This window comes from Acetobacterium fimetarium (genome assembly GCF_014284475.1).
In the GTDB taxonomy this organism is placed as follows: domain Bacteria; phylum Bacillota; class Clostridia; order Eubacteriales; family Eubacteriaceae; genus Acetobacterium; species Acetobacterium fimetarium.
Genome location: NZ_WJBC01000019.1, coordinates 1 through 56557, shown reverse-complemented (window position 1 = coordinate 56557; position 56557 = coordinate 1). Strand labels below are relative to the sequence as shown.

47 protein-coding genes, 5 tRNA genes, 1 riboswitch and 1 other annotated feature are annotated in these 56557 nt (G+C 44.2%); of the genes, 44 read left to right on the top strand and 8 right to left on the bottom strand.

Annotated features, from left to right (window positions below; translation table 11 throughout):
- Positions 1-5 precede the first annotated feature (5 nt).
- On the top strand, positions 6-179 hold the full coding sequence (locus GH808_RS11840) for a ribbon-helix-helix domain-containing protein (RefSeq protein WP_186843004.1): 174 nt from the start codon (positions 6-8) through the stop codon (positions 177-179).
- Between the two features lie 214 nt (positions 180-393).
- Positions 394-1539 (top strand): transglutaminase domain-containing protein, encoded by a 1146-nt coding sequence (locus GH808_RS11835; protein ID WP_186843001.1) that lies wholly within the window; start codon positions 394-396, stop codon positions 1537-1539.
- Between the two features lie 178 nt (positions 1540-1717).
- Here GH808_RS11835 and GH808_RS11830 read toward each other — a convergent pair whose 3' ends face one another.
- The 3 genes from GH808_RS11830 to thrC are packed head-to-tail and all read right to left on the bottom strand — an operon-like array spanning position 1718 to position 4545.
- On the bottom strand, positions 1718-2152 hold the full coding sequence (locus GH808_RS11830) for an ACT domain-containing protein (protein ID WP_186843000.1): 435 nt from the start codon (positions 2150-2152) through the stop codon (positions 1718-1720).
- Positions 2153-2156: 4 nt separating this feature from the next.
- Positions 2157-3047, bottom strand: a complete 891-nt coding sequence (gene thrB / locus GH808_RS11825; RefSeq protein ID WP_186842999.1) for a homoserine kinase — start codon at positions 3045-3047, stop codon at positions 2157-2159.
- Positions 3040-4545 (bottom strand): threonine synthase, encoded by a 1506-nt coding sequence (gene thrC / locus GH808_RS11820; protein WP_186842998.1) that lies wholly within the window; start codon positions 4543-4545, stop codon positions 3040-3042. Before thrC ends, thrB begins: the two co-directional genes overlap by 8 nt.
- A 140-nt stretch (positions 4546-4685) precedes the next feature.
- Between thrC and GH808_RS11815 the strand changes: the two genes are divergently transcribed.
- From GH808_RS11815 to thiT, 5 genes are all read left to right on the top strand, one after another.
- Entirely contained in the window at positions 4686-5942 is a 1257-nt protein-coding gene (locus GH808_RS11815; protein ID WP_186842997.1) for a homoserine dehydrogenase, read from the top strand.
- 19 nt (positions 5943-5961) lie between these two features.
- Positions 5962-7170: an aspartate kinase gene (locus tag GH808_RS11810; RefSeq protein WP_186842996.1), complete on the top strand. Its 1209-nt coding sequence runs from the start codon at positions 5962-5964 to the stop codon at positions 7168-7170.
- Between the two features lie 13 nt (positions 7171-7183).
- A complete protein-coding gene (locus GH808_RS11805) occupies positions 7184-8470 on the top strand; it encodes a 3-isopropylmalate dehydratase large subunit (RefSeq protein WP_186842995.1) in 1287 nt (428 codons plus the stop codon).
- A 13-nt stretch (positions 8471-8483) separates the two neighbouring features.
- Positions 8484-9005, top strand: coding sequence for a 3-isopropylmalate dehydratase small subunit (locus tag GH808_RS11800; protein ID WP_186842994.1), 522 nt, complete (start codon positions 8484-8486; stop codon positions 9003-9005).
- A gap of 151 nt (positions 9006-9156) precedes the next feature.
- A riboswitch (TPP riboswitch) is annotated at positions 9157-9245 on the top strand.
- Positions 9246-9273: 28 nt separating this feature from the next.
- Positions 9274-9948, top strand: a complete 675-nt coding sequence (gene thiT, locus GH808_RS11795; RefSeq protein ID WP_186842993.1) for an energy-coupled thiamine transporter ThiT — start codon at positions 9274-9276, stop codon at positions 9946-9948.
- Between the two features lie 91 nt (positions 9949-10039).
- Here the strand turns inward: thiT and GH808_RS11790 are convergent, their stop codons facing one another.
- The gene (locus tag GH808_RS11790) at positions 10040-11656 is read right to left on the bottom strand and encodes an NAD(P)/FAD-dependent oxidoreductase (protein WP_186842992.1); all 1617 of its coding nucleotides are present in this window, start codon (positions 11654-11656) and stop codon (positions 10040-10042) included.
- Between the two features lie 116 nt (positions 11657-11772).
- The gene (locus GH808_RS11785) at positions 11773-12321 is read right to left on the bottom strand and encodes a PadR family transcriptional regulator (RefSeq protein ID WP_186842991.1); all 549 of its coding nucleotides are present in this window, start codon (positions 12319-12321) and stop codon (positions 11773-11775) included.
- 349 nt (positions 12322-12670) lie between these two features.
- On the opposite strand from GH808_RS11785, the gene GH808_RS11780 reads away from it, so the two are divergent.
- The 5 genes from GH808_RS11780 to carE are packed head-to-tail and all read left to right on the top strand — an operon-like array spanning position 12671 to position 19016.
- A complete protein-coding gene (locus GH808_RS11780; RefSeq protein WP_186842990.1) occupies positions 12671-14245 on the top strand; it encodes an acyl CoA:acetate/3-ketoacid CoA transferase in 1575 nt (524 codons plus the stop codon).
- 29 nt (positions 14246-14274) lie between these two features.
- Positions 14275-15855: an AMP-binding protein gene (locus GH808_RS11775; protein ID WP_207722322.1), complete on the top strand. Its 1581-nt coding sequence runs from the start codon at positions 14275-14277 to the stop codon at positions 15853-15855.
- Positions 15856-15866: 11 nt separating this feature from the next.
- Positions 15867-17006: a caffeyl-CoA reductase-Etf complex subunit CarC gene (carC, locus tag GH808_RS11770; protein WP_186842988.1), complete on the top strand. Its 1140-nt coding sequence runs from the start codon at positions 15867-15869 to the stop codon at positions 17004-17006.
- 24 nt (positions 17007-17030) lie between these two features.
- Entirely contained in the window at positions 17031-17819 is a 789-nt protein-coding gene (gene carD / locus GH808_RS11765; protein WP_186842987.1) for a caffeyl-CoA reductase-Etf complex subunit CarD, read from the top strand.
- Between the two features lie 15 nt (positions 17820-17834).
- Positions 17835-19016 (top strand): caffeyl-CoA reductase-Etf complex subunit CarE, encoded by a 1182-nt coding sequence (gene carE / locus GH808_RS11760; RefSeq protein WP_186842986.1) that lies wholly within the window; start codon positions 17835-17837, stop codon positions 19014-19016.
- A 172-nt stretch (positions 19017-19188) separates the two neighbouring features.
- On the opposite strand, the gene GH808_RS11755 is transcribed toward carE, so the two are convergent.
- Positions 19189-20535 carry a GDSL-type esterase/lipase family protein gene (locus tag GH808_RS11755; RefSeq protein WP_186842985.1) on the bottom strand — a complete coding sequence of 449 codons (1347 nt, stop codon included), beginning with the start codon at positions 20533-20535 and terminating at the stop codon, positions 19189-19191.
- A 530-nt stretch (positions 20536-21065) separates the two neighbouring features.
- On the opposite strand from GH808_RS11755, the gene GH808_RS11750 reads away from it, so the two are divergent.
- Together GH808_RS11750 and GH808_RS11745 are read left to right on the top strand one after the other, a co-directional pair.
- On the top strand, positions 21066-22724 hold the full coding sequence (locus GH808_RS11750) for a GspE/PulE family protein (RefSeq protein WP_186842984.1): 1659 nt from the start codon (positions 21066-21068) through the stop codon (positions 22722-22724).
- A gap of 9 nt (positions 22725-22733) precedes the next feature.
- Positions 22734-23960 (top strand): type II secretion system F family protein, encoded by a 1227-nt coding sequence (locus GH808_RS11745; RefSeq protein WP_186842983.1) that lies wholly within the window; start codon positions 22734-22736, stop codon positions 23958-23960.
- Positions 23961-24173: 213 nt separating this feature from the next.
- Here the strand turns inward: GH808_RS11745 and GH808_RS11740 are convergent, their stop codons facing one another.
- Positions 24174-24461: a hypothetical protein gene (locus tag GH808_RS11740; RefSeq protein WP_186842982.1), complete on the bottom strand. Its 288-nt coding sequence runs from the start codon at positions 24459-24461 to the stop codon at positions 24174-24176.
- 462 nt (positions 24462-24923) lie between these two features.
- Here GH808_RS11740 and GH808_RS11735 point away from each other — a divergent pair, with 462 nt between their 5' ends.
- From GH808_RS11735 to GH808_RS11625, 23 genes are all read left to right on the top strand, one after another.
- A complete protein-coding gene (locus tag GH808_RS11735; RefSeq protein WP_186842981.1) occupies positions 24924-26111 on the top strand; it encodes an FprA family A-type flavoprotein in 1188 nt (395 codons plus the stop codon).
- Between the two features lie 6 nt (positions 26112-26117).
- The gene (mnmA, locus tag GH808_RS11730; RefSeq protein WP_311135787.1) at positions 26118-27227 is read left to right on the top strand and encodes a tRNA 2-thiouridine(34) synthase MnmA; all 1110 of its coding nucleotides are present in this window, start codon (positions 26118-26120) and stop codon (positions 27225-27227) included.
- Positions 27228-27417: 190 nt separating this feature from the next.
- A complete protein-coding gene (locus GH808_RS11725) occupies positions 27418-29463 on the top strand; it encodes a hypothetical protein (protein WP_186842979.1) in 2046 nt (681 codons plus the stop codon).
- 28 nt (positions 29464-29491) lie between these two features.
- Entirely contained in the window at positions 29492-30175 is a 684-nt protein-coding gene (locus GH808_RS11720; protein ID WP_186842978.1) for a response regulator transcription factor, read from the top strand.
- Entirely contained in the window at positions 30162-31475 is a 1314-nt protein-coding gene (locus GH808_RS11715; protein ID WP_186842977.1) for a sensor histidine kinase, read from the top strand. The genes GH808_RS11720 and GH808_RS11715 overlap by 14 nt, the downstream gene beginning before the upstream one ends.
- Positions 31472-32611 carry an iron-containing alcohol dehydrogenase gene (locus GH808_RS11710; protein WP_186842976.1) on the top strand — a complete coding sequence of 380 codons (1140 nt, stop codon included), beginning with the start codon at positions 31472-31474 and terminating at the stop codon, positions 32609-32611. Before GH808_RS11715 ends, GH808_RS11710 begins: the two co-directional genes overlap by 4 nt.
- Before the next feature lie 46 nt (positions 32612-32657).
- Positions 32658-34865, top strand: a complete 2208-nt coding sequence (locus GH808_RS11705; RefSeq protein ID WP_186842975.1) for an ATP-dependent helicase — start codon at positions 32658-32660, stop codon at positions 34863-34865.
- 34 nt (positions 34866-34899) lie between these two features.
- Positions 34900-36891, top strand: a complete 1992-nt coding sequence (ligA, locus tag GH808_RS11700; RefSeq protein ID WP_186842974.1) for an NAD-dependent DNA ligase LigA — start codon at positions 34900-34902, stop codon at positions 36889-36891.
- Between the two features lie 124 nt (positions 36892-37015).
- Positions 37016-37303, top strand: a complete 288-nt coding sequence (gatC, locus tag GH808_RS11695; RefSeq protein WP_186842973.1) for an Asp-tRNA(Asn)/Glu-tRNA(Gln) amidotransferase subunit GatC — start codon at positions 37016-37018, stop codon at positions 37301-37303.
- A gap of 9 nt (positions 37304-37312) precedes the next feature.
- Positions 37313-38785, top strand: a complete 1473-nt coding sequence (gene gatA / locus GH808_RS11690; protein ID WP_186842972.1) for an Asp-tRNA(Asn)/Glu-tRNA(Gln) amidotransferase subunit GatA — start codon at positions 37313-37315, stop codon at positions 38783-38785.
- 3 nt (positions 38786-38788) lie between these two features.
- On the top strand, positions 38789-40225 hold the full coding sequence (gene gatB / locus GH808_RS11685) for an Asp-tRNA(Asn)/Glu-tRNA(Gln) amidotransferase subunit GatB (protein ID WP_186842971.1): 1437 nt from the start codon (positions 38789-38791) through the stop codon (positions 40223-40225).
- A 357-nt stretch (positions 40226-40582) separates the two neighbouring features.
- Complete coding sequence (rph, locus tag GH808_RS11680; protein ID WP_186843003.1) at positions 40583-41299, top strand: ribonuclease PH; 717 nt, start codon at positions 40583-40585, stop codon at positions 41297-41299.
- 13 nt (positions 41300-41312) lie between these two features.
- The gene (rdgB, locus tag GH808_RS11675; RefSeq protein WP_186842970.1) at positions 41313-41909 is read left to right on the top strand and encodes an RdgB/HAM1 family non-canonical purine NTP pyrophosphatase; all 597 of its coding nucleotides are present in this window, start codon (positions 41313-41315) and stop codon (positions 41907-41909) included.
- Between the two features lie 22 nt (positions 41910-41931).
- Positions 41932-42432, top strand: coding sequence for a metallophosphoesterase family protein (locus GH808_RS11670; RefSeq protein WP_186842969.1), 501 nt, complete (start codon positions 41932-41934; stop codon positions 42430-42432).
- 80 nt (positions 42433-42512) lie between these two features.
- Positions 42513-42586, top strand: a tRNA-Gly gene (locus GH808_RS11665).
- Between the two features lie 17 nt (positions 42587-42603).
- Positions 42604-42680, top strand: a tRNA-Arg gene (locus GH808_RS11660).
- Between the two features lie 23 nt (positions 42681-42703).
- Positions 42704-42780: transfer RNA gene (locus tag GH808_RS11655), tRNA-His, on the top strand.
- A gap of 24 nt (positions 42781-42804) precedes the next feature.
- A tRNA-Gln gene (locus GH808_RS11650) sits at positions 42805-42880 on the top strand.
- A gap of 283 nt (positions 42881-43163) precedes the next feature.
- Positions 43164-43239: transfer RNA gene (locus tag GH808_RS11645), tRNA-Lys, on the top strand.
- A gap of 156 nt (positions 43240-43395) precedes the next feature.
- Positions 43396-43764 carry a YccF domain-containing protein gene (locus GH808_RS11640; protein WP_186842968.1) on the top strand — a complete coding sequence of 123 codons (369 nt, stop codon included), beginning with the start codon at positions 43396-43398 and terminating at the stop codon, positions 43762-43764.
- 261 nt (positions 43765-44025) lie between these two features.
- Positions 44026-45063, top strand: coding sequence for a methionine ABC transporter ATP-binding protein (locus tag GH808_RS11635; protein ID WP_311135786.1), 1038 nt, complete (start codon positions 44026-44028; stop codon positions 45061-45063).
- Positions 45056-45712, top strand: coding sequence for a methionine ABC transporter permease (locus tag GH808_RS11630; RefSeq protein ID WP_186842967.1), 657 nt, complete (start codon positions 45056-45058; stop codon positions 45710-45712). The genes GH808_RS11635 and GH808_RS11630 overlap by 8 nt, the downstream gene beginning before the upstream one ends.
- A gap of 112 nt (positions 45713-45824) precedes the next feature.
- Positions 45825-46637, top strand: a complete 813-nt coding sequence (locus GH808_RS11625) for a MetQ/NlpA family ABC transporter substrate-binding protein (protein ID WP_186842966.1) — start codon at positions 45825-45827, stop codon at positions 46635-46637.
- Between the two features lie 92 nt (positions 46638-46729).
- Here the strand turns inward: GH808_RS11625 and GH808_RS15565 are convergent, their stop codons facing one another.
- Entirely contained in the window at positions 46730-48085 is a 1356-nt protein-coding gene (locus tag GH808_RS15565) for an amidase domain-containing protein (protein ID WP_186842965.1), read from the bottom strand.
- 439 nt (positions 48086-48524) lie between these two features.
- On the opposite strand from GH808_RS15565, the gene cobT reads away from it, so the two are divergent.
- The 7 genes from cobT to GH808_RS11585 form a co-directional block, all read left to right on the top strand.
- Complete coding sequence (gene cobT, locus GH808_RS11615) at positions 48525-49577, top strand: nicotinate-nucleotide--dimethylbenzimidazole phosphoribosyltransferase (RefSeq protein WP_186842964.1); 1053 nt, start codon at positions 48525-48527, stop codon at positions 49575-49577.
- 134 nt (positions 49578-49711) lie between these two features.
- Positions 49712-49976: a binding site (T-box leader), on the top strand.
- 142 nt (positions 49977-50118) lie between these two features.
- On the top strand, positions 50119-51417 hold the full coding sequence (locus tag GH808_RS11610) for a phenylacetate--CoA ligase family protein (protein WP_186842963.1): 1299 nt from the start codon (positions 50119-50121) through the stop codon (positions 51415-51417).
- 9 nt (positions 51418-51426) lie between these two features.
- A complete protein-coding gene (locus GH808_RS11605) occupies positions 51427-51864 on the top strand; it encodes an ACT domain-containing protein (RefSeq protein ID WP_186842962.1) in 438 nt (145 codons plus the stop codon).
- Between the two features lie 136 nt (positions 51865-52000).
- Entirely contained in the window at positions 52001-52645 is a 645-nt protein-coding gene (locus tag GH808_RS11600; RefSeq protein WP_186842961.1) for a TetR/AcrR family transcriptional regulator, read from the top strand.
- A gap of 164 nt (positions 52646-52809) precedes the next feature.
- Entirely contained in the window at positions 52810-53502 is a 693-nt protein-coding gene (locus GH808_RS11595; protein WP_186842960.1) for a response regulator transcription factor, read from the top strand.
- The gene (locus tag GH808_RS11590) at positions 53471-55576 is read left to right on the top strand and encodes a sensor histidine kinase (RefSeq protein ID WP_207722319.1); all 2106 of its coding nucleotides are present in this window, start codon (positions 53471-53473) and stop codon (positions 55574-55576) included. The genes GH808_RS11595 and GH808_RS11590 overlap by 32 nt, the downstream gene beginning before the upstream one ends.
- A 425-nt stretch (positions 55577-56001) precedes the next feature.
- On the top strand, positions 56002-56557 hold a 556-nt coding region (locus tag GH808_RS11585; RefSeq protein WP_186842958.1), incomplete at its 3' end, for a transposase.

The following is a 56557-nucleotide window of genomic DNA, read 5'->3' as shown; positions in this document are numbered from 1 at the left end:
TAAAGATGAGTGATAAATACGGACTAAAAACTAGAACTCGAATCTCCAATGCGGTTGATTCTGAATTATGGTTGAAGTTACAAACCTTATCGAAAGAAACGATGATCCCCATATCGAAGTTACTGGACAAAGGAATTGAACTTGTTTTAAATAAGTATGAAAAGCCTGTTGAAAAATAGGCTTTTTTCTATAATTGGGGATCTTTGGCTACATTTTTAGGTACTGTTCCCTATCTCCTCTTTTTTAAACGTTTTCTTATTTGCTTTTAAGTATAATAAGAAAAATTAGGATTGTCTATAGGAAACTGTGATAAAATTATTTACGATTTGTTTAGAAAAATTTTATGATGTCAATCATTAAAAAAGTTATTCTAAAATAGCGAGGAGATTTACCATGGGCAATCACAGAAGAGGAAATACAGCCGCAATCATTATTATCTTCGGGCTGATCTTTTTGCTGATTTCAGGCGGAGTCATTTGGTTTATTGGCGACTTCACGTCCGGCATCGAGATCGGTTCTTTTTTGGATAATGTTGAAGGCAACCAAGAGGAAGAAATATCAGAAAATCAAAGTCAGACATACGATGCGTATTCATTTTTAAATAAAAACGAACAGCGGGCCTACACAAAAGTGGTTAACATGCTGATGAATTACGATACAAAAGTCGCGGTTGATGGGGTAACGACAGACGAAGTGGAACGGGTGCTTAGCGCCATCGACTATGATCGTCCGGAAATATTCTGGATGGGAGAATTTTCGTATTATTACGATCACAAAGACCTGAGTGTCAGTGACGTGGTGGTTGCGTATCCCTATAACGAAGACGAGAAGAACAGGCGACAGGCTGAAATTGATGCTGCTGTTTCGCAATACTGCACCGGGATTACCGGAACTATGGATGAGTATGAGAAGGTAAAGTATACCTATGAATACGTCATCGAGAATACGGTCTATCAGGAGGACGCCGCGGATGATCAAAACATCTACAGCGTTTTTGGAAAAAAGGGTTCCGTCTGCGCCGGTTATTCCAAGGCGATTCAGTATCTTTTGAAAAGTTCAGGAATCGAGTGTTCCTATGTTGCCGGAGAAGCCATTGGGCAAGGCGCCCATGCCTGGAATATCGTCCGGGTCGATGGGGAATACTATTATTTGGACGCCACCTGGGGGGAGTTCAGTGTTGACGACAATACCGAACCGGAAAAAAGCATTTTTTATGATTTCTTCTGCGTAACGACGGCAGAACTGGAAAAATCACATCAAATTGACGAGATGCTGGTACAATATCCGGAATTAACAGCGACCGCGGCCAATTATTTTGTCCGGGAAAATAAACTCTACGATCTCAATACCAGTCAGGAACAGAACCGCTTTGTCAGTGACATCAAAAAAGCCATGAATAACGGCGATAAATATTTTCATTATGCCATCACGGATTCCGGAACGATCGGGATTGCCGAAAACCTGATGAATCAGACCCTGGGGACCTATTACTGGTTCAGCAGTGATGACAGTCTGTCAAATACGGTTCAGCTTTATTAAATAGGCTTCTGCAAAAAGATGAAAACAATTCATTTAGTCATCGTTTCACTTAAACCTATATCATTGTCCGAGGCTGCTCATTATCCTGTGATGCGCGTTGCGGCGAACACGCGTAAGAGTGTCCGATCTCATGCGTGTCACGGATAATAGCAGCATCGGACAATCCCATCGGTGTCTCTTATTCCATGGCGATCAGATGAACACTGTAGACGCCATCAAGGGCTTCCAGCATGACGATGAGCTCATCAATGCTGACCGACAGGTCTTTGCCGTCGAGGGTCACGATGACGATGGCGGCCTGGTTGATGGGAATATCCTGGTGGATGGTAATAATGCTGGTCTGATTTTCTTTGAGGAGCGTTAAAATATTCGACAGAATCCCCTGATGATCGGCCAGTTTAAACGAAAGCGTGAATTTTCGCCCGTAATTTTCGGAAGGCGTAAAAATATAGTCTTTGTATTTGTAATAGGTACTGCGGCTGATGCCCACTTTTTTGACCGCATCACTGACCGATTTGCACTGGGCGGATTCCATTAAAATACGGGCTTCCACCACCTTGGAGTAATAGTCAGGCAATATTTTTTTGTTAACGATAAGATAATCTTTAATCACTGGATTAACCTCTCAAAATTTGAACGCCGGCATTATCAGGAAATAATGGAATGAGTTGCCATCCCGGTACTTTTTCCTTCAGATAGACAGACATTTCATTCAGAAAACCGGGGTTGTTCACCGAGTTGATTGCAAGGATGGTTGGCCCGGCACCGCTGATACAGGTGTTGAGACAGCCCATATCCCGTGCTTTTCGGGTAATCACATCGTAATGAGCGATGAGTTTTTTGCGATAGGGCTGGTGAAGCCGGTCTTTCATCGAAACCCGGAGAATTTCTTCGGACCCATTGACCAGTGCCAGGTAGGTCATTGTGGCCCGCGGGAGATTGTGAGTGGCATCGCTGAAATTTATTTTTTTAGGCAAAACCTGTCGTGCATCCGATGTGGATAAGGGAAAATCCGGAACGATCGCATAAAATTCAAAAGTGGGATGAATCTCGCTTTTGATATAGAAGTTTTTCCCCTGGTCGGTCAGGGAAACGACCAGCCCGCCAAAGATGGCGGGAGCGACGTTGTCCGGATGTCCTTCCATTTCCACCGCAATATCAAAAAGTTCTTCCGTCGTCAGCGGCGAGCCGATCAGCGCATTGGCTCCGAAAAGTCCACCGACGATACAGGTGGCAGAGCTGCCGAGTCCCCGGCTGATGGGAATGCCGACGTCGCTGTGAATATAGAGTCCTTTCGAGTGATGACCGGCCTTTTTAAAGACTTTCTGCATTGAACGATAGACGAGATTGGTGGTACCCTGATATTTTTTATCAACCCCACGGATGGTGAGTTTGCCGTCGCTTTTTTCTTCAAAGCTGAAGGTGTTGTAAATCGTCAGCGCCAGACCAAAAGCATCAAAACCGGGACCGACATTGGCACTTGTCCCGGGAACCCGAATCTTAATCATGCTTTTCCACCTGTTGGTCTAAAAAGCTCAGGACAGCCCGGAACATGTCTGCTTTTTCGCACTGGTTATGGTGTTTATTCTCTTTTTTGTCAAGATCTTTCAGCGGTAAGGGAATGGATGTATCGGTTTTCTGAGCCAGAAGATCAAGAAGCGCATAATCATCCATTTCAGATGGCCCAAAAATGCTTTCATAGACCGAGCGGCCGAATTTATAAGGGCTGGCAGTGGACACAATCACGGTTTTGGTGGGGTCCCCGGTTTCTTTAAGATAATCCTCATAAACCTTGTTGGCAACTGCGGTGTGCGGATCCATCAGATAGTGGGTTTCATCAAAAATATTTTTGATGGACTGGGCCGTCTGGGTTTCATCGGCTGTTCCGGCATAGAAAAGATCCGCTTTTTCCATCAGTGCTTTTGATGCCTGATAATTGCCCTGGTCTTTGAGTTCCTCCATGAGTTGGCTGACGGTTTTTGGATCAGAACCGGAAACATCATAGAGCAGACGTTCCAGGTTGCTGGAAATCAGAATGTCCATGGATGGAGAGGACGTTTTATAAAACTCGCGATTCCGGTCATAGGTACCGGTCTTGAAAAAGTCGGTCAGGACTTTGTTGGCATTGGAGGCACAGATCAGTTTATTGACTGGCAGACCCAGCAGGGAGGCATAGTAGCCGGCGAGAATATTGCCGAAATTTCCGGTGGGAACCACGAAGTTGATTTTTTCGCCGGCAGTAATTTCACCGCGTTTGAGCAGCTCGTAGTAGCTGTAAAAATAATAGACCACCTGCGGCAGCAGTCGGCCAATGTTGATCGAATTAGCTGACGAGAAAAGCACATTGGATTTTTCCAGTTCTTTGGCCAGCTGGCTATCATTGAGAATTTCTTTAACGCCGTTTTGCGTATCGTCAAAATTGCCGTTGACACCGACAACACAGGTGTTGTCTCCCGCTTGCGTCAGCATTTGCTTTTCCTGGATGGTGCTGACTCCGTCCTGGGGATAAAAGACGATAATGCTGATGTCGGGCACATTGGCAAATCCTTCCAGGGCGGCTTTTCCGGTATCGCCCGAGGTAGCCGTGAGGATCAGAATTTTATTGTCGCTTTTCATATTTTTGATGGACTCAACCATAAAATATGGTAAAATGGTCAGAGCCATATCCTTAAATGCGCAGGTTGGACCATGGAAGAGTTCGAGGAAAAACCGGTCTTTTATTTTTTTTAGGGCGACTGGTTCCTTTTCTTCAAATTTTCCCGAATAATAGGCGCCTTGAATGGCATCCTTAATTTGTTTTTCGCTAAAATCGTTCAGGAAAGCGGCGAAGATGACTTCAGCCATTTCTCCATAATTCTTGCCTGAAAATTTTGTTGGATCCAGTTGGATATCGCGAATAAAATTGGGGACAAAGAGTCCGCCATCAGGAGCCAATCCTTGCAGGATTCCCTGGGATGCAGAAACGTTGATGTCTTTGGATCGCGTGCTGTTATAAGCTTTTTTCATGAATTTCCTCCAAATATTTATGGTGTTCCGGGAAAAAATCTTCCCAACTGGGTATTGAATAACCCATAAGTATATGATAAAATGTTTTTCAGAAAAAAACAAGTGTTTTTAAAATAAATACATAAATGAGGTGAATTTGATTGAATATTGCACTTTTAGGCTTCGGAACCATTGGTTCCGGGGTTTATGAACTGATCAATTTAAATAAAGGAAAGTTTGCCGGTAACTTTACAGATCTGGAGTCTCGGAAGGCGAGTCCGGTGATTACCAAGGTGCTGGAGCGAGATACGACCAAAGATCTCGGCGATACCGTTGGTAAAATTGTTACCGATCCCAGGGAGATACTGGATGATGACAGCATCGGCCTGGTCATCGCCCTGATGGGTGGGATGGACTTTGAATATAACATGATCAAAGACTGCCTGAAGGCCGGAAAGCATGTTGTAACAGCAAACAAAGCGGTGATATCAGAATATTTTCAGGAACTAACGACTCTGGCTGATGAAAATGGAGTCGTTCTTCGTTATGAGGCTTCAGTCGGCGGTGGGATTCCCATCATCGGCAGCCTGAAAGAAGAAATGAAAATCAACCGCGTAACCGAAATCAAGGGAATTCTCAACGGAACAACGAATTTTATTCTGTCTAAAATGACCGAAGAAGGCGCGGATTTCGGAGAAACCCTGGCGAAAGCCCAAGCCATCGGTTTTGCGGAAGCCGATCCAACGGCGGATGTTGAAGGCTATGATGTGTCCCGAAAGCTTTCCATTCTTTCATCGATGGCCTACGAAGGGATCATTAAAGACGAAAATATTTACAAGCGGGGCCTGACCGACGTTCGGGCGGTGGATATCGAGATGACCGGAAGCATGGGTTATGTGATCAAGTACCTGGGACATTCCATTCTTGATGGAAAAAATGATGTTTATACAACCGTTGAACCCGTGCTGTTTAAAGAAGCTTCGATCATGAGCAACGTCAACAGTGAGTTTAATGTCATCTCCATTACCGGAGATATTATCGGAGAATTGCAGTTTTACGGGAAGGGCGCCGGAAAAGATGCGACTGCCAATGCAGTCGTCGGGGATGCGCTTTACATTCTCAATATGGTCAGTGAACAGAATTTGCCGAAACCACTGCGACTTAACCGAAAACTGAACAAGATCGGAACCGATATCTTTAAGGGAAAATACTATTTGAGAGCGAATCTGGAAAACAAAGAAATGCTCGATAATGTGTTGACCGCAGTGGAAACCATCGCTGAACGTAAAACGGTTATTGTCAATGATGACCGGGCCTATGTGGTGACGAGTTCCATTGCCGCCAATAAATTTAATGCCATGGCAGAGAAATTGAAGGAAACGGTTCCGGAGATTTTTTATGCCCGTATCTATGAATAGAAAAGAGTGACTGAGGTTAATGCAAGATTTAGTAGTACAAAAATATGGCGGCTCAAGCGTCGCCAATGTCGAGAGAATAAAAAGAGTTGCTGGTCGTATCATTGAGGCCAAGGAAAATGGAAAAAGAGTGGTTGTGGTTGTTTCGGCCATGGGGGATACCACGGATGATCTGATTACGCTGGCAAAGAAAATCAATCCGACCCCGCCCAGCCGCGAGATGGACATGCTGCTTTCAACCGGCGAACAGGTATCAATCTCCCTGCTGGCGATGGCAATCCAGGCCATGGGTCATGACGTCGTCAGCCTGACCGGCGCGCAGTGCGGCATTCTCACATCGAGCGTGCACAAACGGGCGCGGATCAACGATATAAAAACCAATCGAATTGAAAAGGAACTGAATGCGGGAAAAATTGTGATTGTGGCCGGCTTTCAGGGAATCAATGAGAACCGGGACATCACCACGCTGGGACGTGGCGGATCGGATACTTCGGCGGTGGCTCTGGCGGCAGCATTGAAGGCCGAGCTTTGCGAGATTTATACCGATGTTGACGGCGTTTATACCGCCGATCCCCGCGTCGTTGAGGATGCTTCAAAGATTGATGAAATTTCCTACCAGGAAGTTTTGGAACTGGCAAGCACCGGAGCGAAAGTTTTGCACCCGCGGTCAGTGGAGATGGCGGAACGGTTCAAAGTGCCGCTGGTGGTACGGTCAAGCTATAATCATAATGAAGGAACAATTATCAAGGAGGAAGTTATAATGGAAAAAGTATTAGTTCGAGGGATTGCCCTGGATGAAAATATTGCTAAAATCTCAATTTTTGAAGTGCCGGATCAGCCGGGAATCGCATTTAAATTGTTCAGCGCCCTGGCGAAATCAAATATCCATGTGGATATGATCGTGCAGAACGTCAACCGGACAGCAGTCAATGATATTTCATTCACCATCGATGTTGATGAGCTTCAGGAAGCGGTGGCGGTGGCCCAGAAATTTGCGTTTGAAGTCAAGGCTCAAAAAGTTGAGTACGATCAGGGCGTCGCCAAGCTTTCGGTTATCGGAACCGGAATTGTGGCCAATGCCGAAATCGCATCGAAATTTTTTGAAGCACTGTTCGAACTGGGTATCAATATTCAAACCATCAGTACCTCTGAAATCAAGATATCCTGTCTGATTGACAAGGAACGCGGCAAAGAAGCGATGGTCCATATTCATAAAAAATTTGACATGTAGATAGGAGAACAAAATGGGTAAAACAATTGCAGAAAAAATATTTGATGCACATCGTGTGGAAGAGCCATTTCCAGACACGCATGTTCTGAAACTGGACAGGGTTTTCTGTCATGAAATCACCACCCCAATTGCCATCACAGATCTGATGGCGCGGGGGATGGATCGGGTCTTTGATCCGACCAAGATCAAGGCCGTCATCGACCATGTGACACCGGCCAAGGATTCAAAAACCGCGGAACAGGGAAAAATCCTCCGAGACTGGGCCAAACGACATGAAATCAAAGATTTTTTTGATATCGGAAAAAACGGCGTCTGTCATGCCATCTTTCCGGAAAAAGGATTTGTCCGACCGGGATACACCGTCATCATGGGTGACTCTCATACCTGTACCCACGGCGCATTCGGCGCTTTCGCCGCTGGCATCGGGACAACTGATCTTGAAGTGGGTATTCTCAAGGGGGTCTGCGCCTTCCATTTTCCTAAAACCATTAAGATCGTTCTGAATGGCGAATTGAAACCGGGCGTCTATGCCAAGGATTTGATTCTGTTCATCATTAAAGAGCTGACGGTAAACGGTGCGACCAATATGGTCATTGAGTTTACCGGTCCAGTGGTCGATGCTATGTCGATGGAATCCCGAATGACACTCTGCAACATGGCCATTGAAGCAGGCGGCACCTGCGGCATCTGCTACCCGGATATGGTGACGGTGGACTACCTTTGGAAATTCATCAAGGACGAATTTGCCACCAAAGAGGATGCCCTCAAAGAATATTCAAAATGGGTTTCCGATGATGATGCAGAGTACGAACGAATCTGCGAATACGACGTTTCCAGTCTGGAGCCGATGGTGACGGTTGGTTACAAACCAGACCAGGTTAAGACCGTTAAGGAAATGGCGGGCACCCGGGTTGACCAGATTTATATCGGCAGCTGCACCAATGGCCGGATTGAAGATTTGCGAATTGCTGCCAGCGTCCTGAAGGGCAAGAAAATCAGCGACGATGTCCGTGCTATTGTGAGCCCGGCAACACCGGCTATTTATTCCCTGGCTCTAAAAGAAGGACTGATTGAAATCTTCCAGGATGCCGGTTTCTGCGTGACCAATCCGACCTGCGGTGCCTGTCTGGGCATGAGCAACGGGGTTCTGGCCGAAGGGGAAGTCTGCGCGTCGACAACGAATCGTAATTTCAACGGCAGAATGGGCAAAGGCGGTATGGTTCATCTGATGAGTCCGGCAACGGCAGCCGCGACGGCTATTACCGGAACGATCACAAATTCTGATATATATCAAGCTTAGGTGGGGGATAGACATGAAAAACTTTAAAGGAAATGTATTATTTTTAGATCGAAGCGATATCAATACCGATGAAATCATTCCGGCAAAATATCTGACGGAAATTACCAAAGAGGCTTTAAAACCAAATTTGCTGGAGGATCTGGTACTTCCGGGCTTCAGTAAGGAAGACACCCGGGATAAAGCGGTAATTGTTACCCGGGAGAACTTTGGCTGCGGTTCGTCGCGAGAACATGCGCCGTGGGCGCTGGAAGTCAACGGCATCAACGTGGTCATCGCCGAAAACTTCGCGCGGATTTTCAGACAGAATATGTACAACTGCGGCATGTTTGCCATTGAGCTGCCCAAAGAAAAGATCGATTATCTTTTTGCAAACTATGCCGGAAAAGACGTATCGATGGAAATCGATGTCGATCAGAACACGATTACGATCAATGCTGACGGCAAATCCGAAACCATCGACTTTAAAGTCGGCGAGTTTGATAAAACCCTCGTTAAAGAAGGCGGCTGGGTTGGATACGCGGATAAGAACTACTAAATAAAGAAATTAATGATAAAAAGGTTTGCAGAATTAAAATTGTTCTGCAGGCCTTTTTAATTTGCGATGCGTTTTGAGTAGGTTTATTAGGGCAAACTTTGTTTTCTGCATCGTTTAATCATATGATATAATAACATCAGAAAAATCGATCAAAAGTAGCTAGGGGAGCGTAACAGCTGAGATTTACCCTTATTACCTGATCCGGTTAGTACCGGCGGAGGGAAGCGTTTTAATCTCGCATCCCCTCCCATAAAAAGGAGGAATTTTTATGTCTGAAGAAGTTTTGCAGGCTGTGTTTGAATCGAATACAGCAAAAGGGATCATCGCGCTGATGATTCTTGGTATTTTTGTCGTCATCTATTTAATGACAGACAAAAAAAGAGCGAAAGCCAGTCCCAAGGCCATGACGGCTTCTGCAATTGCGGTAGCTTTGGGGTTCATTCTGAACCAGCTGGTTTTGTTCAAGATGCCTTATGGCGGGGCAGTGACACCATTTTCAATGCTGATCATCATCCTGATTGGGTATTTTTTTGGAGTTCGCCAGGGAGTCTTGGCTGGAGTTGCATTTGGCTTGCTGGATCTGTTGATAAACCCCTATGTTCTGTCTCCCGTTCAACTGTTGCTGGATTACCCCATCGCTTACGGCGCGTTGGGACTGGGGGGCTTTTTTGCAAACAGGAGTTCTGTCATACCGGCCTATCTGGTCGGTGTTTCCGGACGATTCATCTGCAGTTTTCTGTCCGGCGTTATTTTCTTCGGACTGTATGCACCAGAGGGTTTCAATGCCGTCACATGGTCGCTGGTTTACAATGCCACCTATATGGGTGCGGAAGCCGTGCTTACCGTCGTGGTGCTATGTATACCGGTGGTAAAAAAGGCGATAAAGCGGATTGCAAAGATACTGGAAGTTCAACCGGTAAAATCGAACGTGATTCATGGCTGAAGATTGAGTCTATAAATTTATTAAAAAAAACCGCAGCATTGATTTGCTGCGGTTTTTTAATGGAATAAATGACATCGGGGGACGATGCAAATTATCGGTTGCGAGGCGCGAACTTTTGCATCACTTTTTCCGCTGTTTTGACGCCGTCGACGGCAGATGACATGATACCGCCGGCATAACCGGCGCCTTCGCCCATCGGATAGAGACCGTTAATATTGGCACTGTTATTTTCGTCCCGGCTGATCCGGACGGGGGAAGAACTTCGGGTTTCCACACCGGTCATGATGCTGTCCGGCATGGCGAAGCCTTTTATTTTGGCATCAAAATGAACAATGGCTTCTTTCATCGTTGCGATGACGTAATCCGGCAGACATTCTTTGAGCTGGGCAAAAACAAGGCCCGGTTCATAGGTAGGGGTGACACGGCCCCATTTGGTACTCGGCTGATCGGCAAGAAAATCGCTGACGAGCTGGGCTGGCGCACAGTAGTTTTCACCACCGAGATGATAGGCAAGTTGTTCCCATTTTCGCTGAAATTCCACTCCGGCCAGAGGATGTTCGCTGCCGAAGTCGGACGGCTGAACGCCGACCAGCAAGGCGGCATTGGCATTGGCCCCGTCCCGTTTATGTTTGCTCATGCCGTTGGTCACCACCCCTTGCGCCTCCGAAGCGGCGGCAACCACATAGCCGCCGGGGCACATGCAGAAGGTATAGGCAGACCGTCCATTTGGGGAATGGTAGGCAAGCTTGTAATCGGCGGCGCCCAAACCGGGATGACCGGCGGAAGTGCCATATTGAGCTGCGTCAATGATTTGCTGAGGATGCTCGATTCGAACGCCGATGGAAAATGGCTTCGGCGTCATGCCGATTCCTCGGGAATACAAGGTTTCAAACGTATCCCGGGCACTGTGTCCGATGCCCAGTAGGGCAGTCCGGCAGGGGATTTCATCCTGACCATTGATCACCAGTGCGTGGAGTTCGCCATTTTGGATAATAAAATCGGTGACCTGCGACTGGAATCGCACCTCGCCGCCGCAGGAGATAATCTCTTTTCTGATGTTTTTCACTGTTTCACGCAGCAAGTCCGTGCCGATATGGGGTTTGCTCTTGTACAGGATTTCCTCCGGTGCGCCCGCCTCAATAAATGCTTCCAGTACGGATCGGCAGCGGTTGTCATTGATCAGGGTGGTCAGTTTTCCGTCGGAAAAGGTGCCGGCCCCGCCTTCGCCAAACTGTACATTGCTTTTGGTGTCAAGGGTGCCGGTTTTCCAGAATGTTTCAATTTTGGCAGCGCGGGTATCCACATCATCTCCACGTTCGAGGATAATGGGCTGATAACCATTCCTGGCAAGGACCAGACCGGCAAAAAGACCGGCCGGCCCCATGCCGATGATCACGGGTCGTTCTGCCAGCTGGTCAGTGCCAAACGTTACGCGGTGATAGGACATATCCGGAGTAGGTGTGATACCTTTTTTACTGAACTTTTTCAGAATTTGTGTCTCATTCTGCACTTCTGCATCAATCGTATAGACATAAACAAGCGCATCTTTTTTTCTGGCATCAATGGATTTTTTATATATTTTATAACTGCGCAGTTCTTTGCTGCTGGTTTTAATTTTAGAAAGAACGGCATTTTTTAAAGCCCGGTTTTCAGAATCATGATCCACGGCTTTTTCGATTCCTATTTTAAGATTTGCAATTCGAATCATAGCGTCTCCTAATATTTTATTTTAACAATCTGCCATCGAAAAAATGGCGTTTTATCAATAAAAAAACTGCTTTGCAGGTTCATTTGCAAGTCAGTTCTTTAAGCTAAACAGTTTGATTAATCCTGATGACTAACGGCATCAAGGCATACTTTTAACCAGGCTATATAAGAATCTTCCCGCATGATCGCACCTAATAAGACGGCATAATCACCAAATTCTTTTGATCCGTATTTGGGGACGGCTTCATAATAATTTGACATGGAGCTTTCCAGATAGCCCTTTTTTAAATTATGTTTATCCAACTGGCTGTGTAAATGTTTTTCAAAATCAGCTACTGACATAAAATCGCTAAAAAAAGTCCGTAGCCTGAATACGTCTTTGGGCGTTATTCCTAAAGGCTCGTCCTGTAACAGCCAGGCAACAAATTCAGCATGTCCCTTTGGTGTGATGGTGTATAATTTTTTTTCCATTTTTTCGCCTTGGATAATGAGTTCAAAGGAAATGAGCTCTTCATCTAATAAGCGTTTTAATTCCGGGTAGACCTGACTGTGTTTGGCATGCCAAAAATTTGCCATGATCCGTTTTTCGAATTCTTTGGAAATATCATATCCGGTTATGGGCTCGCGATCAATTAATCCGAGCAATGCGTATTTCAATGTTCTCACAGATATTCCCCTTTCTAAATCCTTTTATTAACAGATTGCACAATTAAACATTTTAGCATAAATAAATCAGGATAGATAGAGTTTTATGGCTCCTTTAGGGTAAATTACCTTTATGATGGAGGTGTGTTGCTCAATTAATATCAGTTTTTTGGATAACAACTAAAAAAATATTATAACTGATAACGATATCATTTGCAAGGAAAAGATGTAAATCTTAAAATGTTTAATATAACATGTAACTATTGACATGATTTACGAACTGTGATAAATTAATAACATGAAATTACAAACGATTTACTAAAAACTTTGAAATGAAATATGGGTAATATTTTACAAGGAGGACAATTTTATGGCTAAATTTATTTCGGCAGCAGAAGCAGCTAAGTTAATTCCCGACGGAGCAACAGTAGGTGTGGCTGGAATGGGACTTTCAGGCTGGCCTGAAGAAGTAGCAGTAGCGATTGCTGATAACTTTAAAGAAACCGGCCATCCCTGTAACCTCACAATGAAACAGGGAAGTGCAATGGGTGACTGGCGAGAAAGAGGGATGACCAGACTTGGACTTGAAGGACTGGTTACAAAATGGTCGGCTGCACATATTGGTTCGGCTTTTGCAATGAACGATCTGGTACGGGCGAATAAAATGGCGTGCCATTGTTTGCCACAAGGTGTAATCGTTAATCTTTGGCGGGAAATTGCCGCTAAACGGCCAGGCTTGATCACAAAAGTGGGATTGGGTACCTTCGTGGATCCGCGTTTAGAAGGCGGAAAAATGAATAAGGTCACCACTGAGGATCTGGTTGAACTCATCGATTTCAATGGTGAAGAATACCTGTTCTATAAATCCTTCAAGCTGGACGTTGCCATGTTACGTGGAACAACCGCAGATGAAAACGGCAACATCACCTTTGAAAATGAAGGCCCTATCAATGAAGGTCTGGCAGTCGCTCAGGCGGCTAAGAACAGCGGTGGTATTGTTATCGTTCAAGTCGAATATCAGGCAGTGAAAAACACCTTAAAACCTAAAGATGTAAAAATACCGGGAGCAATTGTTGACTATGTCGTCGTTGCAACGGATAAGAATGCCTGCTGGCAGACAGAAGGTGTTTACTATGAACCCGCTTTTGCCGGAAATCTGAGAAAACCACTCAGTGCTATTCCAATCCTGCCACTGACTGAAAGAAAAGTTATGGCCAGACGCGCAGCGATGGAACTGGCGAAAGGGGATTTGGTTAACCTTGGGGTTGGTATTCCTTCCGATGTGGCCAGTATTGTCTCAGAAGCCGGTTATATCGAAGATATTACCATGACAACAGAAATCGGTGGTTTTGGTGGAATCCCGGCTAGTCTTCCGAATTTTGGCAGTTCATACAATGCCGAAGCCAATATTGACCATGGATCCATGTTTGATTTATATGACGGCGGTGGAATCAATATTGCAATTCTTGGTCTGGCTCAAGCCGATGAAGCAGGAAACATCAATGTCAGCAAATTTACAATCCCAGGCATGGGTGACCGCTTGACGGGCCCTGGTGGTTTTATCAACATTACCCAAAGCACAAAAAAAGTCGTCTTTGCAGGATCTTTCAATGCAAAATGTGAAGTGGAAGTAAGTGATGGAAAACTGATTATCAAAAAAGAAGGTAAAGGAAAAAAATTCTTAAAAGAAGTTGAACAAATCACTTTCAGCGGAAAATACGCCGCAGAAAACGAACAGGAAATTCTTTATGTTACCGAGCGATGTGTATTTAAACTCATTAATGGAAAAATGACGGTTATCGAAGTGGCTCCTGGCATCGATCTTGAAAAAGACATTCTGAATCAGATGGATTTCAGACCGGAGATTTCACCGGATCTCAAAGAAATGGATCCGGGTATGTTTACTGAAAAATGGGATGGGCTTGACACAATAATGGGCAAGTAGTTGGTGCCTGGGTTTAGGAAGTGATGGAAGTGGAACTAATAAGGCATACAATCAATTCTTTTTTAAATGAAAGAGTTAAAAAAACACCAGATAAGATTGCCATTGTATTTGAGGATGATTCTTACACATGGGTAGAGTTGGATCAGATTTCGGACGGCATTGCCCTGGCATTGCTAAAATCCGGTGTAAAAAAAGGCACGCATGTTGGCATTTGGAGTTTGAATAGTCCGCTGTTTTTATTACACTACCTGGCGCTGGCAAAAATCGGCGCGGTGACGGTATTAATCAATACCAGATGTCATCAATCGGAACTGGAAGATCTCTTAGTCTATGCCGATGTAAACACCTTATACTATGGGGAAGATACGAATCAACTGAAATTTTCGGAAATGATCGCACAGCTTGACAGAAAAAGGCTTTCTTTAATGAAGAAAACAGTTGCCCTTGGTAAGAATAAAAATGATATTCCCGAGCAATACAAAAAGAAGATCGTTGATAACGATGATCTGGCACTGCTTTGCAACGCCAAGAAAAATGTCAGGCCAGAAGATGTGCTTGGTATTTTATTCACTTCCGGAACGACATCCGCTGCCAAAGGTGTGATGCTCAGTCACTTTGCGACCATTAATATTGCCATTGAAACGGCAACACAGATGCATTGGACCGAAGCAGACAAAAGCTGTCTGGGAATTCCACTCTTTCACTGCTTTGGGCTTTCATCAGGGTTCATGGCCGGTATTTATGCCGGTATCCAGATCTATTTACTGGAGAGCCATAAAACCATCCGGGTTTTAAAATGTGTGGAACAAAACCAGTGCACCATTTTTAATGGGGTGCCAACCATGTTTATGGCCATGATTAAGCATCCCAAGTTTGAAACTTACAATCTCAGTTCATTAAACAGCGGTATTATTGCCGGGTCTTACGTGAACACAAATGATTATCTGTCGATCTGTGAAAAACTGAAAATGGAAAAGCTCCAGCAGTCTTACGGTCAGACGGAAGCATCGCCGAGTATTACCTTTTCTGATTATGATGACACCATTCTTGATAAAAGCAGATCGGTGGGAAAAGTGATCCCCCATGTCGAGTTGAAAATACTGGCATCCAATCAGAATGAAATCTGCATTAAAGGGTACAACACTATGCTGGGCTATTATAAACTGGAAGCAGAAACAAAAAAAGCGATCGACCCTGAGGGCTGGCTTCATACCGGCGACCTGGGATATCTGGATGCGGATGGAAATCTCTGTATTACCGGACGATTAAAAGAAATGATTGTCAGAGGTGGTGAGAATATTTCGCCCTATGAAATTGAAAATCATATCAAGAATTTTCCATACGTTGCGGATGTCAAAGTCATTGGGATCGAAGCGGAAGTGCTGCAGGAAGAAATTGCCGCTTGTATTGTCACCGATGGCAGAAAAAAGTTAAATGAGACAGAGATGCGGGAATTTTTAAGTCAGCACCTGGCAGCTTACAAGATCCCCAAATACTTTATCTTTTTGAAGAAGTTTCCCCTGAATGCCAGTGGGAAAATAATTCTGTCGGAGCTGAAAAATCAGATCAAGACGATTATAAATGAAAATAATAAAAATGAGTTGAGCTAAGGAGGAAAAAAATGTATTTCAGTGAACAAAATAAAATGATTCGAAAATTGGCAAGAGATTTTGCTCAAAAAGAATTAACAACCGAAATATTGGATGAAGTGGAAGAATCAGGTAAATTTCCGCAGGAGATTCTTGATAAAATGGCGAAATTTGGTTTCTTTGGGATTAAGATTCCAAAGTCATTAGGTGGATCCGGTGGCGATCACATGTCCTATGTCATTTGTATGGAAGAGTTTGCCCGGGTCAGTGGGGTAGCCAGCGTATATTTGTCAGCACCTAACTCACTGGCCGGCGGGCCATTGCTCCTTTCCGGAACCGATGAACAAATCGAAAAATATCTGAAACCCATTGTAACAGGTAAGAAAAAACTGGCCTTTGCCCTGACCGAACCGGGCGCTGGTTCTGATGCCGGTGGCATGACAACTACTGCCGTGGATATGGGGGATTATTACCTGTTAAATGGAAGAAAAACCTTTATCACGATGGCACCCTTATGTGATGATGCGGTCATCTATGCAAAAACAGACATGTCGAAAGGCACCCGAGGCATTTCAGCATTCATTGTTGACTTAAAATCTCCGGGTGTTTCACTCGGGAAAAACGAGCGCAAAATGGGTCTGATTGGTTGTGCAACATCTGATATTATCATGGAAGATGTGAAGGTACCCAAAGAAAATCGGTTGGGAGAAGTTAATAAAGGCTTCAGTAATGCCATGAAAACTTTGGATGTCGGAAGACTTGGTGTGGCCTCTCAATCAATTGGTGTGGCTCAGGGTGCTCTGGATGAAGCCATCAAATATGCCAAAGAACGAAAACAGTTCGGCAAACGAATTGCCGATTTCCAGGCCATCGGATTCATGATCGCCGATATGGCCACCAAACTGGAAGCCGCCAAACTATTGGTCTATAATGCCGCCAGTTTAATGGACAATAAGCAGAATGCATCAAAAGAAGCATCCATGGCTAAGTTCTACGCCGCAGAAATCTGTAACGAAATCTGTGCCAAAGCCGTCCAGATTCATGGTGGATACGGTTATATTAAGGAATATAAAGTCGAACGTATGTATCGGGATTGTCGGGTATTTACCATCTACGAAGGAACCTCACAGGTTCAGCAGATGGTTATTTCCGGAATGCTGTTGAAGAAATAGAAACTAAGAAAGGAATTAATATAGATGAGAATTCTAGTTTGTGCAAAACAAGTACCGGATACGAATGAGGTCCGAATCGATCCCGTCAAAGGAACCATGATACGGGAAGGTGTCCCCAGCATTTTAAACCCCGATGATGCCAACGCCCTGGAAGCCGCTCTGGCCATCAAGGACGAAACCCCGGGCACCGAAGTCATCGTCATGACCATGGGACCACCCCAGGCCTCTGAAATGCTCAGAGAATGCCTAGCCATGGGGGCTGATGAAGCCTATTTGTTAAGTGATCGCGCTTTCGGAGGCGCCGATACCTGGGCAACATCAGCGACCCTGGCAGCCGGGATTAAAAAAATCAAGAAAATTGACATGGTCTTAGCCGGTCGACAAGCCATCGATGGTGACACCGCCCAGGTAGGGTCACAGATTGCCCAGCGGCTGAAAATGCCAGTGGTCACCTATGTGGAAGATATCAAAATCGAAGACCAAAAAGCCATTGTTCACCGCCAGATGGAAGACGGCTATGAAGTGATCGAAGTCGAGATGCCCTGTCTGTTGACCTGTGTGAAAGAATTGAATGACCCCCGATATATGAGTATTGGTGGAATCATGCAAGCCTATGAACAACCGATTACCACCTGGAATCATGAAGACATCGGGCTGTCACCGGAAGCCTGCGGCCTGAATGCCTCACCCACCCAGGTATTCCGTTCGTTCACTCCGCCAGCCAAAGGCGGCGGCGAGATGATCACTGGTACGACCGTCAGCGAAATAGCCGGCAGCCTGGTTTCCAAGCTTAAAGAAAAGCATATAATCTAGAAAGGACAAATAAAAATGGCAATTAAAGTAATAGAAGAAAAATGTGTCGGATGTGCAAAATGTCAGAAAAGCTGTCCTTTTGATGCAATCACGATCGAAGATAAAATTGCGGTTATTGGCGACGCATGTACCAACTGCGGAACCTGTGTTGAAGTTTGCCCCACCGATGCCATCATCCAGGAAGGCACCGAAAAAGTGGTTAAAGACCTGAGCATGTACAAAGGCGTCTGGGTTTTTGCTGAACAGCGCGAAGGAAAAATCATGCCGGTTGTTTTCGAACTGCTGGGCGAAGGTAAAAAACTGGCCGCCGAAATCGGCACTGAACTGTGTGCGATTCTGTGCGGCAGCAACGTCGCCGGACTGGCCGACGAACTGTTTGCCTACGGCGCCGAAAAGGTCTATCTGGCCGATGCCCCGGAACTGGAAAAATACACCACCGACGGCTATTCTAAAGTGATCAATGAAGCCATCGGAAAATACAAACCGGAAATTGTTCTATACGGCGCCACCCATATCGGGCGCGACCTGGCCCCCTGTCTGGCCGTTAAAGTCAACACCGGCTTGACCGCCGACTGTACCAAACTGGAAATCGACCCGGATGATAAAAAAATCAGACAGACCCGACCCGCTTTTGGCGGCAATCTGATGGCTACCATTGTCTGCCCTGGCAGCCGGCCACAGATGTCAACTGTCCGACCCGGCGTGATGGACAAAGCTGTCTATGATCCAACCCCAAAAGGCGAAATCATTAAACTCGACGCCGTCTTTGCTGAAGGCGACATCCGCACCAAGGTGCTGGAGATTGTCAAAACAACCACCGAAAACATCTCCATTTCCGACGCTGATTTCATTGTCGCCGGCGGCATGGGTCTGGGTAAGCCCGAAGGCTTCGAGCTGCTCAAACAGCTGGCTGATAAACTCGGCGGCACCGTGGCCACATCACGCGCCTGTGTTGATGCCGGATGGGCCGATCATGCCATCCAGGTCGGTCAGACCGGAACCACGGTTAAACCAACGATCTATTTTGCCTGCGGCATTTCCGGTGCCATCCAGCATATTGCCGGCATGCAGGATTCGGACATCATCATTGCCATCAACAAAAATGAAAATGCCCCGATTTTTGAAGTGGCCGATTATGGGATTGTCGGAGATCTTTACAAAGTGATTCCGGCCATCATCGAAGAATTAAATAAGTAACAGCTGAAAAAGAAAAGTAACAGCGCCGGGGCGAGCAGTACCCGCTCCGGCCTGAAAAAAGCAAAAAGTTTAAAGCGACGTTAGAACAGTCGCTTTAAACTTTTTTTATTTACATGAAAGAAAAAATACGGATCAGATTCATGCTAACTCTAACGAAATAAATCGACGAACATTAATAAATCTGAGCATTAAGATGGCTTTGGAAAATAACGGCGTGTCCCGTGGTCGTTGGATGCGGGTCCAGCTGACCGGTATAAAGGCTGAAATTGACCAATGGCTCCGCGCCCTGGTAATTCTTGAAGGCGGTGTAGACATCAGCTACCTTATAGCCGCTGCCCGGCGTCGCAATGACAGCATTGATGCCCTGGATTATCGGATCAAATGACTGATAAAGGGGATCTTGAGAATTGATCGGATCATATAATGTTGAAACATAGATCTCTGCCTGTGGTGCCAATGTCCGGATGGTACCAACTATTTGGGGCCAGTCGGCCGCAAACTGCTGGGCGCCGGCGGTCAGATTGGCTTGAATTTCGGGCATTGCGGCCGCAAGGGTCGCCTGGCTGTTGGGATCCGCTAAAGCTGCGGCCAGTTCAGTGGTGAAATTTGCGGAGGTCGGATCGAGATTGAAGGCTTTTGCAACGGTGGCAATTAAAGGTGAAAGCAGGTTATTGCCGCCAATACTGACTGTGATCACTTTAGCCTTGCTGACAGCCGCGATGGTGGCCGGATCGGTTTGCAGTTGGGATAAAAGCGCGCTGCTGGTTTCGCCCGGAATGCCCAGATTATCAAGCTGCATATTCTCATTGCCGCTGATGGAGCTTAAGTTATTATAAAAAAGGTTAACATAGCCCGATCCCGGTGTGGCACTCATGCCGTAAGCAATTGAATCGCCCAGTGCGGCATAATCATTGATCTGAGATTTGACGATTTTTATTTCAATGGCTTCCAAACGCAGACTGTCGCCGGTGGTTCCCAGTCGGGCGCCGTTTTTAACCCAGGTCCATTGGCCGTTGGCACTAGGCATGTCACCCTTGTCCTGCACATGGCCACGGTAATAGACGTCATAGCCAGAAAGACCGACCAGATTGATTTCGATGGCTTCGATTCGCAGGCTTCTGTCTGTGGTTCCCGTAAAGGCGCCATCACTGACGGGGGTCATCCAACCCTGATCCTGAACGTGAACGCGATAGGTGATGCTTGCGCCTTCAGGAACAGCGCCGGTCAATTTAATTGCAATCCCTTCCAGACGCAGGCTTTCATCCCGTGTTCCCAGTTCTTCAGGACCGGTAAGATAGTTCAGGTTGGGTCCAACCGAGCTGGGCGTGTTTCCATAGTTTTCGATATGGCCGCGATAGGCAACGCCGATTTCGCCCTGTATAGTTGTATCAATTGAATTATTTGTTGCAGATTCTGTTTGTTCAGTGGCAGCAAAAATTCCGGTTGAAAAAAACATTGAAAGAATCATAATGATCGACAACAGACTGGCTGAGATTTTGCCAACGGTAAATTTTTTCATGACTTGTCTTCCTTTCGTTACATATTGCTTTTTCGCTTTTTTCCAAAACTGACGAATATTTTTTGCGTTTTTGATTACATACCTCCTCTTTGTTTATTTACGATGCTCAGCGTGATGATCTTTCAGCGGTGTTTTAGATTTTCCGGACAATCGAGAATCAGTCCATGCATTTAATTTTATACCCATGCGTATATTTTGAAAACACTTTATTGAAAAAACAAGCGCTGAGAAATCGCTCAATACGGAAGCTCATAAAATGACGATCTAAAACGGTTCAACAGAGCTTGAGGAATAGGTGGAATTTCAAGAGTGCTTATTAAAGTGTCAGGGATGTAATGATGAAAGAAATTAAACAAAGACATTGGAAAACTATTGTAAATATGAATGAGATGGTATACAATGATGACACTTAAACGTATTCATGACGGTTGAATTAGCTTGAAACTGAAATCAATGCAGTTGAAAAGTGATCGATAGGATAAAAAATAAAGAATGGTCATTCGGCAACTTATTTACATTCAGGAGGCGAAATGAAAGAAAACAAGATTGTTTTGGAAATGCTTTTGAAAAATAAGGAAATAACGCGCCAGGATATTGTTGACAGGATAAAAGCAGCACAACAATCAGGGAATTCAGTGCTGGAGTTATTATTGAAAGATCGGGTCATTTCGGACGAAACATTGCTTTTGACCTTTCATAATGAGTGGGGGTTTGATGTCTATGATCCTCAGAAAGACCGAATGGATTCAAACAGTCTGGCTTTCTTTACCAAAGAACAGGCTCAGGAGTATCTTGTTTTTCCGCTGAAACAGCCGGATGAAGCGCATTTGATTATCCTGATGGCTGATCCGACCGATGAAGAAGCCATCCGGGGATTGCAGCAGATAACAAAAAAGCGCCTGAAAATATTAGTTGCCGAAAAAGAATGTATTCAGCGTCTGATCCGAAGATACTATCATAAAATCAGCAATGAGGAAAACACTGCGGCGGGATGGCATCAAGACGACGGGGAAAGCGAGGAGCCGTCGATCATTAGCCTGGCGAACGAAATAATCGAAGAAGGTGTTTCCCTGGGTGCCAGCGACATCCACATTGAAGCGTTTGCTAAAAAGATTCAAATTCGGCTCCGCATTGATGGGCTGCTGCAGCCGATGAAATTACTGGAAGAAAAAACCTGGCAGGGGTTGATCTCAAGACTTAAAATACTTGGCGGCTGCGATATCGCGGAACATCGTTTTCCCCAGGACGGCGCTTTTACGACGACAGTTGAGGGGCGACAGATTGATGTACGACTGTCGACGATACCGACGATCCACGGCGAAAAAATTGTTCTGCGTTTGCTGGATCAGCGTAAATTCCTGATGAAGATAGAAGAACTGGGATTCTCAACGGATCAGAAAAATTTGCTTAAGGAAATCATGCGCTCTCCCCATGGATTGATCCTGGCATCAGGGCCGACCGGAAGCGGAAAAACAACGACGCTGTATAGTCTGCTTAACGAGATTAACTCAAGAACCCATAATATCATTACGATTGAAGATCCGGTTGAATTTCAGATGGAAGATGTCAATCAGATTCAGGTGAATGAAAAGACCGGGCTCAATTTTGCCATGGGACTTCGTTCAATTCTCAGACAAGATCCGAATGTGATCATGGTTGGCGAAATTCGGGATGAGGAAACCGCTTCGATGGCAACGCGGGCAGCGATTACCGGGCATCTTGTTTTATCGACCATTCATACCAACAATGCGATTGCTTCAATTACGCGATTGATGGACATGCAGGTCCCGCTGTATTTATTGTCTTCAGCACTTCGGGGGATTATTTCTCAAAAACTGGTAAAAAGGCTCTGCCCAAATTGCAGAAAGGAAGGGTGGGCCACTCAGGAAGAAAAAAATTTACTGGGACTGCCCGATGAAGCGGTCAAGCTTTATTATCCTCAAGGCTGTCCGTTCTGTCATGATACCGGTTATCGCGGACGACTGGCAGTTCAGGAAGTTGTGAAAATAACGCGCAGCATTCGCGAGTCGATTGATCAGGGAAAAGACTATGATACCATCCGTTCAATTGCGATGGACGAAGGTCTTGTCCCAATCGAAGAATCTTTGAAACAGTATATCTTGAACGGCAGTACTTCTTTAGATGAAGGCCTGGAGATTCTGGCTTTTGAGAATGACTGGCATCATTAGAGGCGGGCAATGGACAAGGATTTTAATTACAAAGCGAAAAACTATCGGGGTGAGGATATTTCAGGAACTGTTACGGCAAAAACATTGAGAGATGCTGCTGTTTTGCTTCATGGACAGAATCTGATTGTACTGGAAATAACGGAAAAAAGGCGAGCGGATGAATTATTAAACAAAGAATTTGATCTTCGCTTAAAACCGGTAGCTGCCGATGAATTCAGTCAGTTTTGCCGACAGTTCCACATCATGATGAATGCCGGAGTATCCATTTTGCGATGTCTGGAAATTATTGGCGATGAAACAAGAAACAAAGGATTTGCCAGGGATATCAAAGGAATTTGCATCCGGATACAGTCCGGAGAGAGTCTTTCCCAGGCGATGGCCGCCTATCCGAAATCATTTCCGGAGCTCTTTGTTTTTATGGTGGCGGCCGGTGAAATGAGTGGAAATCTGACCGAGATTCTTCTTGGCATGGCCGAGCATTATGAGACGCAGGAGCAGAACCGCCGTCAGCTTCAGCAGGTCCTCTTTTATCCAATGATACTTGTTTTCACGGCAATTCTGGTGCTGCTTTTTTTGCTCACCTATGTGCTGCCAACCTTTGTTGGAATGTTTGAAGCCATGGAGGCGCCGCTTCCGAAACCAACGTATATACTGCTTGGCATCAGTCAAATGTTGACGACGTATTGGCCAATGATTATTCTGGTTGCCGGCGGCAGTGTGCTGCTGGCTTTCATGATCGCAGAAGTGCCAAAAGTTGCCTTGAGCAGGGATTATCTAAAGACTAAAATGCCGCTGACGGGAAGTATTAACCAAAAAAGAAGTCTCTCAATGATGGCGAAAACACTTGCCATGCTATTGAACAGCGGGATTGATCTCCTGACTGCTTTGAGTCAATTGGCAGGCATTACTGAAAACCGCTATCTGAAGAAAGAAGTGGTCATTCTGGTGAAAAAAATATCAGAGGGGACGAGTCTGGCCCAGGGTATGGAAGAAAGCGCGGCTTTTCCAAGTTTGTTTTGTCAACTGGTGAGGATTGGTGAAACATCCGGTTCTTTGCCGGTGGTGCTGGAATCGGTTAACAGAATTTACAAAGATGAGATGCAGAATCGTATCCAGTTACTGAGTACAGCACTGGAACCCTTGATACTGATTGTCTTAGGAGGGATGGTGCTCTTTATTTTAGCATCGGTGATGTTGCCGGTTTTTGATATCTATTCGGCCTATTCCGCTATGTAAACAAATAATTCTTTGGATCAGGGTTTTCCCAATATGGTTAAAGTGGGGATTCCTTGAAAAAGAAAAGGACTGCCACAAAGCAGTAAAACCAATTCAAGGTTTTACGAGTTTGCGGCAGTCCCTGATTTATGTCAGGCAACGAATTTGGCAAGCATCTATAAAGTGCGGGTGACGGCCAACAACTGGTGTAGTGATTCATTGATGATTTTAAGACTAAACGTCACTGCGTCCGGTTAAAATAGCGTGACATTCATTGTAATAGAATTTTTTCGCGTCGCCAACAGATAATTCATCAAAAAGATGATAGAGGGTGATCGCTAAAGTCTGGGTGGTCTTGGTATCGAGTTTGGCAGACTGACAGGTTTTAATAAAATAACCCATGCAGGCTTCCTTGCTCCAATCATCGCCACCGAGAAACAAACGACGTAGCTCCTCTTTTATTTCCTTCTCACTCCATTGTGAATCAGCTGCAGAAAAATCGGTGTCATTTTGTTCACTCATTTTACCAGCTCCTTTCAGTATCGGATTAAAGATTGTTGTTTCCATTATAACATAGCTTTTTTAAAATCGTAAACATTATAAAAAGTAAAATTTCATGGGGGTTTTTTGGCTGTATAAGGCACTGAATGAAAAATAAATTAAAAAAAATCATAAAAAGATAAAAAAGTGCTGGATTTTTTAAATGTAATCGTATATAATAACACCATGGTGTGAAAACGTTTTAATTTCCTTTCTTAATTTTCTTGAAAAAGAGGTGCATTGAGTGCCTCTTTTTTATTTTTTGATAAAAAGCGATTTCCGGTGGCACGCTTCCACCCCGGGCAATAATCTGGAGCAGTCAGGGTTTTACCATCAAAAATAATGCGATCCAACATCTGAAGGAGATGTTTTTTCCTCTTGAAAAAATTTATAATAAAGGTTATATTTAAGCGTAGTAGATCACAAGGAAAGTGGAGGAATAATATGAATGCAGTAAACATAAAAGATGAGATTTTCTGGGTTGGCGTCAATGATTATCAGACAATACTTTTTGAGGGAATGTGGCCAATTGATCAGGAAGGCGTTTCCTATAATGCCTACGTGATTAATGATGAAAAAGTAGCGATAATTGATACAGTAAAATCGATTAAAGCAGATGAATACATTGAAAAGATCAAATCAATTATCGGCGATAAAATGGTTGATTACCTGATTGTGAATCATATGGAGCCGGACCATTCCAGCGGCATTACCGAGCTGCTGGCGGAATATCCGGATATGCAGATTGTTGGAAATAAAAAGACCTTTCCCATCATGAACAATTTCTACAAAATCTGTGAAAATCTTCATGAGGTCTGTGACGGGGATACGCTTTGCCTTGGCAAGCATACGCTTCAGTTTTTCATGACGCCAATGGTTCATTGGCCGGAATCCATGGTGACTTATGACATAACCGATAAGGTTCTGTTTTCAATGGATGTGTTCGGTAGTTTTAAAGCACCGGTTGGAAGCATTTTTGATGGGGACAATGATCTGGCGGCTTTTGAAGAACCGACACGACGCTATTATGCATGCATCGTCGGAAAGGTTGCGGGCCAGGCGTTAAAAGCTTTAAATAAACTGGGCGGAATTGAGATCGAAACCATTTGCCCTTCCCATGGGCTGATCTGGCGCGATAACCCCAAGCATATATTGGATATGTATGTAAAAATGAGTGCAAAAGAAACGGATCCGGGCGTGGTCATCGCTTATGGTTCCATGTACGGTTGCACTCAAAAAGCAGCGGAAGCTTTGGCGATTGCCCTGAAAAGTGAAGGTGTCGGCGAAGTGAAATTATATGATGTTGCCAAAACCGATATTTCTTTTATCATTTCTGATATCTGGAAATACAAAGGGTTGTTCCTGGGGGCTCCTTCTTATTACGGCCAGATTTTCCCCAAGATGGCAAATCTGCTTTATAAATTAAGTGAAATTAGAGTGGATAATCATAAAGTAGGCTTTTTTGGTAATTACAGCTGGAGCGGCGGTGCAGATAAGAATTTCAATGCGTTTATTGAATGCACAAAAGCTGATACCATCGATGAAATACTGATGATTCAGGGGACGCCTGATGAAGCGGATGTAATCAAACTTAAAGCATTGGCAAAGAAAATGGCGGAAGCAATCAATTAAGAGGGAATTGGTAGACAATCAGAGGAGGAAAACCAAAAAATGAAAATCGTTGTAGGCATGTCAGGTGGGGTCGATTCATCGGTTGCAGCATTGTTGTTAAAAGAACGCGGATATGAAGTCATCGGGGTCTTCATGAAAAACTGGGAAGAAAAGGATGATTCAGGTTTGTGTACAGCTACAGAAGATTACGATGATGTGAGACGAGTATGCGACGCAATTGATATTCCCTATTATACGGTGAACTTTGCGAAGGAATATTACGACTCTGTTTTTACATATTTTCTTGACGAGTATAAAAAGGGGAGAACCCCAAATCCGGATGTGTTGTGCAACCGGGAAATAAAATTCAAACGATTCCTGAATTATGCGCTTAAGGTGGTAGGCGGCGATTACCTGGCAACGGGTCATTATGCTCAAATTGATTTTGTCAATGAGCAGTACCGTTTGAAACGGGCGTTCGATCATCATAAAGATCAAACCTATTTTTTATGTCAATTGGGGCAAAAAGAATTGGCTGATGTGATGTTTCCAATCGGGCACCTGTCCAAGGATGAGGTGCGGCGCATTGCCGTTGAAAATAATTTGGCAACTGCCAGAAAAAAAGACTCCACGGGAATCTGTTTTATCGGGGAACGGCCGTTCACTCAATTTCTCAGCCAGTATCTGCCGGCAAAACCCGGAAATATCGTGGATCTTGCCGGTAATGTTAAGGGCATCCATCAGGGCCTGATGTATTATACCCTCGGTCAAAGAAAAGGTCTGGGAATTGGCGGAGAAGGAAACGGAGAACCCTGGTTTGTGGTCAGTAAAGATCTGAATAAAAATGAGCTGGTGGTGGTGCAGGGCGATTCCCATCCGGCGCTTTATTCCAAGTCACTGGAGGCCACAGAAATGAATTGGATTGGTGGCCGTGCTCCGGCAAAAGAGTTTAAATGCACAGCTAAATTCAGATACCGCCAACCGGATCAGGGTGTTACCGTTCGGGTCGGTCCGGATCGTCTCTATGTTGAGTTTGATGAGCCTCAAAAGGCGGTCACGCCGGGACAGGTTGTTGTTCTCTATCAGGGTAATATTTGTCTTGGTGGAGGGATTATCGATTACATTGAAATGATTTGAAAATTTTATAACCAAACACAAAAGAGTAACCTTAAATAGGTTGCTCTTTTGTGTTTTTTTTGAGAAAAAAACAGAGTTTTATGGTAAACTATAGAATGGTCTATTAAGACGATGGATACCATGAGAAAGTTAAGCAAGTTATTGCTGAAATAGAATTTTTAAGCCAGATGACAGGGAAGGATTGGAAAAAATGAAAACGCCATGTAATAAATGTGGAAAAGCCATTGGCTTTTTTGAGCGGAGTTATAAAATTGAGAGTGAGAAATTAAATATAAAATATGATGTTCTCTGTGGAGACTGCCACGGAATTGTGAAAAAAGGTATTGACAAGATTGATGACATGTATCAGTGGATGACAAACAACCTGATGAAAAATAAGGATGTTCAGAAAAATGGAATGGTTTCAGTTGAGGTGGATCTTTTGATCCTGTTAGCGGTTGAAGCCCTTTTTTCAGTTGAACCGAACTACTATAAACTGGATTCACCATTAAATCAGACGATTATTCGCGCTAAAGAAGGAAGAGGCATTGACCGACAAAGGGATATCGTGCGCATCGTGCACAAGCTGCTGCTCTATGGTTTTGAACCCAATCTGAAGGATCAGGGATTGGATACGACCCGGAATTTTATTGCCTACATGATTCAAAATGAACAATTTCTTGAGGAAGTGGAAGTCAATTGTGGAACGGATAATGAACTGGTTAAAGCCAATGTGTTTTTGAGCAGAAGAGGTTTGCTGATTGATACCATTGAGAATCCGAAACTCATTTATATTTCCATTCCCAGTGACACGCTGGTGGATTATCAGGTCGAGACGTCAGAAATCATCAATGAAATGACATTGAAGAACGTTTCTTACCCCTGGGATGAGAAAAAAAACGTGGTATTGACCCTGATGTCGGAAAGTATATTATTTTCAGTTGGCAATGCCATCGATCGATTTAATCAGAAGACGACAAAACTATTGGATAAGCTGAAAAAAGATAGCCTGGAATACTTCAACGATCGGGTTGTCGAGGATCTGGAAAAAATCAAACCGGGCGAATTCATCGAGGCCATTCATCTGGACTGCCTGCTTTTGTGCATTGTGAAAAACTTGAAGGGTCAGAAAATGTTTTCTATGGAGGCGTTATTTGACCCCAAGGGAACGACCATTGAACTGCTCTGGGCTTATTATCGTCAGAATCTGAGAAACATGGGAATTGATAACAACGAGAAGGTTGTCACCTACCTTTTGAAGAACTGCCTGTATGCGGAAGGCTTCAACATCAAACATGGCAATAAACCCAGCGATAAAGGCTGGGGATTTTTCACCACAAAAGGTTACATCATCTATTTCAGACGGAGTCGACAGGTGTTTTTTATTTATACAGAAACCTTTCCCAACGCTATCTACCATCCCTGTAATGTAGTGAATTACGAAAACAAAAAATATCTGCAGCTGATTATGAATAATGGCAGAATTACGGGAGAAGAACTAAGGGATCTTGATGAACTGATTTTCTACAGCGATGAGCCTGAGACCATTTCGCAAATGGAACATTTTTTTGAGCGTCATAATCTGTATTATCAAATGGAAACATTTCTTAAAAAACAAAAAGAAGTACAGCGAAAAAGAGAAAAACACTTAGAAGTCAGACGGATTATCGATCACATTTTTGCTGATTTCGGGTATTTGCCTTACTGTATTTATGACGAATGGTATTCAGTGCAGGATGTGTTAAGAGAAAATGACCTACTCTTAAACAAATTGATTGATACGGATGGAAATCTGAGAAAAAATTATGCTCTCGGCCAGGTCACCTATGCGCCTAAAATCATTGAGGCGTTCAACCGCGGCGCGGAAGAATGTCAGAAATCTTTAAATATCCTGGAAGATTCGGTTGCAAGAGCAATTTTATGGGTTAATTTCAAAGAGGCCGTAACTGAAGCCCTGTCTCTGGAGTGGGTTCGTATCGCCGGCGAAATTCTTGAAGAGGGAGACAATGCCCTTTCGGCTTTCTTCAAATACGTCAATTTAAAGAATATTGAACCGGATAAAGTATATTATATGGGATTGTTTATCTATCATTTGATGGATCGGGGCATATTGCGGTCAGACAACTTCCTTGAAAACTATGAAGGAGCTGTTCGGATTTTCCTTGAATGCCGACGGGTAATTGAAGAACCGAAGTTTGAAGGAAAGATGATTCCCATGGATGATCTGCTCGAGGAAGCGTTCCCGGAAAAAAAATAGAAGCATGAAAATGAGGAGTTGACAATCGATGCGTGTTCTTTTAGTTGAGGATGAAAAACCCCTGGCCGCTGCTTTGGGAAAAATCTTTGAAAAAAACAAAATATTAGTGGATGTGGTAAATGATGGCATTGAAGGGAAACTGCTGAGTGAAAATGATGTCTATGATGTGATTATTCTGGACATTATGCTTCCGGGAATAAACGGCCTGGAAATCCTTCGCTCCATTCGGGAAGCCGGAAAAAACGTGCCAATTTTGCTGTTGACGGCAAAAGATGATACAAAAGACAAAGTGAATGGTCTCAATATGGGCGCGGATGATTATCTGGTGAAGCCATTCGTGACAGAAGAACTGATCGCTCGAGTCAGAGCATTGGGAAGACGGCCATGGGAGATTTACCAGGATAATGTGATTCATTATGCAAATATTTCTTTAAACATCAATACCGGCGAGCTTTTTGTGGATGATGTCCTGAATCGACTGACTGCCAAAGAAGGCCAGCTGCTGGAAATGTTTATTAGAAATCCCGGAATGACCATTTCAAAAGAACAGATTCTGGACCGGATTTGGGGCATTGAAAGCACCGCGATGGAAAACAGCGTGGAAATTTATGTTCACTATCTGAGAAAAAAGCTGGACAAATCGCAAGCCTATATTAAAACCATTCGGGGCTTGGGTTATGTTCTAAAGGAGAAGGAGAATGTTGAGCCTTAACAAGCTGCGAATCAATCTCACCCTCATGAATACAGGAGTCCTCATCGGACTCCTATTATTTATTTCAATCTTTCTTTATGTAGTGCTCAGTATGGATGTGGAAACAAATGTGAGCAACAATCTCAAAATATACTGCTCACAGCTGGCCAATGAAATTGAGTATCTCGAAAGAGAAGAAAATGGGCAAGTAGCTACAGAAGAGGAAAAACAGGGATATCTTGAATACACCCGCAGCCTGATTGAAAACAATATTTCCTATGTTGTATACAACCAGGAATTTAAAGCATTGGATCAATCATCATATCAGCCGCTGCAAGAAACACAGCTGATTGAAATAGCCAAACACTATTTCAGCGAAAACCATGAAAAATATCTGGTCAGTAGTTATAAACAAGGCAATAAGGATTATAAAATCTGTACCTATATGGTGATCAACAATAATGGGGATTTAAAAATTGTCCAGGCGATGAAGAACATGACGCCGGAACGGTCGCTTTTGGGAAATGCGCTTCAAATGATTGTGATAACCGTTTTAGTCGGGGCGACTCTTTCTTTTATCGGCGGGTATTTTTTGTCGGGGCGTTCGCTGATCCCCATCAAAAAAAGCGTTGAGCGACAGCAGGAATTTCTGGCTGATGCGTCCCATGAATTAAGAACACCGATTGCGGTGATTCAAACGAATCTGGAGGTTGTCAAAACCAGCCAGGAAGAGACGGTCAACAGTCAAATGACATGGATAAACAACGCTTATGATGAGGTCCAGCGGATGCACCAGATTGTTGAGGATCTGATGTTTCTGGCAAGAGCTGACTCCGGGGCGATGCTTGTTCAACGGGAAGCCATCGATTTAACTTATTTAATCAGGGTTATCACGGAAAAGATGGCGCCTTTAGCTGCCAAAAAAGCCATTTCAATCAGCAATGATCTGGAAGAAGATTTGACCATCAATGGAGATGAAAAGCAGATGACCCAATTGCTGATTATTCTACTGGATAACGCCATAAAATACAGCGCTGAGAAAACAGTGATTCAACTGACTGGGAAGAAAACCCATCATGGCATATCGGTTGAAGTGATTGATCAGGGAATCGGCATCCCCAAGGATGAAATTGATCGGGTCACACAGCGGTTCTATCGGGTGGATAAGGCACGTTCCCGAACAGAGGGCGGTACCGGACTGGGATTATCAATCGCCAGCTGGATCGTCGATGAACATCAGGCCGGCATGATTATTGAAAGTGAAGAGAATGAAGGAACGAAAATCATATTGAATTTTAGTGAAGGAGGAGATAATAAATGAGCGAATTAAAATTTTATGGCGATCAGGTAATCACCGGTCCGGGAACGCTGGAGGCCATTGAAAACCTTGCGGGACAGCGGTTCTTGATCATTACCGGAAAGTCGGCTATGTTTAAAAATGGTGTCATCAAACGGGTCGAGACCCTGTTGAAGAAAAAGAACAAAACTTATGAAGTTTTAAGCGGCATCGGAGCAAATCCCAGCGTGTCCGATGTTGAAGCCGGTATCCCGCAAATGAGAAAATTTGAGCCGGATGTGGTTTTGGCCATCGGCGGCGGCTCGGTCATCGATGCCGCCAAGGTCATGACGTTGCTGTGCGAGTATGACGATCTGACTATTGAAGCGATCAGAAATGGAAATGCGCCCTCTAAAAGAGAGAAAATCAGGCTTGTCGCCATTCCTTCGACATCTGGAACGGCTTCGGAAGTCACCAGGGCGGCGGTGATCACCTTTCCTGAAGAAAATATAAAAATCGGGCTGAAAACCAAAGCGTTTATTCCGGATATTGCGATTCTGGATGGAGAACTGACGCTGTCGATGCCACAGAATGTCATGGTTGAATCCGGAATGGATGCATTGACCCATGCCGTGGAAGCTTATATCAACAAAAATGCCGATGATTTTACCAAGACAATCGCCAGGGGAGCGGCTGAAGGCTTGCTTAAGTATCTGCGGGACTCTTTTGAAAAAGGTGATATTGAAAGCCGACAGCATGTTCATAATTTTCAGTCACTGGCCGGTTTTTCTTTCCAGAATGCAGGCCTGGGGATGGATCATGGCATCGCCCATGCTTTCGGGGGGCGATTCGGCACGAGTCATGGTTTGCTTAATGCCATCGCACTGCCCACTGTTCTGGAATACAATCGTCGGGATCACGCAGTGGCCGAAGATCTGGCAGAGCTTTCGAGAATCACTGGAAAAGAGATTATCGGAGAAATAAAAGATCTGAATAAAACTTTCGGAGTGCCGGTTTCTTTCAAACTGGCAGGAATCGAAGAAAAAGAATTTCTGGAAAATTATGACAGCCTTCTGGAAAATTCATTAAAAGGATCGACTCAGAGGAATCCGGTTAAAATGGATCAAAATGAAATGGATAAGGTTCTGAGAAGTATTTATTATGGAGAAACCTTGTTTTAAAAATGACAAGTTGAATAAAATATAGAAATTAGCATTAGGAGGATTCATGGGTTTATTAGATGGATTAAACAGTAAGCAAAGAGAAGCCGCAGAAACAATTCAGGGGCCATTACTGATATTGGCGGGAGCAGGATCGGGAAAGACGAGGACCATCATCCACCGTATTGCGCATATCATCGAATCAGAACAGGCATGGCCATCACAGGTTCTGGCCATAACTTTTACCAATAAAGCAGCCGGCGAAATGCGGGAACGTATCGCGAAAATGAATATTCAGGACAGCAAACGGATCTGGATGTCCACCTTCCATGCGATGTGCGCCCGGATTATGAGAGCACACAGCCAGTGGCTGGGATATGACGAGAACTTTGTCATCTACGATACGGATGATCAAAAAAAACTGTACAAAACTCTGCTCAAGGAACTGCAGTTGAATGACAAGTACTATACCCATCAATACGTGAGTGGGGAGGTTTCCACGGCCAAAAACAATTTTGTAAGCCCGGATGCGTACAGCAAAGAAAATGCCGGGGACTTCCGCAAAGAAAAAGTCGGGATCTATTATAAACGCTACCAGGAAAGTCTGAAAGCCAATAATGCCATGGATTTTGATGACCTCATTTACAATACCCTGGTATTGTTTAAGGGCTTCCCGGAAATACTGGAACAATATCAGAATCGATTTAAATATATTATGGTTGACGAATACCAGGATACCAATCACAGCCAGTACGAGCTGGTGAATATGCTGGCGGCAAAGAACAAGAATCTCTGCGTTTGCGGAGATGACGACCAGAGTATTTACGGCTGGCGTGGTGCAGATATTCATAACATTCTGGATTTCGAGAAAGATTATCCCGATGCAAAAGTCGTCAAGCTGGAGGAGAATTACCGCTCAACCCAGATTATCCTGGATTGTGCCAACCAGGTTATTTCAAGAAATACCGGCCGGAAGGAAAAGGCTTTATGGACCAATAATCTGGGGGATGAAAAGATAATGATTTCATCCTTTAACCAGGGTTATGATGAAGCGCGTTTTATTGTTGATGAGATAAAAGATGCGATTGATCAGGGAAAAGGAATATATGGCGATTTTGCGATCCTCTATCGGACCAATGCCCAGTCGCGATTATTTGAAGAAGCGCTGATGCGTGCAGGACTGCCTTTTCAACTGATTGGCGGAACAGGATTCTATTCACGAACGGAAATAAAAGATGTGATTTCCTATCTGAATGTTTTAAGCAATCCGAAGGACAATATGGGGTTCATGCGGATTGTTAACGTACCGAAACGAGGTATCGGTTCAGCGACGATTGAAAAAATCGGAGAGTATGCTGAATTTAAAAGCTTCAGCTTGATGGAAGCCTTCTATCATGTGGAAGAAATTCCTGAGCTGAGCTCCAGTGTGAGAAACAAAGTCCGCGCTTTCAGCGATCTAATGTCGGGTTTATCAAAAATACAGGAAAGCGGCAGCCTCAGCGAACTGATTACGGCGGTGATCGAAAAGAGCGGATATATGGAAATGCTGGAACTGGGGAAAATGGACAAGGGCGAAAGCCGCCTGGAAAACTTGCGCGAATTGGTATCATCGGCAGTAGATTTTGAAAAAAACAGTGATGATCAAAGCCTCAGCGCCTATTTGGAAACCGTGGCATTATCATCTCAGACCGACAGTTATGATGGCGATGAAGGGAAAGTGCTGTTAATGACCTTGCATAATGCCAAAGGACTGGAATTCCCGGTGGTGTTTTTGCCGGGTCTGGAAGAAGGCATTTTCCCTCATGGACGCTCCATGGATTCGCCGGAAGAGATTGAAGAAGAACGCCGGATCTGTTATGTGGGAATCACCCGGGCCATGAAACGCCTTTATATTTCATGGGCGGCAGAGAGAACCCTCTACGGACGTCGCCAGCTGCAGACACCATCACGTTTTTTGCAGGAACTGCCGAGTGAAGTGTGTGTGGAAAACAAACAGCGTTATGAGCGAAAGCCCGAAATTGATGTGGATGCCAAAAAGAACAAGACCTTTTCGGAACGGGTGATCCAGTCGAAGGTCGCTATTCGCCGAAACAAATCCCAGTCGCTGAGCGCAAATATGAACAAAACGGAAAATACCTTTGCCCTGACCGATAAGGTAAAGCACAAAAAGTTTGGCATCGGCACGGTGGTTGAAATTAAAAACAACATGATTTCCGTGGCATTTCCCGGGGTTGGAATTAAGAAAATGAACCCGGACTTTGTCGACAAAGCCTGAAACCGGATAGAAATTTTATGATTGGAATTTGGATATGAACAGCACTCAGATTGAACAATTAAGAAAAAAAATTGAGGCTCATAACAGAGCGTATTATGTCGATGATGCACCCGTCGTTTCGGATTATGAGTATGATAAACTGATGCAGGAACTGCTGGACATGGAAGCCGCTCATCCGGAATGGATTACCCCGGATTCACCAACCCAGCGGGTCGGTGGGACACCATCCGGCGGTTTTACGAAAGTTGTCTATTCACGGCCGAAGCTCAGCTTGAGCAATTCCTTTGATGCGGGAGATCTCCGGGATTTTGATCGCCGGGTTCGCCAGACCTGTCCCGATGTCACCTATATTGTCGAATATAAGTTTGATGGCTTGACGGTGGTTCTGAATTATGAGAACGGCATCTTTGTCCAGGGGGCTACCCGGGGAGACGGGGAAGTGGGCGAAAATGTTACCGCCAATCTTAAAACCGTGCGCAGTATTCCTTTGCGACTCAAAGAACCGGTGACCCTCGAGGTCCGCGGCGAAGTCTTCATGGGAAAAACGGATTTCGATCAATTGAACCAGCGGCGGCAGCTGGAAGGGGAAAGCCTGTTTGCCAATCCGCGAAATGCCGCAGCCGGTTCATTGCGGCAGCTTGACTCAAAACTGACAGCTTCACGGCCGCTTGATATTTTTGTTTTTAATCTTGAAGCATCGGAAGATGTCAGTCTGACATCGCACAGTCAAAGCCTGGCTTACTTGAAATCACTGGGATTCAAGACGAGTGAGACGAAGAGTTTCAGGGATATCGAAGAAATCATTGCTTTCTGTAATCACATGGAAGAGGAAAGAAAGAATCTGGCGTTTGATATTGACGGACTGGTCATTAAGGTCGATCAGCTGTCCGACAGAGAGATCTTGGGGAATACCACCAAAAGTCCGCGCTGGGCGATCGCCTATAAATTTTCGCCGGATCAGGCCGTGACGACGGTTGATGCCATCACGGTCCAGGTGGGCCGAACCGGCGCCCTTACACCGGTGGCTGAGCTCAGTCCGGTCGCTTTGGCGGGTTCCGTCATCAGTCGGGCAACCCTTCACAATGAGGACAACATCAAGGCGAAAGATATCCGCATTGGCGATCATGTTGTGATCCAAAAAGCCGGCGATGTCATTCCCGAGGTGGATCATGTGGTCGTAGAAAAACGAACCGGAAACGAAGTGGTTTTTGAAATGCCAAAGATCTGCCCGGTCTGTCATGAACCGACCTTCCGGATTGAAGGCGAAGCGGTCACAAAATGTCTGAACATGGTGTGCCCAGCGCAAGTATTCCGTAAGCTGGTGCACTTTACATCCCGTGATGCCATGAATATTGAGGGACTGGGACCCGGTGTTCTCCGGCTGTTGATGAATGAGAAGCTGGTTGAAAATCCGGTCGATATCTATCATCTTTATGAAAAAAGAGATGTCCTGGTAACACTTGAAAAAATGGGCGAAAAATCGGTCGATAATCTCATAACAAGCGTTGAAGCATCGAAGAAAAATGAATTGACCCGGTTGATTTTTGGACTGGGAATTCCACTGGTAGGAGCCAGAGGGGCCAAGGTTCTGGCGGAACATTTTAAATCGATGGAAAAACTGATGGCGGCCGAAGAGGCAGAACTCAAGGAAATTTTTGATATTGGCGAAAAGATGGCCATCGAAATTGTGGATTTTTTCAAAACGTCAAAAAATGTGGAGATTATCAAAGGACTTGAACGGGCGGGACTCAATATGGTTCAGAAGACCGCGGAAGTATCCCAGACCCTTCAGGGAAAAACCTTTGTGCTGACCGGAACGCTGCCATCATTGGAGCGCCGGGAAGCGAAAGCGCTGATCGAAACCAATGGGGGAAAAGTATCCACAAGTGTGAGCAAAAAGACTGACTTTGTAGTGGCCGGAGAAAAGTCTGGATCTAAGCAAACCAAAGCCCAGGAGTTGGGAATTAGAATAATTGACGAAAACGAGTTTTTGGCCCTTGTCACCAATGGTAACTTTGATTTATAATGAAGGGTGATTTTTAAAATAAAAAGTGGAAGTTAGGCGACAATGAAAGCCAATAGCGTTTTGGTATTGAATGATCGACGATCTGAAGCATTGAAAGTAAATATAACCGAGAAAGGAAATTGATATGAGTTTAACACGAGAAGATGTGACCTATGTGGCAAATCTTGCCCGTTTAGAATTTTCACCGGATGAAGTGACCGCTCTGGTTGATAAAATGGGTGCGGTGCTGGATTATGCCCAGACCCTCAGCGAACTGGATACATCAGCAGTTAAAGCGACCGAGCATGTGCTGGCAGTGCAGAATGTTTTCAGGGAGGACGTACCCAAACCCTGTTTAACCAATGAACAGGCTTTGGCCAATGCGCCGGAAAGCGAAGCCGGGTGCTTTAAGGTTCCCCGGGTTATGGAGTAGGAGGCAATAATGGAATTAAGTCAAAAAACAATACATGAGATAAATGACCTGCTTGAAAAAAAAGAAGTGACCGTTACCGAGGTGACTCAGTCTGTCGTTGACCGCATCGCGGCGGTGGAAAATAAAACTGCAGCCTATCTGAATCTTCAGACAGAAGAAGCCTTGCGTGCGGCCGGAGTCATCGATGAAAAACTAGGTGAACAAAAAAAACGAACACCGCTGGAAGGAATTCCTTATGCACTAAAAGATAATATGTGCACCCAGGGAATCCTGACTACCTGTGCGTCAAAAATGCTCTATAATTTCAATCCGCCCTACAATGCCCATGTTTATGATCGGTTGATTGAAGAAGGCGGGATTTTATTGGGGAAAACGAACATGGATGAGTTTGCCATGGGGTCATCCACTGAAAATTCAGCTTACAAAATCACCCACAATCCATGGGATTTAAATAAAGTCCCTGGCGGTTCAAGCGGCGGGTCAGCGGTTGCCGTTGCCGCAGATACGGCGTTTTACACGCTTGGTTCAGATACCGGCGGATCCATCCGTCAACCGGCATCCTTCTGCGGGGTGGTCGGGATGAAGCCAACCTATGGGCTGGTTTCCCGTTATGGCCTGGTGGCTTTTGCATCTTCGTTGGATCAGATTGGACCATTTACGAAAGACGTGGAAGACTGCGCCCTGGTTTTAAATGCCATTATCGGACACGATCCGAAGGATTCAACTTCACTTAACCTGGAAAAGAAAGACTATACACAGACCCTCAAACAGGGCGTTAAGGGAATGAAAATTGGCGTTGCTCAGGCGTTCTTCGGTGAAGGCCTGCAGCCGGAAGTCCGAAAAAGCCTTGAAGATGCCATTGCTGTATATAAAGCAATGGGGGCGGAAATTGTGGATGTGTCGTTCCAGTATCTGGATTATGCACTGTCTGCCTATTATATGATTTCATCCGCTGAAGCCAGTTCCAATCTTGCCCGTTACGATGGGATCCGCTATGGTTACCGGGCTGAAGAATACGATGGTCTGGTCGATCTTTATAAGAAAACACGCAGCCAGGGTTTTGGCGAGGAAGTCAAGCGCCGGATTATGCTGGGAACCTATGCCCTAAGCTCGGGCTACTACGATGCATACTACAAAAAAGCAATGCAGGTACGAACCTTGATTAAAGATGACTTCAATCAGGTGTTTGACGGATGCGATGTGCTTCTGACTCCGACAGCACCAACCACAGCGTTCGGAATTGGTGAAAAAACGAGCAATCCATTGGAAATGTATCTGACCGACATTTATACGGTGCCGGTTAATATCGCCGGAATACCGGGGATATCCATTCCATGTGGTTTGGATAACAACGGGATGCCGATCGGCATGCAATTGTTGGGTCCGATACTCAGCGAAGAAACCTTATTAAAAGTGGCCTGGGCCTTTGAAAATGAAAAGGGCTTGAAAAATCTAAAAGCACCATTGGAAACGGAGGTCTAAACCATGGAATATGAAATGGTCATTGGGATGGAAATCCATGTCGAATTAGGCACAAAAACGAAAATATTCTGTTCCTGCCCAACGGAGTTTGGTCAGGATGAAAATACCCATACCTGTCCAGTCTGCCTGGGCATGCCGGGGGTTTTACCGGTGTTGAATGAAAAGGTGGTCGAATACGCGACGAGAGCCGGACTGGCTTTAAATTGTGAAATTGCTCATTTCAGCAAAATGGATCGAAAAAATTATTTCTATCCTGACCTGCCAAAAGCCTACCAGACGTCGCAGTTTGATCTGCCGATCTGCACCGGCGGGGTGGTGGAAATTGAAGTGGATGGGATGAAGAAAGATATCGGTATTACCCGGATCCATATTGAAGAAGATGCCGGGAAGCTGCTGCATGAATCGGCTGAAGGGACACTGGTTGATGTAAACCGATGCGGGGTGCCGCTTGTGGAAATTGTAACCGAGCCGGATATGCGCAGTGCCGAAGAAGCAAGAGTTTTTGCTGAAAAAGTAAGAAATATCCTGGAATATACCGGTGTGTCCGACTGTAAGATGCAGGAAGGGTCGATGCGTTTCGATGTCAATCTTTCAATGCGAGAAAAAGGCGCCACCGTTTTGGGTACCCGTACCGAAATGAAAAACCTGAACTCATTCCGCGCTCTGGTGCGGGCTGTGCAGTACGAAAGCAAACGCCAGATTATCGAGCTGAAAAAGGGCCACAAGATTATTCAGGAAACCAGAAAGTGGGATGACACCAAGGGCGTTTCTTCTTCACTCAGAAGCAAGGAAGAAGCTCAGGATTACCGCTATTTTCCAGAACCGGATCTGGTGCCCATTGTGATTGAAAAAGAGTATATCGAAAAAATAAAAAGCGAGCTGCCGGAGCTGCCGGAAGCGAAAAAACAACGTTACATTGATGAATACAAATTGCCGGAATACGATGCCGGTGTGTTGACCGCTTCCGGTGTGACTGCGCGTTTCTTCGAAGAAGCCGTTTCACTATACGATGAAGCAAAACAGATTTCAAACTGGATCATGGTGGAGATTCCACCATTGTTAAAAGAAAAAGAACTGACGATGGAGAATATTCCGATCAAGCCGGCTCAATTGGCAGAGCTTCTGAAACTGGTTAAAGACGGTGTGATCAACGGCACCAGCGGTAAAGAGGTGTTGAAAGAAATGTTCAACAGCGGAAAAAATCCGGATGAGATTGTAAAAGAACAGGGCCTTTCCCAGGTCAGCGACACGGGCGAACTGGAAGCCATTATCGAAAAAATCGTTGCCGACAATCCGAAATCACTGGAAGATATCGGTGCCGGAAATGAGAAAGCCTATGGTTTCCTGACCGGACAGGTTATGAAAGCAACAAAAGGCAAAGCAAATCCACAGGTAGCGAATAAAATCATTCGGGATGTGGTAGCAAAACATTTAGGATAAACGGATTGACATTAAAAAGGGCTTGCAATAGCCCTTTCAGGTTGTCGACAAACCCCGTACCGACCAATTGTTAATCAGTTGTTTGCTTGCAATTCGTACACTACTAAGAAATTTTCAATTTCTTAGTAGTCGCGGACAGTCGCCAACTACAAGCCAGCTTGTGATTGGCTCGTTGCCTACGCGCAGGCTGCCGCCTGTTCGCCTTGATGCAAACAACACGATGTAACAATTGTCGGCACTACGTTAGTGATTTGTCTACAGTCTTAAAGGGTTTGCAATAGCCCTTTTTTAAAACCAAACAATAGTTAGAAAAGGAAAAAAATGGAAATTAATATCGAAGAAACTAAAAAGAATGATCTGCGGATCGATGGCCGCCACAGAGATGAATTGAGACCGATGGCGGTAACCCGGAATTTTATCAAGCATGCGCAGGGTTCGGTGCTGATCGAAGTGGGGGATACCCGGGTCATCTGTACGGCAATGATCGAAGAAAAAGTTCCGCCTTTTTTGAAAGGTCAGAAACAGGGTTGGGTGACTGCTGAATACGAAATGCTGCCGGCATCAACCAATACAAGAAAAAGCCGAGATCGGAATCGGGGCAAAATAGACGGACGGACCATGGAAATACAGCGACTGATTGGAAGAAGCTTAAGGTCTGTGATTGATTTGAGTAAACTGGGAGAACGGACAATCTGGATCGACTGCGATGTCATTCAGGCAGATGGCGGGACCCGGACTTCGGCAATAACAGGGGCTTTCATCGCTTTGCATGATGCTTTGACGGGGATGGTGAAAAACGGCCAGATCAAGGAAATGCCGGTCACCAGTTTTGTGGCGGCAACGAGCGTCGGGATTCATCAGGGAGAACCGCTTGTCGATTTGTGTTATGAGGAAGATTCAAATGCAGAAGTGGATATGAACATGGTCATGACTGAAAAGGGTGAAATCATCGAGATACAGGGGACCGGAGAAGAAAGACCCTTTAATAAAGAAGAGCTTGCCAAACTGCTGTCACTTGGAGAAGAAAGCATCAAACAGATCATCGATTTCCAGAAAGAAACATTACTGGGTTAGTGGGGTTATAAAGATGAGAACAATACTATTAGCGACAGGAAATCAGGATAAAGCCAAAGAAATAAAGGCAATGCTGGGTGGGGACTTTGAGATTGTCACCATGAAGGATCTTGGAATCGACATTGAGATTATTGAAGATGGACTGAGCTATGAAGAAAATGCGCTGATTAAAGTTCGGGCATTAAAGCCCTATGTTCAGGGGAAAAACCTGATCATTATGGGCGACGACTCGGGCTTGTCGGTAGACATTCTGAACGGAGAGCCGGGAATTTATTCCGCCCGTTACGCTGGCGAAAACGTGACTTATGCAGACAACAATAAAAAGCTGCTGGACGTGATGGCGGATGTGCCGGAAGAAAAACGGGGTGCAGCGTTTATTACCGCCATCGCCATGATTCTGCCGGATGGTCAGGAATTGACCTGTCAGGGGCTGGTCCGGGGAAAGATCGCATTTGATTATTGCGGTGAAGGTGGATTCGGCTATGATCCGCTGTTTATTCATGAAGTGACAGGCCGTTGTTACGGAGACATGACAAAGGAAGAGAAAAATAGGATCAGTCATCGGGCAGTCGCCGTTGCTGAAGCGAAGGAATTGTTGTTAAACAGTTAGCAAAAAGGAGGGAACGGGAAAAATGAGAATTGCAGTGATGAGCGACAGCCATGGGAATCTTGATGCCCTGAAAAAAGCAGTGGCGGAAATGGGCCATGTGGATGTGATCATCCACCTGGGTGATTATGTCGAAGATGGATTGTATCTGCGAACGCTGACCAATACACCGGTTCATATCCTCAAGGGAAATTGCGATATCTATGCCGAAGACGGGAGCATGGCGCTGGAAACGATTCTGGGCGGTTTTAAGTTCTTTGCCTGTCATGGCCATAAATACGGCGTAAAAGGAGACCTGAACCGCATTTATCACGCAGGACGGGAAAAGAATGCCCAGGTCATCCTTTACGGGCACACGCACCGGGCTTATCTGGAAGACGACGGTCGAATACTGATCATGAATCCGGGATCATTGGGTTCTTCCAAAACGGGAGATCCGGAAAGCTACGGCATCATTACCATTGAGAATGGGAATATCGATGCAAAAATAATTCCGCTATGGGGTTATGAGCGTTCCGCTAAATAAAATACTGAAAATCAAAACAAAAATCCTTGACAAGAACTTTTATTTGAAGTATACTAACACTTGTCTTTAAGAGAGATAATGCGGGTGTAGCTCAGTGGTAGAGCCCTGGCCTTCCAAGCCAGTCGCGAGGGTCCGATTCCCTTCACCCGCTCCATTTTTTTTTAGGATTGGGCGCCTGTAGCTCAGTAGGATAGAGCAACGGCCTTCTAAGCCGTGTGCCAGGGGTTCGAATCCCTTCAGGCGCACCATTTTAATAAATGTTTATATTGTGGTGGGTATAGTTCAATCGGTTAGAGCGCCAGATTGTGGTTCTGGATGTTGTGGGTTCGAGTCCCATTATCCACCCCATTCTATATCATTGCTTCTTTTCTTAGGGGTATAGCCAAGTCGGTAAGGCACCAGATTTTGATTCTGGCATGCGTAGGTTCGAGTCCTGCTACCCCTGCCACTTATGTTTAAGGACTCAAGTTAATATTTATCTGACCCATTAGCTCAGTTGGTATAAGTAGAGAACCCAAATCTTTGATTTGGAGTGAATCACTTAGTTAGGCAAACAGATGGATCTCACAATCGTAAGAAGACAAATAATAATTTAATATTTAATCTGACCCATTAGCTCAGTTGGTATAAGCAGAGAACCCAAATCTTTGATTTGGTGTGAATCGCTTAGTTAGGCAAACAGATGGATCTCACAATCGTTTGAAGACACACAATAATTTAATATTTTATCTGACCCATTAGCTCAGTTGGTAGAGCATCTGACTTTTAATCAGGGTGTCGGGCGTTCAAGTCGCCCATGGGTCACCATTTAAAAACATAACCGCAGAGATTGCGGTTTTTTTATTTTTTGATAGAATATCATAAATCGGTTATAATGAAATTCAGGTGATTTCGTAACGGTAAAGTACAAACATAAATTGCTTTGAAATCGGATGCTTTAATTTTGAATAAAATGGAGGAAAAATGAAAGTACTAGGAAACATTATCTGGATCATTTTTGGCGGTCTGGTGATGGCGCTGGGCTGGCTTTTGGCAGGTGTGATCTGTTGTATCACGATTATTGGGATTCCTTTGGGGATTCAGGCATTTAAAATGGCCCAACTGGTATTCTGGCCTTTTGGGAAAATGGTCGATTATTCAAAAATGGGAACCGGTTCAGTATTGTTGAATATTCTCTGGCTGCTCATCTTTGGCTGGGGATTGGCTTTGGGATCGGCCGTGTTGGGGCTGATTTACTGTATTACAATTATCGGCATTCCTTTCGGTTTGCAGTGGTTTAAATTCGCGAAGCTGGCACTGCTTCCGTTCGGGGCAGAAATTACAAATATATGATAACTGATAGGTATAATATTCTTGACAAAAAAATCAAAGCAAGACTATAATAATACAGCAAGTTAGTACGAAACATAAACTGAGCTTGTTGATGAAGCGGAAACTGCACTAGCAGTGAATGCATAATTCTGAAATGAGCTCAGTTTTTAATTCCAATTATATGAAAATCAGTGCTGAGATTTGATCGGATTTGCCAGTCGGAGATGAGGCGCGTGATTAGAAAGTAATTGAAATGTTGTGTTGAGTACATCGATTGGGAGGGTGAGAAAAATCAAAAATAATAAGACGTCCAGAAATCCCATCATTGAAATAAAAAACCTTGGTAAAACCTTTCATCCTAAAAGTGGCGAGGTAAAGGCGTTAGAGGGAATTAATCTAACAGTGAATCAGGGCGATATTTATGGAATTATTGGTATGAGTGGTGCTGGTAAAAGCACCTTGGTTCGCTGTATCAATCTTCTTGAAAAGCCGACTGACGGTAATGTTTTCATTGATGGACAAGACATTTCAAAACTGACCGAAAAAGAATTGAGAACCGTGCGTTATTCCGTGGGAATGATTTTCCAGCAATTCAATCTGCTGATGCAGCGGACTGCGGAAAGAAACATCCTTTTTCCGTTGGAAATTGCCGGAGCTGATAAGGAAACAGCAAAAAAAAGAGCTGCCGAGCTGCTGGAACTGGTAGGATTGCCGGATAAGGCAAAGGCTTACCCATCACAATTGTCAGGTGGGCAAAAACAGCGAATCGCGATTGCCAGAGCGCTGGCAAATAATCCGAAAATTCTGTTGTGTGATGAGGCGACTTCAGCACTGGATCCGTCAACGACGAAATCGATTCTCGGTCTGCTGAAGGAAATCAATCAGAAACTGGGGATTACGATTGTCATCATCACGCATGAGATGAGTGTCGTCGAACAGATTTGCAATCATGTCGCCATTATCGACAACAGTCAGATTGCAGAAGACGGGCCAGTTGAGAGTATTTTCCGAAATCCCAAAACTGAAATCGCGAAAAAAATGATCTTTTCAGAAAATGAGCAGGGACCGGTTGCGATGAGCAGGAATTGTTATCGTCTTGTTTTTGACGAGAACTCATCGAGTGATTCGGTCATGGCAAAAATGGTGCTGGAAACAAAGTGCCTGGTGAACGTTGTTCATGCAGATATGAAAGATATTGACGGGATGAGTTTTGGCCAGATGGTTATCCAGCTGCCGGAGGATGAGTTGACTGCCTCCCGGGCGATCAATTATCTCCGTTCTCGTCAGATCGGCGTCGAGGAGGTGGAAATCGATGGATAGTACCATGACAGCATTGATTATTCAGGGAACATTTGAAACGCTTTACATGACTCTGGTCTCAACGTTTATCGCCTACATTATCGGATTGCCGGTGGGAGTGCTGCTGGTGACAAGCGATTCAGAAGGAATTGTGCCAATGCGGATACTGAACAAGGTGCTTGATATTATTGTAAATATTACCCGTTCAATTCCATTCTTGATTCTTTTAATTGCGGTGATTCCATTCACCCGATTGGTAGTGGGAACGAGCATCGGATCGACGGCAACCATTGTGCCACTTGTTATTGCAGCGGCTCCTTTTATAGCCCGTCTGGTGGAATCCTCCATTAAAGAAGTGGATTACGGGATAATAGAAGCATCATTATCCATGGGAGCCAGTCCGCTTCAGGTGGTGATGAAGGTGATGATCCCGGAAGCAAAGCCTTCACTGATCATCGGAGCGGCCATCGCAACCACAACGATCCTGGGTTATTCGGCAATGGCCGGAATTGTCGGCGGCGGTGGACTGGGTGATATTGCCATCCGTTTTGGTTATTATCGTTATGAAACCGGCGTTATGGTTATTACGGTTGTGTTGCTCGTTTTAGTGGTTCAGATTTTTCAGGAAATTGGAATGAAAATTGCCCAGAAGGCTGATCACCGAAAATAACAAGCGTGATAAAATTATTTTAGGATTGACATTCAAGACTAGACATGCTATATTACATATCAATCAACTATGAATAGTATGAAAAAGAAAAGGGAAAGAAAAGGAGAAAGAGATGAAAAAACTTATTTCTGTTTTATTGGCCAGCGTTTTAGGCGTTGCATTATTGACCGGTTGCGCGGCTAAAGGGACTGATGCCAAGACAATTGTTGTGGGGGCAAGTCCGACACCACATGCGGAGATTCTGAAAGTTGCAGGAGAGGTATTGGCACAAGAGGGCTACACCCTTGAAGTAAAAGAGTTCACGGACTATGTTCAGCCGAACCTGACGCTGCAAAACAAAGAGCTGGATGCAAACTTTTTCCAACATCTTCCTTATTTAGAAGATTTCAACAAGAAAAACAATACAAAACTGGTGAGTGCCGGTGCGATTCATTATGAACCATTGGGTCTGTATCCGGGAAAAATTAAAACCCTCGATGCAATTGCAGATGGTGCAACCATTGCGATTCCAAATGATACAACCAATGAAGCCCGTGCGTTGTTACTGCTTGAAACAATCGGTTTGATCAAAGTTAATCCCAATGTCGGACTTGAGGCAACACCGAAAGACATCATTGAAAATCCCAAAAATATTCAATTCAAAGAACTGGAAGCAGCACAACTGGGACGATCACTGCAGGATGTGGATTTAGCGGTTATCAACGGAAATTACGCGATTGAAGCAGGTCTGAATGTAGGCTCAGACGCGATCGCCAAAGAAGAAAAAGATTCACTGGCGGCACAAACCTACGCCAATATCGTGGCGGTTCGAGCCGGTGATGAAAAGAGCGATAAAACAGTGGCGTTGATGAAAGCACTTAAAAGCGACAAAGTGAAAGCATACATTGAAGAAACCTACAAAGGTGCCGTGGTACCAATATACTAAAATTGAATCGTAAATGAAAATAAAGGCCCGTTATTTGCTGCCGTGTTTATTAAAACACCGACAGAACAAATAATGGGCCTTTTGTTTGGCGATTAAGGTTCGGGTTGGAGTTGGATTTCTTGGGGCTGATCTACCGGTGCAACCAAAACGGTTGGTGCCTCGTTTTGAGGATTGACTTCGGCCGGATTGTTGTTCCAGCCGATGATTTTAATCAATCGTATTTCAGGATAGCCATAGGCACTGGCAGGGTAGTTGATACGGTCGGTCGTATTTGAATTAATCAGATAATCCAGCATTTTTCCGTCTTTATCGCTAATGATATCAGTAATGATGACCGAATGATGCCAGTTATTACCAAAACCATATTGCAGAATATCACCGGCAGACCCACTGAAGACATTGTCATCAACAACCGCAGCCAGTCCGTATCCGGTGTTATGACTGGCATAGGTATAAAATTCCTCAACACCTGCCCAGGCAGGGCTTCTTCCAGAATTCGCTTCTTCCAGATTAACATCATCATCATACCACTTCCACTGCGTGTGTTCATCTCCGAAATAATCCATGGGAATCCCGCCTGCATGCAGGCATTGGGAGATATAGTTGTTGCAGTTGCCGTCGTATTGATCATACACGCCGTATTCATCCGTATTGCGGATCACATAGTTTGAATTAACCCAGATCATGGCGTAGTTAACGGCGGATTGGGCATCGTATGGATTTTGCGCTGAGGACACCCGAGCCTGCTGATCGCTGGAATTGAAGGCTTCTTTCTGTGAAGACAATTCTTTTACAACAGACGAGGATTGAGCTAAGAGCTCATTCGGAATTTCTCCTGAATATTCGGAGTTCTCATTAATGGCTTTCTCCAATAAGAGAAAATAGTCTTCATCCTGATCATGGGCACTAATGAGGTAGCCATTTTCACTTTTTTTCAAGTAAAAAGTATGTCCGATTCCGCTGCTTGACGAATCAATATCAGGAATAAAGGCGAAACTCACGGTGCGATCCTCGGTAAGAATTACTTCAAGCTGATCTTCTGTTTCATTGACTTCGGAGATAGTCAACCCGTATTCATAATTTGTCATGCGTAAATCGTTGCTTTGGCTGAGTCGTAAATTAATCAGATAATCCAGGGCGCTCTGATTGATCCATGCGTTCGCACTGGAGGAATCAGAGAACAGATGGGTAATGTCGGTGGTGTTCAAATCGGCGGTTGCCGCCGCGCTCAAGTCAAAATATTGGATAATCGGCGCAAGTGCTTCGGGCTCCAGCAGCTCTTCGCCGCTGCGGATTTTTATTTCACGAATGACATTGCCGGATGTTATGCTGTTGAGATTGTTGGCGATTTTTTTAAACTGGGGAGAATGGATGAAGTTTCCAACAAAAACAAAACCAACTGCGACAAAAATGATGACCATAAAGCTAATTAGTAATTTATTTCTCACTGTTCACAGTTCCTCCTGATTTAAAGATGCTGATATCGTTTAGATACGTTTTTTTTTACAAAATAATCAGAAATATATAATTTTCCGAATGATCATGATGCTGCCTGACTTGAGGAGTGGTTATTAATAATGATTAATAGTCTCTAAACAAGGCAATAGATCGGCATTTTTTTAACACAATGGATTATGACAATACACTAATATGCCAATGGAATTTTATATTCTATCATAAAAAGAAGTGGTTCCGAAGCTTTTTTAAGAAAAAAAATAACGGCAGCATTTAAGAAAACCATAAACGGCATGACGGTTGTTTTAGTTGGTAAAAGGTTGCGGTCTGAAATGGGATTTTCCTTGCAATATTTACCTAAATTATCGATTCAACAGGTCAGTGATTGTGTTATAATGTGGTTTAGAATTATTAAATGACAGAGGAGATAAAATGAGTTTATTAAATGAAACACTTGAGAAAATTCAGCCACTGGATGAAAAAATGATGGAAACATCAAAAAAACGGGTTGATGATTTATTGAAACCGGTTGGTAGTTTAGGTGTGCTGGAACAAATTGCAGTTCAACTGTCGGGAATTTCTGGTGAAATGTTCCCGGATATCAGCAAGAAAGCGATGCTCGTTTTCTGCGGCGACCATGGCGTTTTCGAAGAGGGCGTGGCGGCGGCACCACAGGAAGTAACCGATTTAATGGCAAAAATGGTGATTGAAGGAAAAAGCGGCGTTGCCGCTCTGAGCAAACAGGCTGGAGCCGATGTGTTTGTCTGTGATGTTGGCATGATGAGCGATCTTGATCCAAAATCAAAAATTCTGGATAAAAAAATCAGAAAAGGAACATCGAATATGCGAAAAGGCCCGGCAATGAGCCGTGATGAAGCGATTGCCTCACTGGAAGCCGGTATTGATTTGGCAGAGCGCGCCATCAAGAACGGTTACAATATTCTGGGAACCGGAGAAGTGGGAATTTGCAATACCACACCAAGCGCTGCCATCTTTGCCGCATTCAGCGGCGTTGATCCCGGAGAACTTGTCGGAGCCGGAGCAAACTTATCTGAAGAAAAAATGATCAATAAAGCTCAGGTAATAAGAGATGCGATTGCCCTGAATAAACCTGATAAAAATGATGCGATTGATGTACTGGCAAAAGTCGGTGGATTTGAAATCGGCGCCATGGCAGGTGCCATGATTGCTGGGGCGGCTCATAGAGTCCCGGTTCTGATTGACGGCTTTATTTCAACTGCCGCCGCTGCGGTAGCGATTGCATTGAAACCGGAAGTAGATGGTTACCTGATCTGTTCCCATGCATCGGCCGAAAGGGGCGCAGCTTTTGGTTCGGAATTCATCGGAGCAAAACCTTTCCTGAACATGGGTATGCGTTTAGGAGAAGGCAGTGGCGCAGCGATTGCCTTTAACATTGTTGAAGCCGCTTTGTATATGAATCGGGAAATGACGACTTATACTGCTGTTGGTTTAGGCGTGGTCTAAAATGAGTCACTGAAGCTCAAACCTGCTCCGGAATTCAATAGTATAGGCCGGAAAAGTTTGCGAATACTTTAAGCGGATCCTATAAAAACTGCTTGACAATATTTTTGTATTGGGAATATAATGAATACTATATTAAAAAAACTGTGATTGAGGAAAGTAGCTTTCATTAGCGTCTGCAGAGAGTCGGGATTGGTGAGAACCGATGGTGATAATGATGATGAAGTTCCCTCAGGAGTTGTTTTGCTGAACAGGATCGGGAGCGATCATTAATAGGTGAAACCGGTGATCCTTACCGTTAACAGAAGGAGGAACATGAACGACTGCGGTTGGAGTGTTCTTAAATGAGTGGATTATTTATAATCAAATTAGGTGGTACCGCGAGCACGACTCGTCCTTTTTAGTAAGGACGGGTCTTTTTTAATGTGCAGGAGGAAACTGTCACGGTGACCATTTGTAAACCAGATGTTATATTTTTGGCATGCGGTTTTAAAGAAAACACCATTATCAAGTGATATAATCAAGAAAATTCAGGAGGAAAAAAATGTATTGGAATAAGAGTTGCGAGTGTATGCCCAGAGAAAAACTGCTGGAACTGCAATTAGAGCGGTTAAAAGGAATGGTCAATCGGATCTATCATGATGTTCCGTTTTATCGAAACAAATTTCAGGAGGCCGGCTTAGTCCCAGAGGATGTACAGACGCTTTCAGATTTACAGAAGCTGCCCTTTACAACCAAGGTCGATTTGAGAGATAATTATCCCTACGGATTGTTTGCCGTACCGTTGGAAAAAATTGTCAGAATTCATGCATCTTCAGGGACCACCGGCAAACCAACGGTTGTCGGTTACACCCGAAAAGACATCACGACTTGGTCTGAGATTATGGCGCGTTCATTGGTGGCGGCCGGAGCAGATTCTCATTCAGTGGTGCAAAATGCCTATGGATACGGATTGTTTACCGGGGGGCTGGGAGTCCATTACGGGGCTGAAATGCTTGGCGCTTCCATTGTTCCTATTTCCGGAGGAAATACCGACAAGCAGATCATGATTATGAAGGATTTTGGGACAACTGTTCTGACATGTACCCCTTCATACGCGATCTATTTAGGCGATGCCCTGGAAAAGAAGGGCATCGATCCAGCGTCTTTAAAACTCAAGACGGGTGTTTTTGGGGCAGAACCCTGGTCGGACAATATGAGAAAAGAAATCGAAAAGAAACTGAAAATCAAAGCCCATGATATCTATGGATTGTCTGAAATTATGGGACCCAGTGTTGCCATTGAATGTGACGCTCAGGATGGGCTGCATATCTGGGAAGATCATTTTATCCCGGAAATCATCGACCCGGTCACCTTGAAAGTCCTGCCATACGGTGAGCAGGGCGAACTGGTCATCACCACCATTACAAAAGAAGGAATTCCGCTGCTGCGTTACCGAACCCGGGATGTGACATCGATTATTGCAGAACCATGTGCTTGCGGCCGGACGCATTTAAGAATCAGACGCCTGCAGGGAAGAACCGATGACATGCTGATTATTCGAGGGGTTAACGTATTCCCGACACAAATTGAAAGTGTCCTTCTGGAGCTTGGAGAAGTTGAACCACATTATCAACTGATCGTCAGAAGAGATGGCTCTTTGGATACCCTGGAAATCAAGGTTGAGCTCAGTGAAGAAATGTTCTCGGATAAAATCAGCAATCTTGAAAAACTTGAAAAACGAATTGGTCTGCGCATTCATTCGACAATTGGCATCAATGCTAAAATTGCTTTTGTGGAACCCGGAAGTCTTCCGAGAAGTGAAGGTAAAAGCCAGCGAGTTGTCGATTTAAGAAAAATTTAGGAGGAGAAAATGATACGACAAGTTTCAATTTTTATGGAAAATCATGAAGGCCGTTTAAATAAGCTGCTTAAGATTCTGGCAGAAAATGACATCAATATTCGTTCGCTGAATATTGCGGAGACGATGGATTATGGGATCGTTCGTCTGATCCTGCAGGAGACTGAAAAAGGAATTGAAGTGCTTAAAAAGAACAATATCCGCTGCACATCGACTTCTGTTCTGGCAGCCGAAGTTCCGGATGAGCCGGGCGGATTAAGCAATCTGGTCGATGCTCTGACTCAGGCGAAAATAAACATTGTCTATGCCTATTCTTTCCTGCCTAAAAAAACAGATAATGCAATTATTATCGTCCGCGTTGATGATGAAGTGCAGCAAAAAGCGATTGAAACCCTTGAAAAGACTCAGGGTGTCAAGCTTTTAGACGCAGAAACATTACTGATGAAATAAAACGATTAGAAAATAAAGCGTGAACATTCTAAAACTATTGATTGACATTTGCCGAAACTTTTCGTAAGATGAAAGATATGAATCAAATTTAAATACGTATAATAATAAGAATTGTTTATTTTAAGAAAGGCAAATTATGGCAAAGTCAAAAAAAGGAACCCAAACCAAACAGAATATTATCAGTACCGCAAAAATTCTGTTTTACGAGAATGGATATAATAAAACCGGTATTCAGGATATTGCAGATCGTGCCAATGTGAAACTTGGAACGATTACCTACTATTATAAAAAGAAGGATGAGATGATCTCTGATATTTACAATGTTTTTTTTCTGGCATTGTACGAATATGTTTCGTCAGTTTCTGAAAATCTTAATCTCTATACCAAGTATTGTTACGCCCTGGTATTGTACTACGAAATCATCCTAAATGATGAACATAATAGAACCCTCTATTATGAAGTGCTTGTCAAAGACGTAAACCCGCATGGAGCCAATATCTCAAAGACAATGAACCGCTCCTGTCTGGACTTTCTGAACAAGAACTATATTGAAGCGGATCTGGAAGTCATTTCACGGTCGGAATATGGAGCGAGAAAAGAACTTTTCATTGATTATTATGAAAAGAACATTCGGTTCACAAACCGGGCGATGGTTTATTTTCTGGTGCGAAATTTGTTCAGATTAATGAACCTTGACGGGGAAATGATTGAAAACACGATTCAGCAGGGATTTGACTTTTCCAACGCCAATAAGCCGGATCACATTAAATTTTTAATCTAAAACACTTTAAAGGGCAGCAATCCAATGGATGCTGTCTTTTTTTTGATTGCTGGAACAGCGGCAGGTTTGACTGTAAGAATTTCTTAAGGAAATTCCGTATTGTTTTGACAGAAGTTTGTGTTAAAGTTAAATCAAGATGAAATGGAAAGGCTGATGGTTAAGCAATGAGTATTTTAATATGCGATGATGAAAAAGAAATCGTTGAAGCCCTGGAACTCTATTTAAAAAGCGAAGGATATCCTGTTTTAAAGGCTTATTCGGGAAAAGAAGCCATATCGATGGTAGAAAAAGAAGAGATCCAATTGATTATTATGGATGTGATGATGCCGGAGATGGGTGGCCTCCGGGCAACCATGAAAATAAGGGAGACAAAAAACATCCCCATTATCTTTTTATCTGCCAAAACAGAAGATAATGATAAAATTATGGGTTTGACTATGGGCGGAGATGATTATATCACCAAACCTTTTAACCCCATGGAGGTTATCGCCCGGGTTAAATCACAATTGAGACGCTACAACACGTTGGGGGGATGCCCGGAAAAAGTGGGTACCTACCGCACCGGCGGACTGGTTCTGGAAGATGATTATAAGCGGCTGACGGTAGATGGGGAAGAGGTCAGGCTTACGCCAGTTGAATATAAGATTATGTATTTTTTGATGTCGGAAAAAGGTAAAGTGTTTTCCATTGAGCAGATATATGAAAATGCCTGGGAAGAACCGGCCTACAATTCGGATAACACGGTAGCAGTGCATATTCGTCGGATTCGTGAAAAAATTGAAATCAATCCAAAAGAACCAAAATATTTAAAGGTGGTATGGGGTATTGGGTACAAAATTGAAAACTATCTGGACTGATCAAAAATTCAAACTGGCCTGTTCTCTGTTGACGATCGTCTTTATTACCGTAAGTTTTGGCGCTTTATTTGAGGTGTATTGGTTCAACTGGGATGGAATGGCAAATACAAACAACTATCTCGAAAGTGCTGAGTTGGAGGACAAAGTCCTGACGGCTTATGATGATATCGATCAGGTTTATAATTTTTACAAAAGCGAAGAAAATATTCGTGCTGGAAATACGTTAAATACAAAAGACATTGAGACCTTTAAACAAAATAAACTGGCGACACTGGGCATTGAAGAACCGGAAGATCTGGAATTCGCAACCGAACAGGAGATGCTGAATGATACAGTCTTCTGGGAACCATATGCAGCTGAAATTGAAGCTGAAAAAAAACGATTGATTAATGACGATCTTTACCAATACGAACGACTGAAGCAAGAGTTGGAGCAAACTCAGGGGTTGTCTTATATCATTGACAGTAAAGGCATCAAGAACAGTCAGCCCAAAGAAGTATCACAGGATAACCTGCTTAATCGCCGGGTGACGTTCACCTATAACAAGGGCGCGATTACATCGAGTCTGCCAGATATTGACCAATTTGAACCTTTGAACTATTCTGTAGAGCCGGATTTCCAGGTCATCATCGGATTTGATGATGCTTATATCGCTCAACGGGAAGTACTGTATCAGGCAGAACGACTGCAATTTCTGTGGCTGATGAGTATTTTTATTGTATTTTTTATTCTGGCTGCTATTTTCGCACTGTTTGCATGCATTTCGGCCGGGCGAAAAAAAGATGCGGAAGGCGTACATTTTTTACCAATTGATGAATTCTGGATTGATGCCCATTTTTTATTATTGCTGAGTATAGAAACCGTGGTTATCGCGACCATTGTATTTTTTTATGATCAAAATTTTCCAAGAGCAGATATGCTCCTGCTCTTTGCTGCCGGTTCAGCTTTAGGATTAAACTTTTTACTGTCGCTGGTTCGAATTTTAAAAGGCGGAAATTTCTGGGAACGGTTGTTATTTCTGAAACTGATCAAACAGTTGGGGCAATTCATGAAAGGACAATTCAAAAATTTTTCCGCCTATTATAATAACATCATGAAGGGCTCCGCAACGGTGAAACGGTTTATGTTTTGGGCCATTCTACTGGTTGTTCTGGCATTGACGGTACAGATTCCGCTTCTTGGCATCGCTAGTTTTATCGGCATCCTTTACCTGCTCTATTCAGGTGGGAAAAAAGCCAAAAAGTATGATGAAATTCTGGAAGGTGTAGAGCGGATAAAAAACGGCGAGGTGGATTATAAACTGACTGGCTTTGATGGTGCCCTGGGGGAGCTGGCTGACGGCATTAATGCCATCGGAGCGGGGATTACAATGGCAGTTGCTGAAGAAGTCAAGAGCCAACGATTAAAAACCGAGCTGCTGACGAATGTGTCCCATGACATCAGAACCCCTCTCACCTCAATTATCACTTCTGTTGATCTTTTGAAAAATGGAAAACTGGATCCGGAGGAAAACCAGAAATATTTAGATATATTAGAGAACAAGGCGCATCGTCTGAAAGTGCTCACGGATGATTTGTTCGAAGCAGCCAAAGCTTCGTCAGGGAATATTGAAGTGGAGTTTCAGGCCGTTGATCTGGAAATGCTGATGACTCAGGGCCTGGGGGAGATGGAAGAAGAACTGGCGCATTCAGGGCTTGAGTTTATTACCCACTATCCCGAAGAGCTTTTTGTTGTGACTGCAGACGGTCGTCTGCTCTGGCGGGTGATTGAAAATCTGCTTTTCAACATTTTAAAATATGCCCAAAAAGAATCCCGGGTCTATATTGAGTTATCAAAATGTGAAGAAGATAAAACGGGGAGGGTTGTTTTTAAAAACGTATCCGATCAACCCCTGAATATTTCGCCGGATGAGCTGATGGAACGGTTTAAACGGGGTGACGAAACCAGGAACAGTGAAGGCAGCGGTTTAGGCCTGGCCATTGCCAAGGACCTGATGACGATACAGCAGGGTGAGCTGAAACTTGAAATCGACGGGGATCTTTTTAAAGCCGCCATCATCCTGCCACTGGCATAATAAACAAGACATCGAATTGTTTATAAAATTATTTTATGGGATAGAATCCAACGGATTCTATCTTTTTTTGTAATATAAAGAAAAAGCGGGTAATAAATAAGATAGAAGGAAGTAAAACGAGCGAAATAAGCGGTTATCTTGCGCCCCAGTGATTGTGGACGACCGATGATCTGGCCGATCCTGCTAAGTTTGATTTGACTGCACCGGTGAGTTTTAGCGCATTGGATCAAGGCGCGATCATCACCACAACGCTGGCAAGTAATACTTATAAACTCAACTTTCCCAGCTCTAAAAATCAGCTGAGACTTTACAACAAGACACGCTGCAGCTTCTAAAAAACAGAAGTTGACAGAAAAATGCACCCAATGTCTGATATAATGAAAATACAAAGTAACAAAAATCAGACAGGAAAGGTGCATACCACTATGATAAACCAAAACAACCCATCTGAACAGACAAAAATTGCATTTTTAAAAGCTTTTAAGACATTGAAACTGGCGGGGTTACTCAGAGATTCCGGGATCCGCAAAGCACAAGGGATAAAAGTATCCGAAGTTTTCGAATTACTGTTACTGCTTGCGTTTCAGGGAAAAAATCTGTATCGCTACCTGGATTCAAAATATCAGGAAACAGCGGCATCCAAAAATACTTACTATCGTTTTTTGAATACCGCAACTTACAACTGGCGGCGGTTTCTGACCTCGCTGTCTGCTAAAGTCATTTCGTCATTCAGCCGGTTGACTCGTCCGGATCGGATTAAGGTTTTTGTTCTCGATGATTCGGTCATCAGCCGGAACCGGAGTAAACATGTCGAATTGCTGGCAAATCTCTATGATCACGCCAATCATCGTTTTATCAAAGGCTTTACCATGCTGGCGCTTGGCTGGACCGATGGTTACAGTTTTGTTCCAACCGATTTTGCGATGATGTCATCCGCCAGCAAAAAAAATCGGATACAGGAAGTTTCAGAAGCAATTGACA

Excerpts from the sequence above, each read along its gene's own strand:
- thiT (WP_186842993.1), top strand. The coding sequence starts at position 9,274 with ATGTCTGAAGAAGTTTTGCAGGCTGTGTTTGAATCGAATACAGCAAAA.
- GH808_RS11705 (WP_186842975.1), top strand. The coding sequence starts at position 32,658 with ATGGGTTTATTAGATGGATTAAACAGTAAGCAAAGAGAAGCCGCAGAA.
- GH808_RS11720 (WP_186842978.1), top strand. The coding sequence starts at position 29,492 with ATGCGTGTTCTTTTAGTTGAGGATGAAAAACCCCTGGCCGCTGCTTTG.
- GH808_RS11715 (WP_186842977.1), top strand. The coding sequence starts at position 30,162 with ATGTTGAGCCTTAACAAGCTGCGAATCAATCTCACCCTCATGAATACA.
- carE (WP_186842986.1), top strand. The coding sequence starts at position 17,835 with ATGGCAATTAAAGTAATAGAAGAAAAATGTGTCGGATGTGCAAAATGT.
- GH808_RS11630 (WP_186842967.1), top strand. The coding sequence starts at position 45,056 with ATGGATAGTACCATGACAGCATTGATTATTCAGGGAACATTTGAAACG.
- GH808_RS11600 (WP_186842961.1), top strand. The coding sequence starts at position 52,001 with ATGGCAAAGTCAAAAAAAGGAACCCAAACCAAACAGAATATTATCAGT.
- GH808_RS11740 (WP_186842982.1), bottom strand. The coding sequence starts at position 24,461 with ATGAGTGAACAAAATGACACCGATTTTTCTGCAGCTGATTCACAATGG.
- GH808_RS11725 (WP_186842979.1), top strand. The coding sequence starts at position 27,418 with ATGAAAACGCCATGTAATAAATGTGGAAAAGCCATTGGCTTTTTTGAG.
- carD (WP_186842987.1), top strand. The coding sequence starts at position 17,031 with ATGAGAATTCTAGTTTGTGCAAAACAAGTACCGGATACGAATGAGGTC.
- GH808_RS11605 (WP_186842962.1), top strand. The coding sequence starts at position 51,427 with ATGATACGACAAGTTTCAATTTTTATGGAAAATCATGAAGGCCGTTTA.
- GH808_RS11735 (WP_186842981.1), top strand. The coding sequence starts at position 24,924 with ATGAATGCAGTAAACATAAAAGATGAGATTTTCTGGGTTGGCGTCAAT.
- GH808_RS11800 (WP_186842994.1), top strand. The coding sequence starts at position 8,484 with ATGAAAAACTTTAAAGGAAATGTATTATTTTTAGATCGAAGCGATATC.
- ligA (WP_186842974.1), top strand. The coding sequence starts at position 34,900 with ATGAACAGCACTCAGATTGAACAATTAAGAAAAAAAATTGAGGCTCAT.
- GH808_RS11670 (WP_186842969.1), top strand. The coding sequence starts at position 41,932 with ATGAGAATTGCAGTGATGAGCGACAGCCATGGGAATCTTGATGCCCTG.
- GH808_RS11640 (WP_186842968.1), top strand. The coding sequence starts at position 43,396 with ATGAAAGTACTAGGAAACATTATCTGGATCATTTTTGGCGGTCTGGTG.
- GH808_RS11610 (WP_186842963.1), top strand. The coding sequence starts at position 50,119 with ATGTATTGGAATAAGAGTTGCGAGTGTATGCCCAGAGAAAAACTGCTG.
- carC (WP_186842988.1), top strand. The coding sequence starts at position 15,867 with ATGTATTTCAGTGAACAAAATAAAATGATTCGAAAATTGGCAAGAGAT.
- gatA (WP_186842972.1), top strand. The coding sequence starts at position 37,313 with ATGGAATTAAGTCAAAAAACAATACATGAGATAAATGACCTGCTTGAA.
- GH808_RS11625 (WP_186842966.1), top strand. The coding sequence starts at position 45,825 with ATGAAAAAACTTATTTCTGTTTTATTGGCCAGCGTTTTAGGCGTTGCA.
- GH808_RS11790 (WP_186842992.1), bottom strand. The coding sequence starts at position 11,656 with ATGATTCGAATTGCAAATCTTAAAATAGGAATCGAAAAAGCCGTGGAT.
- cobT (WP_186842964.1), top strand. The coding sequence starts at position 48,525 with ATGAGTTTATTAAATGAAACACTTGAGAAAATTCAGCCACTGGATGAA.
- thrB (WP_186842999.1), bottom strand. The coding sequence starts at position 3,047 with ATGATTAAGATTCGGGTTCCCGGGACAAGTGCCAATGTCGGTCCCGGT.
- GH808_RS11805 (WP_186842995.1), top strand. The coding sequence starts at position 7,184 with ATGGGTAAAACAATTGCAGAAAAAATATTTGATGCACATCGTGTGGAA.
- GH808_RS11840 (WP_186843004.1), top strand. The coding sequence starts at position 6 with ATGAGTGATAAATACGGACTAAAAACTAGAACTCGAATCTCCAATGCG.
- GH808_RS11835 (WP_186843001.1), top strand. The coding sequence starts at position 394 with ATGGGCAATCACAGAAGAGGAAATACAGCCGCAATCATTATTATCTTC.
- thrC (WP_186842998.1), bottom strand. The coding sequence starts at position 4,545 with ATGAAAAAAGCTTATAACAGCACGCGATCCAAAGACATCAACGTTTCT.
- GH808_RS11755 (WP_186842985.1), bottom strand. The coding sequence starts at position 20,535 with ATGAAAAAATTTACCGTTGGCAAAATCTCAGCCAGTCTGTTGTCGATC.
- GH808_RS11745 (WP_186842983.1), top strand. The coding sequence starts at position 22,734 with ATGGACAAGGATTTTAATTACAAAGCGAAAAACTATCGGGGTGAGGAT.
- GH808_RS11595 (WP_186842960.1), top strand. The coding sequence starts at position 52,810 with ATGAGTATTTTAATATGCGATGATGAAAAAGAAATCGTTGAAGCCCTG.
- GH808_RS11810 (WP_186842996.1), top strand. The coding sequence starts at position 5,962 with ATGCAAGATTTAGTAGTACAAAAATATGGCGGCTCAAGCGTCGCCAAT.
- GH808_RS11780 (WP_186842990.1), top strand. The coding sequence starts at position 12,671 with ATGGCTAAATTTATTTCGGCAGCAGAAGCAGCTAAGTTAATTCCCGAC.
- gatB (WP_186842971.1), top strand. The coding sequence starts at position 38,789 with ATGGAATATGAAATGGTCATTGGGATGGAAATCCATGTCGAATTAGGC.
- gatC (WP_186842973.1), top strand. The coding sequence starts at position 37,016 with ATGAGTTTAACACGAGAAGATGTGACCTATGTGGCAAATCTTGCCCGT.
- GH808_RS11710 (WP_186842976.1), top strand. The coding sequence starts at position 31,472 with ATGAGCGAATTAAAATTTTATGGCGATCAGGTAATCACCGGTCCGGGA.
- rdgB (WP_186842970.1), top strand. The coding sequence starts at position 41,313 with ATGAGAACAATACTATTAGCGACAGGAAATCAGGATAAAGCCAAAGAA.
- GH808_RS11750 (WP_186842984.1), top strand. The coding sequence starts at position 21,066 with ATGAAAGAAAACAAGATTGTTTTGGAAATGCTTTTGAAAAATAAGGAA.